This window comes from Parapedobacter sp. ISTM3, from assembly GCF_016533505.1.
GTDB classification, from domain to species: Bacteria; Bacteroidota; Bacteroidia; order Sphingobacteriales; family Sphingobacteriaceae; genus Parapedobacter; species Parapedobacter luteus.
The window spans coordinates 115,343-166,269 of record NZ_JAENGN010000012.1 but is presented as its reverse complement, the minus strand read 5'-3'; the positions used below and the strand labels follow the sequence as shown (position 1 = coordinate 166,269).

The following is a 50,927-nucleotide window of genomic DNA, read 5'->3' as shown; positions in this document are numbered from 1 at the left end:
ATCGAAGACGAGATTCAAACGCGGAAATTCCGTAACGAACGACAAAAGGCGACGATAAATGTCGTATTCACAAGCAATTGGATTACCGGCATTCTGGAAAAGCGGGCGAATAAACAACACATTACATTGCAACAGTTCAACGTCTTGCGTATCTTAAGGGGGCAGCACCCGAACCCGGTTACGAACAGCTTGCTTAAGGAGCGGATGCTGGACAAAATGCCCGATGTATCACGCATTATTGACCGTTTGGTGGGGAAAGGGCTGGTAACCCGTGGCGTCTGTGACCGGGATAGACGGGCTGTTGACGTAAAAATCACCCAAAAGGGGCTTGACACATTGGCTGAATTGGAAGAGGATATGATGATGATGGATATTCTCGGAGACAACATCAGCGAAGACGAATGCCGTGTTCTTAATGAACTGCTTGACAAACTGCGTGGATACCGACCGTCGGCTGTCGATCACTGATCATCAATGCGTATGCGAGTCAAACAGGAAGTTAAGTAAGGAAATGGCTATCCCCAAGGCCACCGCAATCATTTTTTTCCGGTTAAAGTTATGATGATCTGCCGATCCCGACTCAAACAGTATCGTCGTTGAAATATGAAGGAAAATACCGATAACTACCGCCATAATACGGTCAAAATACTGTTCGACATGACCTATTTGACCCATACTTATCGCCTGGCTGACTAAGTATCCAAAGGGCGTCATCGCGGCAAATACCGCTAATAACGTGATAATATACCGTTTGGAAAGCGCGGTATGCAACAGTAGGCTACCCAAAGCGAAAGCTGCCGGGACGTGATGCAGCGCGATTCCAAAGGTGAGCTCATGCCGGTGGTGCGAAGCAAGGGGCATCCCTTCAAGGAAGGCATGTAGGCAAAGGCTAAGCATGATGCCCAACGGAAAGGCCCCGCCAGGCTTCTTCAAATGATGGATATGCCCATGCTCAATGCCGTGGGAGAACTGCTCCAGACCCAGCTGAAAAATAAAGCCGAGAAGCACAAACAAGCCAATAAACTCACTGGACGCGCTATGTGTATGATATACGTGGGGAATGAGGTGTAATACCGTGATGGAGAATAGGTAGGCACCACTGAAGGAAAGGACTAACTTTAAGGCATTGGTATTATCGCGCTTTATGAAAAAAACCGATACGCCACTCGCAAATGCGGAAACAAATAAAATCGCTATAATCAGCACTGAACTCATAAGGTAGGATTTGCCGGAAGAGGATTGGGGTTTGCAAAACGAAAAATTAGGCCGGTAAAACAGCCGATAAGACAACCGAGGATCGCACCGCAGATGATATCCAGCGGATAATGTACGCCCACGTAGACCTGCGCGAAGCTGACAGCTGCGGCCCACAAAAGCCCCAACCCCAGTATCGGCTTCCACCGGCTATAAAAAACCATGATTAGGACCATTGCGATGGCAAAATGATTGGTCGCATGCGAGGAAGTAAAGCTGTACCCACTGCCACACCGGACCCGGACGTTGACTTCTTCCTTAAACTCCACATCGTTACATGGCCGCACCCGCTGAACGGATTTTTTAATGACGGAAGACGAAAGCGCATCCGCTATGCCGAATGTAATCAATACCAGGAAAACAACAAGTACACCTTTCTTTTTATAATTTTTAATACAGAAAATAATAATGAAAAGGTACAGGGGAGCCCACGTGTATGGGTTCCGTAATATAGGCATTAGCCAATCAAAGAACGCGTTGCTCAACCCTTGGTTGATGGCTAAAAAAATCTCCTGATCCAGAGAGATAAGCTGATCGATCATGTAAATTACACAAAGTTGCAACAAAAGTAAGAATAAATTTGAATTTTCAATTAACCGCGGGGTAATTTTAAATCCAGAACAATATTCCTACTTTTATGGCCTCGAAAATAAACATTATAAACAACATAGTCAGCAGCCAAAAAACAAGAAAATGACATTAATCAAATCCATATCAGGTATCCGCGGTACCATCGGAGGGAAACCCGGAGAGGCGTTTACACCCATTGACATTGTTAAGTTTACTGCGGCATTCGGAAAGTTTATTCAGCTTCGGACAGGGAACAGCCGAATAGTCATCGGTCGTGATGCACGTATTTCCGGTGATATGGTACGCAACTTGGTCGTCGGCACACTCCAAAGTATCGGTGTCGACGTCGTCGATTTAGGGTTGTCTACTACACCTACTGTGGAGGTGGCGGTACCCGGGGAAGGGGCAGGGGGAGGAATCATCCTTACGGCGAGCCATAATCCTATCGAATGGAATGCCCTTAAATTATTGAATGAGAAAGGCGAATTTATCAATGATGCAGAGGGGCAGCAGGTATTGAAGATAGCCGAAAGCCTGGATGTCGACTTTGCTGACGTACGCCATTTGGGAAGCGTGATGCACCGGGATGATTATTTACAGCGACACATCGACCAAGTGCTGGCATTACCTCTGGTCGATGCCGACGTTATACGGCAAGCGGGATTCAAGATAGCGGTGGATGCCGTTAATTCCACCGGCGGGATAGCGGTTCCCGCACTGTTGAAAGCACTAGGGGTGGATACCGTATATAAAATCCACTGCGAACCGAACGGCGATTTTCCACATAATCCTGAACCCCTCGCCGAAAATTTGACCGACCTTGCGGCGCTTGTCGTCGATACCGGGGCCGATTTGGGTATCGCGGTTGATCCCGATGTCGACCGACTTTGCTTCATGATGGAAAATGGCGAGCTTTTTGGCGAAGAGTACACACTGGTGGCAGTGAGTGACTATGTGTTGCAGCATACCCCCGGCCATACGGTATCCAACTTGTCATCGACGAGGGCTTTGCGTGATATAACGGTCAACCGGGGCGCCCAATACCACGGGGCTGCGGTAGGCGAGGTCAATGTGGTCACAAAAATGAAGGAAGTAGGCGCGGTGATTGGCGGAGAAGGCAATGGTGGGGTGATCTATCCAGCATTGCATTACGGCCGTGACGCACTTGTCGGGATTGCGCTTTTTCTTACGCACCTGGCCAAAAGCGGTAGGCGTATTTCCGAACTTCGGGCTGCGTATCCGCAGTATTACATGTCTAAAAACAAAATTGTGCTCACTCCGGGGTTGGATGTCGATAATCTATTGGCTGCGATGCAGCAACGATATCGCGATGTACCCCACAGCACCATCGACGGGCTGAAGATCGACTTCGAAAATGAATGGGTGCACCTGCGGAAATCGAACACGGAGCCAATTATCCGGATTTATTCCGAAGCACCTACGCCGGAGGAAGCGGTATCCATCGCACAGCGAATCATCCGTGAGATCGAGAGCATTATGGGATAACCGTTCCAAAACCCTGTATAATTTTGTATATTGCCTTTTTTGACGCGTTATGGATATGGCTGTAGAAAATCGGATTCATGTAACTTCTGAAACGGGCAAATTACGGCGGGTGTTGGTGCACAGCCCGGATAGTGGATTGGGGAAAGTCGTACCTTCTAAGGCGCAGGATTGGCTCTTTGAAGACATCGTCCATTTGGATACCATCCGGCGCAATGAGTATGACTATTACATTAAGCTATTGCTGTATTTCCTGGATGAAGAAAAAATAAAGGGACGCTTAGCTGAGATCGATGATCCGGCAAGCAACCGTGGGTTTTATAAGCCAGGCCATGGTGATTTTTACCGGTCGGACAAAGTCGTTGAATTGCAGGTACTGCTTACCGAAATCCTGGAAAATCCATCGATAAAAAGCCAGTTGGTCGCTTCCGTCTGCGCCATCGAAGCGTGCAGTTACGACATCCAGCAGAAGATGATGGGCTACGCGCCAGCAACATTGGCGAGGGTCTTTTTCAGTGGCACGTACAATGAAACGGAATTTATCTTCCCGCCAATCCCCAACTTTATATTCACGCGGGATATCGGTATTGTTGTCAATGACTATATTTTGCTCAACAAACCAAAAAAAGAAGCCCGGAAACGGGAGGCGCTGATTGCCAAGTACATCTTTCACCATCACCCGATTTTTTCGGGGTATAAAGATAGGATCATCGAATTGACGGACACCCAGCATCATTTTCTTCTGCCAAAGGATTCGGCGACCGAAAAGGTCACGCTGGAAGGAGGCGATGTCATGGTGGTCAGTAAGGAACATGTCCTTATCGGCGTAAGCGAGCGTACCAGCAGGGTAGCTGCAGCCCAGGCTATAACGAAGTTGTTTGAGCACGGTGTTGTCAGCAAGGCTACCATCGTGAAAATACCCAGCAAACGCGATTATATGCACATTGATACGGTCTTTACGCAAGTGAAGAAAAACGTTTGGGTTATGTTGGGCGATTTTTCCCGAGAACGCTTAAAAGGGTTACAGGTTGATGAAGTACATCGTGCTTTGCGCATCCAGACACACAAGGCCGACCGCCTGGAAATCATTCAATTCGAAAAGAACAATATAGCGAACCCGCGCCGTTTTGAAAGCCTGGAAGATCTGCTTGTTGACATCAGCGTGTCGGACTTAGGGTGTTCCGCCGCCGACGTGCGGATAATTTTGTCGGGCAACAACGAATTTCCGTATGACGCACGTGAGCAGTGGACGGATAGCTGTAACCTATTGGCTATCCAGGACGGGGTGGTGCTGGGGTACGACCGCAACGACCGGACCACAGCGGCATTCCGGGAGGCTGGCTTTGATGTAGTGGACGTAAACACATTGTTGGCAGATCTCGAAGCGGGCCGGTTATCGGCCGACCGGCTGGTTGACACGCTGGTGCTGATGCCGTCGGCGGAGCTGTCCCGTGCACGGGGGGGCTTTCATTGCATGAGCATGCCCTTGCTGCGGGATGATAAGTTTGGTTAGTGTTAGTTATAGCGACCGATGACTGTATTAATGATTCGCCCGGTACATTTCGGGTATAACGCGCAGACCGCTGTAAACAATGCCTTTCAGCGGCCTACGGCAGAAAGTGCCGGGCGGATTCAACGCCTGGCTGTAGCAGAGTTTGATGCATTTGTCGAACAGTTGCGCGGTCATGACGTCGATGTGCTGGTTGTGCAAGATACGGCGTATCCTCATACGCCAGATAGCATTTTCCCCAACAACTGGGTTTCTTTCCATGAAGACGGTACGGTGGTCTTGTATCCGATGTTTGCGGAAAACAGGCGTTTGGAGCGGAAACAACAGGTCCTTGACGCCATCAGCAGCCGCTTTCTTATCCGTCATTGGGTAGACTATACGGGCGAGGAGACAAAAGGGAAGTTCCTGGAAGGCACGGGCAGTATGGTGCTTGATAGGAGGCATCGCTTAGCGTATGCCTGCCGTTCTCCCCGCACTGATGAGGTGTTGCTCCAAGAGTACTGCGCAAAGATGGCCTACCGTCCGATCGTTTTTGACGCAAATGACGGCAACGGAATGCCGATATACCATACTAATGTGATGATGTGCCTGGCAGACGGCTACGCCGTGATTAATCTGGAAAGTATCGTGGAGGCCGACAGGGCAACAGTTGTAAATGCGTTGAAAGAGACGGGAAAGACCATCATGCCGATTAGTCAAGCGCAGATGGACGCGTTTGCCGGCAATATGCTGCAAATCGAAAACCGGGCGGGCATGCGTTATCTTGTTATGTCGTCGCAGGCATACCGGTCGCTACGCCCTGAGCAGGTGGAGCAGCTAACGGCTTTCAACCCGATTATCCATTCGCCGTTGGATACCGTTGAGTGCCACGGCGGCGGCAGCGCGCGTTGCATGATGGCCGAGGTGTTCCTTCCGCTCAACTCGAATGATCAGCGACAATGACCCATTCGCCTTCGATCTGCTCAAACAGCAGGGTGAAATAGCCGGATGCATCGCCGATTGTACGAGCCAAATGCCATCTGCCCAACACAAAACAATGGGTAGGCGATAACTGCTTGATCCGTAAGCGATCGAAATGAAGTTTGCCCATGGCGGCGGTATCCGGGTAGGTTTTGAGGTAGCGGTCCAATGTAGGCTGCCAGCCGAATACCGGACCTTGGCTTCCTACAAACATCAAGCTGTCATGACGCCAGTAGGTCTCCATGAAGGTGTGGATGTCTCCAGCATTCCATGCGTTTTCCTGTTTCTTCATTGCTGCCAAAATCGCGGCCTCCGGGCCGGCAGACGAACCCGTGTGCGCCGGGTTCCGGCAAGAAACAACGGAAAAAAACAGGGCGATGGCCAGTAAGTTGATGGTTTTTATCATTGGATTTTTTATCGCTATGACAACGATATCCGTGTTGCGGATATCCCTATCAGCTATGTATCCATTTGAAGCTGTAGCTTTTTTCAGGCATTTTCATCCGGTCCGCCAAGCGCAGGAGCCGGTCCGGCAGTCGCACCAGGTAGTCCCGCGCACGCTCACCGGCCTCGTTGAGCTCCCGGATGGATTCGACTTTCCATTCGCGGATCAATTCCTTCAGAATGTCGACATAGTCAACAGCTGTATAGACGCCAAGCCGTTGCGCTGCATCGGAGAAATGAGCGAACGCTTCGCCTTGCGGCTCGCCTGATTCGCGCAACAAGTGGGCAGGCATAACGATCTTTTTGCGCATCATGTCTTCGAATGCCAACATGACTTCACTGGCATCCACCTCCATGGCTTTGGAAATGAATGACATGTATGCTTTGGCATGCCGTGCTTCATCCGATGCGATAACGCCGCACATCTTGGCCAACAGCTTATCGCCATCTTTCTTGGCCAATCCGGCGACGCGCCGATGTGATATGTTGGTGGCCAATTCCTGGAATGACGTATAAATAAAATTGCGGTAGGGGTCATTGCCGGTGCCAATATTGATGCCATCCTGCAATAGGTACTGCGTGGACATCTCCATTTCACGCATATTGATGCGGCCGGATAGATAGAGGTATTTATTCAGCAAATCCCCATGGCGGTTTTCCTCGGCCGTCCACGCCCGTACCCATTTCATCCAGCCACCCTGTTCATTCTTATTCACATCCTCCACCATGGTCAGCCACGATTCATAGGTCGGCAATGCCTCCTCGGTGATGGTGTCACCAATCAGTACGGCAACTAAGTCATAAGGCAATTCCCTTGCACTTTCCTGCAATTCTTTTACTTCCTGAAAAAACGTGTCCCGCGAAGCGTCGGGTAGCAAGTCGGCAGGTTGCCACATTTCTTCCACGGGCTTCAGGTACTCACTCATTTCATTGAGCATGAATGGCTCTAAATACGCCATCACTTCTTTTCGAGATCCTTCGGGTATCTGTTGTGTTAATGCTTGCATAATGTACCGCAAAGGTAATCAAATGCGTTGATAATCGTTTTTTAACAGTCCGATTATATTTAAAATATGACAAGAATCATATTTTAAAGCGTAATTTTGGACTTGTTAATCCTAATGCAAATAACGGATGAAGCTCCGTCTTGTTTGGAAAGAGGTAATAATTTAGCATGAATAAATTTAACATACGCGTGTACGGCATATTGATTAATGACAGACAAGAGGTGCTGATCAGTGATGAGCGCGAATATGGTATGGAGTTCACAAAATTTCCCGGAGGCGGGCTCGAATATGGCGAAGGGCTACGCGAGGGACTCGACAGGGAATTTAAGGAGGAATGCGGTGCAGGTATTCAGATTTTGCGTCATGTGCATACTACCGATGTTTTTTTCAAATCGGCATTTAACGACAGCCAGGTAATCGGTGTTTATTACCTGGTGAAGAACAACGATTCATTAGTTTGTCGGTTCAGCAAAAAGCCATTCGATTTTGAAGAAGGGAAGGCGCTTGATCAGGTGTTCCGCTGGGTGCCGGTGAGCGACCTGAAAGCGGAAGATCTGACATTCGAAATGGATCGGGCCGCTTGGCGGGTGCTGGTGTCGGAAAAAAGCTACGGATTGGAATTTTGATGGGGTTAGGCAAGCCATTCAGGGCGAACAAGCCCCGATAATTAGCTACATTCGCACCTGTTTTGCGAGGACCTCATGGAATATATTTTTTGGATTAGCCTGTTTTTTATCGTTTACACCTATGTGGGTTACGGCCTATTACTGTACGCACTGGTGATCGTCAGAAGATTTTTAGGACGGAAAAGACTCATTCGGCATACCGATCCGGGCGCGCTGCCTTCCTGTTCTGTAATTGTTGCTGCATATAATGAAGCAGCAATCATTGAGCAGAAAATAGCCAATACATTGGCGTTATCGTATCCGAAAGAAAAGCTTCACTACTTTTTCGTGACGGATGGCTCTACGGACGAAACCCCTCAACGCGTCGCGAAATACCCGCAGATACACTTATTACATACAGACGAACGACGCGGCAAGATTGCGGCGATTCATCGCGTCATGGAGCAGGTCACAACCGATGTTGTCGTGTTTACCGATGCCAATACGTTGCTTAGCAACGACGCCCTCCTCGACTTATGCAGACATTACGCAGACGAGCAAATCGGTGCGGCAGCTGGCGAGAAGCGAGTATATTCGGGCGAGGAGGCCGACGCCAGTGCCGCGGGCGAGGGTTTCTATTGGAAATATGAATCTGCATTGAAAAAATGGGACGCGGAATTATATTCTGTGGTCGGCAGCGCCGGCGAGTTGTTCAGCATCCGCACAAGGTTGTATGAAACCGTGCCCCCGGATACCATATTGGATGACTTCATGATATCCATGCGGATTGCCGAAAAGGGATACCGTGTGGTCTATGAACCCCGCGCATGTGCTACGGAGCTGGCTTCGGAAAATGTAAAGGAAGAGCTAAAGCGCAAAATCCGGATAGCTGCCGGCGGAATCCAGTCCATTATGCGGCTTAAAGGGGTGTTGAATCCGTTTACCAATCCGGTGCTGACATTCCAATACATCAGTCACCGGGTGTTGCGGTGGACCGTTGCGCCCATACTGCTGCCTGTTGTCTTTGTCCTCAATGGCTTGTTGTACCTTATGGACAAAGGGGATCTCTACACCCTGCTGTTTTTGGGACAATTGTCGTTTTATGCGTTAGCATGCATCGGCTTCTTGCTTGAGCGGAGAGCACTGAAAATAAAGGCGACGTTTGTGCCGTATTATTTCTGTGTAATGAACTATGCTGTACTTGCGGGAATAGTCCGGTATTTCAGCGGTCAGCAGGGGGCCATTTGGGAACGTGTCAACCGTAAACAGGAGACGTTTGCCGACACGCCGATCCGTTAGCGCTTGCTCTTCGCGCCAAGTTTCCTTACGCGCATCCAGCGTGAACTTACGGATGGAGAGGAGAAGCGAAATCCCTGAGAAAGGCACAGAAAATTTTTGGTTTAACCGGGGAAATAATAAATTTGTGACATTCGTACCGATTCGGAATCACAAAATATGAAAGAAAAAAACACCTCCCGTCGGGAGTTTATCAAGAAATCTTTGATGGGGGCAGCGGCGTTCAGCATCGTTCCCCGTTTTGTATTAGGAGGGGCTGGGTACTTAGCCCCCAGTGATCACCTGACCAAAGGGGTAATAGGTGTAGGAGCTATGGGCCGGGGGCATTTTGGTTACGCCGGTACCAAGACGGTGGCAATCTGTGATGTAGATACACGCCATCTCGCCATTGCGATGAAGCAGCTTAAAGACAAAGGGATTAAGCAATTTGCGGATTTTCGTGAGCTGATTCAGTTGCCCGAAGTGGATATCGTTCATATCGCCACCCCTCCGCACTGGCACGGCATTATGGCGGCGGAGGCGGCACGTATGGGAAAGGACATCTGGTGCGAAAAGCCAATGACTCGCACCATCGGCGAAGGTAAGCGGGTGGTCGAGGCTGTTAAGCAGCATGGCAATATTTTCCGGCTGAATACGTGGTTCCGCTTTGAAGCCAATTTCTATGGAATGAATGTGCCGGTAAAACGGATTAAGAAGCTGGTCGATTCCGGCATGTTGGGATGGCCACTTAAGGTCACCATCAGCAAACATACTGGATTTGACTGGAAGTTCTACTGGGTGGGCCAGGAGAACTTGCCTGTGGAGCAGGTGCCTAAAGAACTTGACTACGACATGTGGCTTGGTCCTGCACCATACAAACCATACAGCACGCACCGCGTGCATACCACGTTCCGGGGATATTGGGATTACGATGGCGGAGGCCTGGGCGACATGGGACAACATTACATCGACCCGGTGCAGTATTTTCTTAATAAAGATAATGAGAGCCCCGTTTCCGTGGAAGTAGATGCCCCTCAGCAGCACAGCGACGCCGTAGGCACCTGGCGACGCATCACGTATACCTATGCAGATGGGTGCCAGATTATTCTCGATGGTGAAGGCAAAGATGTGGGCATGCCTTATATCGAAGGTCCCCAGGGAAAACTTTATCGTGGCTTTAGGTCTGATATTCCGGATATGGAGCGCAAGTTAGCCGCGTTCCCCGATCCGGATCCACAGGTGACCGATTTTGTCGAAGCGGTTAAAACCCGGACAAAATTTGCGCTTAATGAAGAGAATGGGTATCGTTCGTGTACAATCGTCAATATGGGCTTGGTGGCTTTGCGTCTAAACAGGTCGTTGCAGTTTGATCCCGAAAATCAGGTTTTTATAAACGACGAAGCGGCCAACAGACTGTTGGACCAGCCTATGCGCGGTCAATGGTCTATCTAATTGCTTATATATAACGCTATTACCGATGATTAAATCAATATATCCATTTTTTGTGCTGCTGATTCTGCAGCTTCCTGTGTACGCCCAATTGGACAATACGCCGGCGGACCAGAAGATAGCCGCGCTATTGGCGAAACAACCGGCCGAAACAACCGATGCGCTAAATGAAGCGATGGCGCAGCTCGAACGGTTTTCCGAGTCGGATATTTCTGCATTGCTTCGTCAGCTCACGCCTCCGGGCAAGGGGGATAACGCCGGTGTCGAATATGCCGCCAATAGTTATAGCTACCATGTGCTTACGGCCGGAAAGGCTGCCCAGCGGGTGACTTTTATCAAAGGTGCATTGGCAGCGTTAAATGCCATTACGGACAATGATAATAAAGGGTTCGTCATTCAACTGCTGCAGAATGCAGGGGATGATACGGCCGTGGAGGCATTGAAACGGTATCTGAATGACGATTACCTAAATGAAAAAGCCGCCCGCGCATTAGCCCGAATCGGTACGGAATCGGCAGGTGCCGCACTAGTGGCCGCGTTGCAGGATGCTACCGACCAGTCCGCCGTAAACATCGCCAACGCATTAGGATTCATGGCGTATAAGCCGGCAGAGCAGGCTTTGCTGGCACGGCTACATACGTCAGATAAGTCTTTGCGTAAGGCTGTGCTTTACGCGCTTTCGCGTATCGGCGGACCAGGTACTGAGCCGTTTTTGCGTGAGGCTGCCGATGAAGTGGATTATGTGTATGACGCTACCGATGCAACAGCGGCTTATGTCAACTATGCTTACCGCCTGGCCGCCATCGGAGAGACGGCAACTGCCGAGAAAATTGCTGCGCGGCTATTCCGGTCGACAAAACAAGATTACCAGGTACATACGCGCATTGCGGCGTTGCGGCTACTTACCCAAATAGACGGAAATAAACGCGTGAACACGTTGGTAAAAGGTGCAAAGGACGACAACAGCATCTATCGGAATGCAGCATTGACATTGTTGGTACCACACCTCGATGAGCGGACTTCACGACAGCTTGCCAAGGGCATGTTCAAGGCCGATGAATCGGTACAGGTAGCTATCCTACGGTATTTTGGCGACCATCGTTCCACATCGGTGCTTCCGGAGGTCCGGAGAGCGCTGGATGTCGGCACGCCTGAAGTGTGTGCTACGGCTGTCAGTACCTTGCAGAAATTAGTCGGAGATGAGGCAACGGGTGAGCTGATCGGCATGCTCCGTGAATCTGATAAGGAAACAAGGGCGGCTATAAAGGATGCGTTACTGATAACTGAAAACCCCGAGCTGCCCGCGCTGCTGACCGAAGCATTAGCTGGGGAGAATGATCCCGAGCTCCAGGTGCTGCTTATCGAACTATTGGCACAAAGGGGAGTAGGATCGAGTGTTCCGGTTATCTTTGAGATTATACAAGGGAATGCCCCCGTGCAGGTTAAAACCGCAGCGTATCAGGCGTTGCCGCAGGTTGTCCGGCCAAGTGACTTGCCGGATTTGCTGGATCTGCTTCCGGCGGCAAGCAGTGAATACGCAAGCCAAGTACAGCAGGCCGCTGTTGTTTCCGTAAACCGCAGCAGCAACAGGGCAGATCAGGTGGCAGCGGTAATCGCGCGGTGCCGGAAATCGGACATGACGTCGCGCTCCCTTTTTTTTCCGGTCTTGTCTGGAATCGGTGGGGAAGAGGCCCTGGCCTTGGTCGCCGGTTATGCGGACCATAACGATCCGGGGATGCGTCGTGCGGCTACCAGCGCATTGGCAAAATGGTCTGGCGCCGAAGCGTTGCCTAAGTTAATTGAACTTAGCCGCAGGAAAGTCATGGATTCAACGCAGCGGGATGCCGTATTCAAGGGTTTGATACGCATCGTCGGCCTTGCTAATATTCCTATTGAGCAAAAAGTGCTTCACCTGCGTGACCTGTTTAATAGTGCAGAGTCTGTCGAGCAAAGACGGTCGGTATTAGCCGCCTTGGAAGCCAACAAGACCTACAACGCGCTGTTATTTGCAGGTAAATTTCTCGATGACGAGCAATTGAAGGCCACTGCGGCCAATACAGTGATGAATATTGCGCTGGAAAATAAGGAACTTTACGGGCCGGATGTCACCCGTTTGCTGACCAAGGTGATGGCGCTTTTGTCCGGCAGCGAAAGCAGCTACCTCAGGGAGGCCATCCAGAAGCATATCGACGAGCTACCGCGTGACGGAGGCTACACGTCGTTATTCAACGGCCGCGACCTGACCGGTTGGAAAGGTTTGGTAGCAAACCCTATCGAGCGGGCATCGATGCGTCCGGAAGCGCTCGCGGCAGCCCAGGAAAAGGCAGACGAAATTATGCGGCAGGGCTGGTATGTCGAAGATGGGGTGTTGCATTTCAATGGCAAGGGTGACAACGTCGCGACGGTAGGCCAGTACGCCAATTTCGAGCTATGGGTTGATTGGAAGCTTGCGAAAGAAGGTAAAGAAGGGGACGCGGGGATATACCTCAGAGGCACTCCCCAAGTACAGATATGGGATACCTCGCGCGTAGACGTTGGTGCGCAAGTAGGATCCGGAGGACTCTACAACAACGAACGGAATCCCCGTGATCCACTTAAAGTAGCTGATAACCCTCTGGGCGAGTGGAATACGTTTCGTATTATTATGGTGGACGATCGTGTGACGGTATACCTGAATGGCGAGCTCGTAACGGATAACGTTGTGCTGGAAAACTATTGGAACAGGACGTTGCCGATATTTCCAATGGAACAGATTGAGCTGCAAGCCCACGGAACGCATGTGTCTTACAGGGATATCCACCTTAGGGAGCTTCCTTAGGTACGGCTCCCCGGTTTTCTATACGGCTTCTTCCAGCAGCTGTTTTTCGTGTAGTTCGAAATAGCTGCCCTGCCGGGCAAGCAACTCTTCGTGGGTTCCTTGTTCGATAATCGAGCCTTCATCCAACACCATAATGTGGTCGGCATTTTTTATCGTTGATACCCTGTGGGCAATAAAGATGGTGCTCTTGCCTTGCATGGCCGTGCTCAGGTTGCGTAGAATTTCTTCTTCGGTCTTGGTATCCACAGCAGACAAGCAATCGTCAAAAATCAGGATTTGAGGATTCTTGATGAGTGCCCTGGCGATGGATACCCGTTGTTTCTGCCCGCCGGATAGCGTGATGCCGCGCTCACCGATGGTGGTTGAAAACCCTTCCTCAAATGCGGTGATGTTGTCGTAAACGGCAGCATGCCTGGCGGCGTTCTCCACGGCATCCATATGAACCTCGTCCAGCCCAAATGCAATATTGTTTGCTATCGTGTCAGAAAATAAGAATACGTCCTGGGGGACAAAACCGATTTGGCTTCTGAACGCCTGCAAGGGCAATTGCCGGATATCAATGCCGTCAATCGTAATCGCGCCCGAATCCACATCATACATGCGCATGAGCAGATTCGCCAGTGTAGACTTGCCTGATCCGGTCTTACCGATAATCGCAAGCACTTCACCGGGCTTTACCTCGAACGACACGTTTTTGACGGCTTGGATCCCTGTGTCCGGATACGTAAAGCTCACCGCCTCAAAACGAATATGTCCCTGAGCCCGGAAATGACCCTGAGCGGCCGACTGAATCACCGGTGTTGTGCGGAGAAATTCGTTGATGCGCTTTTGAGATGCTGCAGCACGCTGGATAAGCGAGGTTACCCAGGCCAGCGCCATAGCCGGAAACGTCAGTTGGTTGACATAAATGATAAATTCGGCGATGTTACCCGAGGTGATGGTACCTTTGGCCACTTCCAGTCCACCTACATACACGGTGATGACCGTACTCAGCCCGATAAGCAATAGGATAAGCGGAAAGAAAATGGCTTCCGTTTTTACCAGTGCCAGTGACGCTTGCCGGTAATGATTACTTTCGTCCGTAAAACGATCCATTTTATCGGCTTCGCGATTGTAGGTTTTTATTACGCGGATTCCGGAAAATGTCTCTTGGACAAACGACGAGAGCGTGGATAGCTGCTGTTGGATACGCTCGCTGCGGCGATTGATGATTTTGTTGACGAATAGCAGGATGATGGACAGTATGGGTATAGGCATCAGCGCGTAGGCAGCCAACGAAGGGTTTACGCTGACCATCGCGGCAATAACCATGACGGAAAGCACCACCGTATTGATGGAGTACATGATGGCTGGCCCGAGGTACGAACGTACCCGATTGACATCTTCTGTTACCCGGTTCATGAGGTCTCCCGTGTTGTTTCTACGGTAAAACGCCATATCCAGCTGTTGGTAGTGGTTGTAGATTTCGTTTTTCAAATCATACTCGATGTGCCTTGATGTGAGGATGATGGTCTGACGCATCAAAAAAAGGAAAATGCCTCGGATAAGCGAAAGCAACAATACCAGCACACCAAACAGCAATAAACTGTATCCGAATATTTCGTAAACAAGCTGCTGGCGCTCAAACCCGTCAAATAAGCGGTACATACTGATGTTTTCTTTGACCAGGTCAAAAGCAATGCGGATAACCTGCGCGGGCAATACACCGAAATAATTGGAAACGATGACGAAGATGACGCCGGGAATCATTCGCCAACGGTATTTATAGAAATATTTGTTGAGGTGCGCAAGGTGTTTCATATGAGCATTATTAGCCGACGGCCAAAAAAGAACATGCACGGAAGCGTCATTATTCAGCCATACGAGGGAAGCAAAAATACGAAATGTTTGGCCGTGCTGGTAACATGCATCAATATTTTTGCTAAGTTTGCCCCAATATTGCAGTTCATAGTTCGTGTTATAATTTATATGTCCGTACCTACCAAAGATAATTCGTCCTTTAAGTTAATGGCTCAATTCGGCCATCAAAAGCTTGTGTTCTGTAATGACGGTGAAGTAGGGTTGCAAGCGATAATCGCTATCCATGATACTACGTTGGGCCCTGCAATCGGGGGAGTCAGGATGCTTCCGTATCAAAACACCGATGAAGCGATTGACGATGTACTTCGGCTTTCAAGGGGAATGACGTATAAGGCTGCCGTGGCGGGGGTAAACCTGGGAGGTGGCAATGCAGCCATCATCGGTGATCACCGTACTCAGAAGAATGAGGTGTTGCTCCGCCGGTTTGGCCAGTTTGTAGACGAACTTAGCGGTACGTTTATCGCTTCCTTGGATATCGGAACAACACCAAAGGATATGGAATACCTGCATATGGAGACCAAGCATGTGGCCGGGTTACCCAAATCACTCGGAGGGAGCGGCGATTCCGCACCGTTTACTGCCAAAGGGGTTTATTACGGGATAAAAGCAGCGCTGAAAGAGCTGTATGGCAACGACAGCTTAGCCGGCCGTACCGTAGCTGTACAAGGAGCCGGTAATGTGGGCGAGCAGCTGATTGCTTTATTGCGCGAAGAAAATGCCAAAGTATATGTCAGTGACATCGTCGAAGAGCGTCTGGCCGAAGTCGCCAACAAGTATAAGGCGGTTGCGGTATCCAACAACAACATCTATGACTTGGATGTCGACGTTTACTCACCATGCGCCTTGGGGGGAACGGTCAATAAAGATACCATCTCCAAGATGAGATGCCGCATCATCGCGGGCTCTGCAAACAACCAGCTAAGAAACGAGCAGGAAGACGGACAATTGTTGATGGAACGGAAGATTTTATATGCGCCCGACTACTTGATAAACGCCGGTGGGCTGATCAGTTGTTACTCCGAAATTGCGGGCCATAGTGCCTCGCGCACGGCGGCACTTACAGAAAATATTTATGAAGTTACTCGCTCGGTATTACGCAAGTCGATGACGGAAAATGTGGCTTCTTACCATGCCGCAAATCAGATTGCCGAATCACGGATAGCCGATATGCGTAAAATCAAATAATAAAGCGCTATCATTTCATCCAATCGTTCTTTATATAATTTATGCTAAATAGAAGACACCTAAGGGTCAAAGTATTACAAACATTGTACGCCTACCAGTTATCGGAAGATAAGCAGGTGGGTAAGTTTGAAAAAGCGCTGCTAAAAAGCGTAGATCAGGTATACGAGATGTATATCTGGACGCTGAACCTATTGGATGAAGTATCGGATTATGTGCGCATCGACGCGGACGAACGTGCAAATAAGTTTTTGCCTTCAGCAGCGGACTTGTCGCCCAATACGCGGTTATACAACAATACGTTTATCGAGTTATTGCGTCATAATGAGAAATATAAAGCGGGGCTGAAACAGTATAAAGTATCCTGGAGCTTTGACCCGGAGATCGTGCGTATGGTCTTTTTCCAGTTGCGCGATACAGAGGCCTATGCGACGTACTTGAGCCAGGATGATCGTTCGATCGCGGCAGAAAAAGATATTATCAAATTCATTTTCAAGAAGATTATCCTGAAGGCTCCGGCGATTGAGCAAGTGTTTGAGGAAAAATTTATTAACTGGCAGGTAGACAAAGAGGTGTTGCAAGCGATGATCGCAAAGACCTTCAAGAATTTCATCAGCGAAAACCCGCATCAAAATGAACTGGCGGAGCTGACACCTAACTGGCAGGAAGACAGACAATTCATTCTCGATTTGCTGGGGCATGCTATCCGTTATGCAGATGAATATCAACAGTTGATAAGCATGAAAACCAAAAATTGGGAATCTGACAGAATTGCGTTGCTGGACAACCTGTTGATGCGCATGGCGATTTGTGAGTTGCTTAATTTTCCGACCATTCCGGTCAAGGTAACTATCAACGAATACATCGAAATATCCAAGGTGTTTAGTACGGCCAAAAGCAATACCTTTATCAACGGCATCTTGGATAAGATCCTGAATGAATTACAAGCCGCCGGGCGCATACGTAAACACGGGCGGGGACTCGTACAATGACAAACAAGTGTGGTTATACCTTGTTTAATGATATAGTTAGTTTAGTTGTCAACTTTAATTGCAAGAACAATGAAATGGACACCCTTATTTGTTTTAGGACTGATGGTAATCACATCCTGCAACACCGGGAACAACCAAGAACAGGACGCCGAGGAAATACCTTTGGAACAGCAGGGTGAGCAACCTGTTGGCCAGACCATCATACCAGGGGGCGATTCGGTCAGTGCGGTATTGGAAGTCGAAAATGATGCCTATGATTTTGGTAAGATCAAAGAGGGAGAGAAGGTCGAACATGAGTTCAAATTCACCAATACAGGTACATCTCCGCTCATTATATCCAATGTGCAGGCATCATGTGGATGCACAACCCCTGAATATTCAAAAAACCCGATAGCTCCGGGTGATGAAGGCATGGTGAAAGTCGTGTTTAATAGCGCCGGGCAATTGGGCAAGCAGCACAAGGTGGTGACGGTCATGTCGAATGCATCAAGCCCGAACACATTGCTGCACCTACGTGGTGAAGTGGAGAAATAGACAACAACATACAACAACCAATAATTACAAAACAAATGATCACATCAACAATTCTATTGCAAGCTGGGGGAGCAGGTGGGGCAGGAGGAATCATGGGATTCCTACCCATGATTTTAATTATTGTCGTTTTTTATTTCTTCATGATTCGGCCACAGATGAAGAAGGCCAAAGATCATAAGAAATACATCGAGGAATTAAAAGTAAACGATAGGGTAGTGACAACGGCAGGTATACACGGACGTATTGTTGAAATATCCGAAACGACGTTTCTGGTTGACGTTGGCGGCAGCGTAAAAATTCGCTTTGATAAGTCAGCGATTGCCCTGGATGCTTCGAAGGCGCAAAACGCGGCACCGAAGGCTTAATTCGGCTTCCGGTAAAGCTACAAAGGCCATAAAAGGAAAAGGATATCCGGCGACTTTGTGGCCTTACCGGGACCCGTTAGTTATAAATTTAACCGTTGCTAAGCTTGTTTGGTATGCCGATTCTGAAGCTCAATAAAACACAGCGGCGCAAACTAAGCATTTTCGTTAAATGCATCATTTTCTCTTTCCTTGCCTGGGCGCTTTTTGCGATATCGAATAGCTACGTTTATACCGTAAAATCAGGCGTGCAGTACGTAAATGCGCCGGATAATCGGGCTTTTCATCCCCTCCAATCCGATACGGTAACTATACGGCTGGAAGCCACCGGATGGCAGTTGTTGTTTAGGACGCTGCAAACAACGCGGCAGGGCATTCAAGTCGATCTCAGCGGGCTCCAAAACCGTAGCTGGATTGTTGTTGCCAATCAACTCGGATTTATAAATCGCCAGTTCCCTGCCAATCAGCGCGTGATTTCCGTGTCTCCTGATACGCTTTATTTTGATTTTTCGAAGCAGACAGAACGGAAGGTCCCTGTAAAGGCCTTGTATAATCTGCGGTTCAACAAACAATATGACGTCATCGACGAATTACGCATTTCACCCGAATATGTGACCATAACCGGCCCGCTTGAAGACGTCGTACAAATAGAGCATTGGGAGACCGACACCATCCGGTCTGAAAGCGTTAACAGTGATGTCCATACGGTAGCTCATCTGAAGCAAAATCGACGTGCCAACATCAATGTCTATCCCACTGCTGTGGAAGTGACCATTCCCGTTGGCGAAATAACAGAGAAAATCCTTGAAGTGCCGCTGAAGGCGGAGAACGCTCAGCAGTTTAGTTCGGTGAAATTATTTCCGGGCAAGGTGAGACTTACCGTGATGGTTTCGCTGCGCGACTATATGAAGGTCACCAATAACGCGTTTGAAGCGGTCGTCAACATGGACGACTGGGTTGATAACGGCGTAACGAGCTTACCCGTGATTATCACGCAAATGCCTAAATTTTGCAAGCTGGTGAAAGTAGAACCGCAGAATGTCGATTTTTTTGTCAGGAAATAAGGTAATGGAATCGTTGAAGGTAGGCATAACCGGAGGAATCGGTAGCGGGAAATCCACCATCTGCCGGATATTTGAGGTTTTGGGGATTCCCGTTTTTGACGCGGACAGGGAGGCCAAGCGGCTGATGACGACAGATAGCGGGCTGGTCCGAGCTATTCAGGCCGAATTTGGGGGGGAGGCTTACCATGACGATGGTTCGCTAAACCGCATGTATATGGCAGCACAGGTCTTCAACAACGAAGATAAGTTGAAACGATTGAACGCTTTGGTACATCCTGTGGTTATCCAGGCAGGGGAGGAGTGGGCGGCCCGCCAGGACGCCTCCTACACGATAAAGGAGGCCGCCTTGCTTTTTGAAAGTGGTTCCTTCAAGTTAAATCGGTATAACATATTGGTGGAGGCGCCTGAAGCAGTGCGCATCGAACGGGTAGTTAAGCGCGATAACGTCACGGTTGAGCAGGTGAAATCCCGCATTGCCCGGCAATGGCCCGATGAGGAGAAGACGAAGCTCGCTGACTACGTCATTGTCAACGATGGTATACAAGCTGTGATTCCGCAGGTGCTGAAGCTCGACCAATTTTTTCGCTCTCAACGGTTGTAATGGCATCGATTTTAGCTGATTTCCTCGTTAAACGGCCGGAAGGCTATTATTGCCGGTATGGCGATTTTTTTGTCGATCCGCTGCTGCCTGTGAAACGGGCACTGGTATCCCATGCCCATGGTGACCATGCTACGCCGGGACATGGGCAAATTTGCTGTACGGCAGCCACGGCAGCATTCATGCGCCATCGTTACAACAGGCAACCCGGGCATACCTACACGACGTTTTCATACCATCAACCTTTTAAGATCGGCAATGTAGCCATCCGGTTGATTCCCGCCGGGCATATGCTGGGGTCTGCACAGATTTTAATGGAGTATGATGGAGTTCGATACCTGTACACGGGCGACTATAAAATGCAGGCCGACAGCACTTGTGAACCGCTCGAAATTGTGCGGGCGGATGTATTGATTACGGAGAGTACATTTGCGGATCCCGGTATCAGTCACCCCGATCCGGTGGCCGAGATAGTCAAGTTGAACGGAAAGCCCCATCCCATCTTGCTTGGCGCTTACGCCTTAGGAAAAGCGCAACGGTTGACGGCCTTGATCAATGAACATTGTCCTGAACGCGCGGTATTGTTGCACCATAGTATACTGCCATTGCATAGGCTTTATGCATCGATGGGAATCACACAGTTGCGATATGAACCCTATAACCGGAAAGCGATGAAAGTTGATGGTGTCGACCCGATTTACATGGTGCCCCCGATGACCTTCAACAGCTATTACCGGGCGACGAATGTGCTGCGCGTTTTCGCATCGGGGTGGAAACATTTGCAACATCGGAACGACATGGAGCTGTACATCTCTGATCATGTGGACTGGCAGGATATCCTGCGTTATGTGGAGCAGGTGGGGCCGAGGGAAATATGGACGATACACGGGGAGGGCAGGCATCTGGCAAATCATTATAAACACACGTTGACAGTGAAATCGTTGGGATAATGGTGGTTGCCAAACCAGAACGGCATGCAGCTTTTTTTTGACAATGTAGCTGCATGCCGTTGGTTAAGTCGACTATCAATCAATCCGTTGGGCTTAGTAATTCTGGTATATGGCAAAATCATCTACCCCCAAACGGCCGTTCCTTACTGCGGTGCCGCTGCTCGGACCTAAGCCGAGTTTATGGATACGGAACCGCACCGGCCCTTGAATGTCCATCGTGTAAGTCGCAAGTTTGGCACTAGCACTTTGACTTCTAGGATGTGCATCGCTGATGGTTTCGCCTATCTTATGCCAAGTTCGTCCTTCGTCGGTAGAATATTCCAAATCAAATGAACAGCTTACGTCATTGCCGTACGACCCATACCAAAACGTAACTTTGGTGGCTCCGTTTGGTACGTCATAGTTCATTTGCAGGTAAGACGGAACGGACAGGTTTTGCTGGAACCTGACGGCCTGTCTGCCAGAAACGACGCGGTCGTTTGCCAAATTGCCCAGCAGCGATTGTTCAAACTTCCAGTTCCCGGTTCTCAGATCCACATTGTTATCGATGACGACGGTTTGATCTTCATTGTCATACTGATGTTCACCGGTGACATTGTAGTTTTGTTTTCCGTCAAACGGAAATTCGAAGTCCTCGGGGTATCCGGGATATACGGGGCCGCTCGGATCCATCATGTCTTCCAGTTTCTGCAGCCGCAATTGCGGCGTGTTGCCTCCTCCCATAAAGAGGATACCTTGGAAGCTTGCGCTCGGTGCGATGTGTTCATTGGCGAAAGCGGCTCCGGGATCTGTGACAACGTCGAGCATATGGTCAGGACCATCGGTGATTTTTTTGGTTCCCGCAAAAGTTTCCCCGGTTTGAGGGAATGGCTCGACATCGGCCGTAACGGCTACCAAGGTACTTTCGTATCGATCGGGCCATCGCTGAAGGTTGGAAATAGCAACGGTCTGGACGATAACCGGATTGCTGGACGAGACCTTGGAGATCTGTGTAGGCGAAAGGTTGGTTATCGCTAAAGCACCGTCGATTCTCGTCAGCGTTGCGCCGTTGAGGTCTATAAGTAACGAGTCGCCTTTTGCGAAGGAGGGAGCAAGCGCTGTACCTACCTGGAGGATTAGCCCCCGTATTTGGTTGCGCCAGTTGTTTTGGATGACCACAAAGCCAGGAGGAAGGTTATTCCCTGCGTACTCTGATATGACGACGCCGCTTGTCTGATGGGCGCCGCCAAGTGCTTGCGGAGAAAGTCTTACATCACCGGCTTTATATACACTTCGTACAGCCGGTATCCCTGTCCATGCAGCGGGGGGGCCTGCTGCCGGATTTTCGTCTTCTTTTAAGCACCCTCCAAAAAAAATTCCTGAAAGGACAAAAATCAATAAATATATCGAGTTCTTCATCGCTGTTGTTTTTATATGAATCTTCTAATCAGGTGTATTCCACCATACTTTCACATTAAGATCGTCTCCTCCCATAGCTTGTACGGCTTCAAGGTAATTAGCTCTATTGAGGGTTTGCACGTTTATGGGGTACATCAGCCGCGAGGGCATGCGGCCGTCGTTCATCAGCCCTTCGCCTTTCGGGAGTACAGGATGGCCGGTTCGACGATGTTCATGCCATTGCTGGAAATCGGTAAAAAATAAGGTGTAATATTTTTGCAGATGAATGCGCTCCATTTTTTCGTTGAAGTTGAGGTTGTCGTCCCATTTTAGAGCGTTTTTTTCGAGATGGCCTTCGGGCACTTCAAGGCCCCAGTGGGTGATAGCGCTGACAACGCCTGCTTCATAGTAACTGCGGGGATCTCCCGTTATATAGCCTTTTAGGGCAGCCTCTGCCAGTATGAACTGGAGTTCGGCACAGTTCATTATATTCCCGAGGAGCGGATCCTGCTTGAGCGATACGAGCAAGGTAGACATTCGTTCAACCCCTCTTCCTGGCGCATATCCGCTGGGCATTCCAGCGTAGATGCCGGAAACCTGAGTAGCCCATCGGGGCAGCCGGGGGTCCTGCCATTCGTTTAGGTTGTTGATAAAAAACTCGGAATATCCCTTGTCGCCATTGAAGTCCAGATCGCGCCATTGGAAAAATTCCGATGTAATGGGCTGTGTTGCACCGGTTGGTAGAATGGCAGAATGACTATTGTCGGTAAATATCGGATAATTTCCGCTGTTCGTGTCCACTATTTCGGCTATTTTGGCAATCGCGCCCGATGCAGCTTTTCCGGATACACGCAGCAAGAGGCGGAGGTAGAGCGAATTGCCAAACCTGCGCCAGGCGTCGGGTGCTCCATTATATAGTGGATCCAGGCCTTTGATGTGTTCAGGCAATTCAACGTCGGCTCCAAGTAGTTCATTAGCTTCTTCCAATTTACGGAAGATATCGGCATAAATGTCTTGTTGCCTATCGAAGTGGGGTTGGACGTTGCCCTCATGGCCTTTCGATGCTTCGAAATAGGGTGCATCACCAAACATATCGGTGATCATGGAACTAACCCAAGCATCGAGGATAAGCGAAATACCCAAAAACGTCTGATAGCCGTTTTCTTGCGAAGTGTTGGCGCTGGTATAGATGTCGCGGATATTGTTGAGCTGCAGGTACCAGTGGCGCCACATCCAATCGGGCTCGCTGGGCCTGATGAAATACCGATGAAATTCGCGGCTTTCAACGACGGTGACATGTACCTGCATGAGTTCGTTCCCAATACGAATGCCTCTGTTTTGGTTTCTCGTGACTACTTGGTGCAAGGCGGGGGCCAACAAGGCCTCTGGCGATGCGTCCTGCAATGCATTAGGGTTTGTGTTTTTCTCAATAAAATTCTTGGTACAGGAGAGACTTGCTGCAATACTTACAGCGATTAGGCTCCAGTATACTATCTTCTTCATTTTCATTGGAAATATTGTTAAAGACCAATAATTAAATTAAAGCCAATTGTCCGGGTTGATGGGAACTGCGCGGTTTCTGCGCCGGGTATAATCACACCGTCGCCAAGTGTTCCAAATTCGGGGTCGAACGCGGGCCAATTGGTAAATACCAGGAGGTCGCGTCCGTATACGCCTAAGGTAGCTCGTTGCAACCGCAGTCGGTTTGCCAATGCCGTTGGCAACGTATAATCGAGTCTCACTTCACGTAGTTTAATAAAGTCTGTGCTGAACATGTTGGATTCCTGATTATCGCGGTTAAAGTGGAGGTAATAATAGTCGCGTATGTCCGTGGCTACCACATCGTTTTTTCGGAAAGTGCCATCAGGATTCCGGATGACACCATCGCCGATGATGCCATGGTAGCGCCCGGGCAATGATTTCTTCAACTTGCCTTCTTCCATTAATACCGCATGGGTCAGTGAGAAGGCCTTGGCTCCAAACTGGCCGTCAAACAGCACATTGAGTCTAAATCGTTTATAGCTGAACTCATTACCAAACCCGAAACGCCATTTTGGCGTAGGATTACCCAGGTAGATCAGTGAATCGCCTTGCAACGGGTATCCGTTTTCATTGTAAATGATTTGGCCATCTGGCGATCGCTGGTACCCTATACCATACATATCCCTGAAACGTCCGCCAGGTCTGGCCTCGATGGAGCCACGCGAGCCGAAGATCGTGGATAATTGCATGGACGACATGCTGTCTGCCAGCGAGACGACACGATCGATGTTCGTAGCATATGTACCATAAACTCTCCAGTTGAAGCCGCTACTCGTATTCAGTGGAATTCCATTGGCTTCTATTTCCAGTCCCTTGTTCTGCACACTTCCGGCATTCAATGTTCGGTTGGCGTAACCACTGGCGGGATCGACCGGCGAAATAAGGATTTGGTCAAACGAATTGCTATGGTAAGCGGTAATGTCCACGTTCAACCGGTTTTTAAACATCCGGATATCAGCGCCTGCTTCGTAGCTTACCGTGCGCTCGAAACCGAGATTCAAATCGGGTATCGTCGTCGGATTTGCTAATCCCGAGGGAAACTCTTGCCTGGGCGAATAGGCATAGGATGTTAGATACGCTGTAGTGCCGCCGCTGCCAACCGATGCAACCGAACCTCTCAGTTTAAGATAAGAAACGACGTCAGGTAGCTGGATGATATCAGACAGTATGGCACTTACATTCAGTGCTGGGTAGAAGAATGGCGTGACCCTGTTGTGCACGGGCTGTGCCAGTGTGCTCGCCCAATCTTGTCTGGCTGTCACATCTACATAGAGAAAGTCTTTGTAGCCAACTGTTGCCATTCCATATAGGCTATTTACGGCATATTCCCGCCGATACGGCATGGAGATGAGCAGGTCACGGCTATTTGCCAATGTATAGATGTTCGGCCGTGCAAGGTTCTCTGCACGATATTCATCACGGATGTACTTATTATTCATTAACGCGCCGCCAAAGGAGAGGCTATAGGAAAACCGATCGTTCCGTCCATTATTGTATCGTAGAAGGAAATCCGCATTGGTTTCCTGACTATAAATGTCCTGTTCGCGATACATACCATTGGCATACTTTTGGGTGCTCCAAGGCCGCTGCTGCGAGCGGGATTCGTACTGGAAGTCCATCGTGGTACGCACTATCAAGCTCAGTTCGCTGGTGAAATCGTAGCTTGCCTGTACATTGCCGATTATGCCATTCCTATTGCTTTTGTTCAGCATTTCATAGGCCTGGAGGTAGGGATTATCCAATTGAAGGCTGAACGGGCGGCGTTGTTCGATGCCCTCTCGTCCCTGAATCCAGTAGTCTTTGAACCAGTTGATATCGAAATTGGGCACCAGGCCGCGTATGAAATACATGATGGTCTGGTTGTTATAACCCGTGGTGGGCAGGTTGTCACTATGCCGGTTGTTATAGTTTACCCGTGAAGAAACTGTCAGCTTGTCTGTCAATTTCTGATTGACTTGCAACGCAACTGTATTGCGGGCGTAGCCCGTGTTAGGTACAATCCAGGAGTTGGTGGCATTGGTAAACGATAGCCTGGCCGTTGTCCGGTCATTCCCGCCTTGTAGGGTTAAGCTATTTGTATACGTATATGCTGTTTCAAAGAAATCTTTCCGGTTATTGGGGTAGGCGACCCAAGGAGTTCGTTCAGTAGCAGGCTGGCGATAATTATCGGGGCTGTATTGATAAAACAGTTGCCCGTCGAATTTAGGTCCCCAAGCCGAACTCGTGCTTAGTGTAGTTGGTCCATCTTCGGTCGCGCCATAGGAATAATAAAAATTATTGGCTGTTAATCCCTGCCCATATTCATGCTGGTAATCCGGCCAACGGTTAATAGTGGCCAAAGAAAGGTTGGAGTTGAAGGTGATGCCAACGCCTTGTTGCTCCCGCTTACCTTGCTTGGTCGTAATGATAATCGCGCCATTTGCACCGCGAGCACCGTAGAGGGCCGCAGCTCCAGGGCCTTTTAATACGGATACGCTTTCGATATCTTCAGGGTTTAAATCCGCTAAGCTTGAACCGAAATCCACGGGTGATTCCTGGTTTAGGTAGGGATTGGAGCCTGTTCCGGTAAGTTGGCCACTGCTGCCACTGATAACGACACCGTCTACAACGATCAGTGCCGCATTATCGCCGCTTAACGAAGTTTCTCCGCGTAGGATAATTTGGTTGGATCCGGCCGGACCGGCACCTGATTTTAGCATGTTTAGCCCAGCAACCTTACCCGACAATGCCTCTGTCCAGTTATTTGATAAGGCTTCGGTTAGATCTTCCCCGGACAGTTCGGTGACAGAGTACCCCAGTGATCTGCGCTCCCGTTCAATGCCAAGTGCCGTCACCACGACTTCCTCGAGGTCTGCGACAGCTTCTTGCATTACGACGTCCAATGTCCTGCGGTTGTTGATCGGCACTTCCAAGGGATCAAAGCCGATACTGGTGATTAACAACACATCGTCGCTATTTGCATCAATAGTAAACCCGCCACGTTGATTGGTGGACGTGCGGGAAAGGGAATGATCTTTGACCTGCACCGTTGCTCCCGAAATCGGATTGCCTGATGCGTCTTTAACGGTGCCTCTTACGGGAGATTGTTGAGGTATTGGGTCAATGACGACGTAACCCGAAATTACTCGGTGACGAAGCCCTGTTCCGGCGAGAATCTGGTCGAGGGCGTGCTTTACGGTGAGTTCTTGAGCCGTTAAGGTGATTTTTTTTTCCTGTGCAGCCAGTGCTTCTGTAGAATAGGTAAACGGGATACCGCTGAGTTTCTCTACCTGCAAAAGGCTCTCTTTGAGCGTTGTCTGCTCAAGTGTCAACGAGATTTTCTTATCGGTAGGCTGTCCTGCCGATACATTGGCATGGCATATAGCCAGCAGCGTGAACAGCAAGAATAAAACCATTCTGGCTGCTTTAAGGTGATAAATTTGGTTTATGGGGATAGTATATGATTGCATTTGCATAACTTTGTCCTTGATTTTTAATGGAAATGGCAAATTGTATGTGGTTTGCCACATACACGTTTCCTTACCGTCGAGGCCATCCGGCGACCAACCACAGGCTTCGACACATTTTCGTATTTCAAGGGCTGCCTGCTTCAGGTGGCCCCTTTTTATTTCTGTAAGCTTTTTCTATGTTTTCATATCCACTTTTGATGAAGACCCGAATTAATAAATCCTAACAGTTCTGTTATCCAAAACGTAACGGAACCCTCCTGATGCTGAGAGAACGTCTAGCGCCGTTTTCAGGGGGAAGCTTTTCTCGAGCGTGATACGGATACGCTTATTGACTAGTGCATTGTTCTGTATAGTGATATCGATATCGTAAGTTCGTTCCAGGATATTGGCGATTTCGCTGAGGGGGTGGTCGTCGAACATCAGTTTACCGGCTTTCCAAGCCAAGATGGCCTCTGGATTCGCCATGACGGTCACGGCACCGCCTGCATCCTTGTTCCAAGTGAGCTGTTGTCCGGCAGTGAGATCGGCGATCGCCTCCATCGATTTGCCGGCCATTTCCCCGACCCGGACCTTCCCCGAGCTGACGGCGACCACGACCGGTGAATTCATAAACGCGTCTATCTTGAATGAGGTGCCCAGCACTTGGGTGACTATATCGCCACTGTGCACCAGGAATGGCTTGTGTTTGTCTTTTGCTATTTCGAAGAAGGCTTCACCTTCGAGCCGTATTTCCCGCTTCTTGCCCTGGAAGCGTTTGGGATAACTTAGGCTGCTGCCGGCACCGAGGTAGACTATGCTGCTATCCGCTAAGCGGATCTGCGCACGCTGGCCTGGGGGATTATTACGCGTTATCCATTTACTGTCATGATCCTGGCCGTTGTTTATATGCAACAGACCCCAGAAAATGGTGCCCAATATTATGATAGACACGGCGGCATAACGGAAAAACACGATACGACGTTCCTTTTTTTCCGCCTGGTGTGCCTTCTCCTGTACAATCCGTTGGCGGATAGTGGCTTTCCAGGCTTCCATGCGATTGGGGTTGCTGATTGTGTCTGCTGCAGGTGTTTCCATCTCACCGTGCAATTCTTGCCAAACGCTATCAAACAACTGCCTGCTTTCTGGTTGCTGGAGGCAGCGACGGACAGCCGCTATTTCCTGTTTGCTGGCTTGTCCGGTCAGGTATTTTTTTATCAGTTCCCTATTGACTTCTGACGTATTCATTTGGCGTCTCTATTGGTTAAGGCGAAAAAAATGGATAGTACCCTTGCTCTTTTTCTGATTAATGATATGTTTTTTTGTAAAAGGCTGGTTTTTAGAAAAATAATATAATCCAAATGATCGGTTCGTGCATGCAGGTCAGGGCTCAGCGTGTTATCATCGAAAAATGTGTAGCTGAAGCGCTATATCACAACAAAGGCGAATCTATGGCAACAACAGGAGGAATAGGGAGCAAGCTACGCCGGTGGAAGAGGGGAGGTTTCTTCGCATTATTTTGAGGGCGTTGGTAATATGTCCTTCCACGGTTTTGACGGAAATGTTTAAGATGGAAGAAATTTCGGCATGCGACAGTTCATTTTCGCGGCTCAGTTCGAAGACCTTTTTGCACTGTGCCGGCAGAGATTGGAGCGTCCGTTCATAGCTTTCCCGCAATTCGGCTAAGTCAAGGGAATGGTTGGTCGGTGTAGGGTCAACGAGTTGATTTCCCCGTTCGGGAAGCGCATCCAGTGGTAAAGTATCGATAGTGGTTTTGCGTAAGTGATCGAATACTTTGTTGCGTATGGCTTTGGATAGGTAAGAGGCGGCCTGCTTGATGTTGTCCAGACGTTCGCGACGCATCCATACCCAATGCATTACATCCATCATTAGTTCTTCGGCAATGGCCGGATCCTGGACATACCGGAGCGCAAAGTTATACAGGCGTTCAGCATAACGTTCAAAAAGCGCTTCAAACGCCCGAACATCGTTATTGCAAATTGCTTTGAGCAGCATCTCGTCTGTACAGTCTGGTCTTGAGTGTGCCATAACTTATGTCACTTTTACAAGGCCAAAATTAGCTAAAGGCACCGCGCCTATATGTTATGTTTTTATTAACTTTTCTTTTATAATTAGTTACTTAGGCTTTACAATACGGTATTATTTTGGCTTATGCGGTGGCATTATCGATCTACGCAGTGCCCAGCCACAAGAAAATCGCCGTGGCTAGTGTTGCGCCGATAAGCGGCCCAATGACGGGTACCCACGCATAAGAAGCGTCGAATCGTGCCTTGTTCTTGATGGGCAGCAAGGCATGCACGATGCGCGGTCCCAAGTCGCGCGCTGGATTGATGGCATAGCCCGTGGTACCGCCCAATGATAGGCCGATGACCCATACCAGAAAGGCAACCGGAAGCGCTCCGAGCGAACCCAGGCCAATCGGTATTGCCCGTTCGTCCGTAAGTTCGGCATCGGTGAAGTAGAAGATGGTAAGGATTAGCACAAAAGTACCGACGGCCTCACCGATTAAATTTACGGGAAGGTTGCGGATAGCCGGTGCTGTGCAGAATACGGCCTGCTTGGCTCCGGGGTTTTCCGTGATGCGAAAGTGATCTTGATACACCAGCCAGACGATAAAGGCTCCCGCCATGGCACCGATGAATTGACCAGCAACGTAAAGCACGGAGCTGGCAGCATCGATATTGCCGGCGATGAACATGGCTAAGGTGACTGCCGGGTTGAGGTGCGCACCGCTGTAGGGGGCCGCGATGACCACCCCGGCAAACACAGCCAATGCCCATGCCGTGGTGATGACTATCCAGCCACTATTGTGGCCCTTCGTGCCATTAAGCACGACGTTGGCGACCACGCCGCCACCCAATAAGATAAGGATACCGGTACCAATAACTTCTGCAATAAATGGGGTCATAATTGTTTTTTTGATGTTCGATGGTCAGCGGTCGATAGCCGGTGATCCGTGATTACCAGCTACCGGTTATTTAAACGTTTTTGCTGTTTCGACAGCTCGATGCCACCTGCTGATGGCCGATGCGGCATCATAACTCGCATCGGGCGCGAATGTCTGGTTAATTTGCCATTGGCTTTGGATATCATCCACACTTTGCCAGAAGCCTACTGCCAGTCCCGCCAGGTATGCAGCGCCGATGGCGGTGGTTTCCGTGATTTGCGGTCTTACTACCAGTGCCTGCAATATGTCTGCCTGGAGCTGCAGCAGTAGGTTATTCGCGGTGGCCCCGCCGTCTACGCGCAACTCCTTGATGCCGACGCCCGCATCAGCCTCCATGGCGCGAAGGATGTCGACCGTCTGGAATGCGATGCCCTCCAAGGCTGCCCGTGCGATATGCGCTGCCGTGCTGCCCCGGGTAAGCCCGACGATGGTTCCCCGGGCATAGGGATCCCAATGGGGAGCGCCCAGCCCGGCAAATGCCGGTACGAGGTATACGCCATCGGTATCGCTCACGCTCTTGGCAAGGGTTTCCACATCGGCCGAATTGCGGATGATGCCCAGCCCATCCCGGAGCCACTGCACGATGGCACCACCGATAAAAATGCTGCCTTCAAGTGCGTAACTCACCTTGTCACCCAATTTCCAAGCAATGGTAGTAACCAGGTTGTTTGCCGAGAGGATGGGCTTGTCGCCGATATTCATCAGCATGAAACATCCGGTACCGTACGTATTTTTCACCATGCCTGTTTTGGTGCACAATTGCCCGAAAAGCGCGGCATGTTGATCGCCGGCAATACCGGCGATGGGAATCCTCGTAGCCAGCATGCTGGCGGCTGTTTCGCCGTAAATTTCCGAAGAGCTTCTCACCTCCGGCAGTAGGCTCCTCGGTATGTCAAAGAGCTCCAGCAACTCGTCGTCCCATTCCAACGTATGGATATTATATAACATGGTGCGCGACGCATTGGTTACATCGGTAAGGTGCTTTTCGCCTCCCGTAAGGTTCCAGATCAGCCAGGCATCGACGGTACCGAAAGCCAATTGACCATTCTTGGCTTTTTCGTATGCGCCTGCTACATGTTTCAATATCCAGTGGATTTTACTGGCAGAAAAATACGCATCAATCAATAGCCCTGTTTTTTGCCGGATGGTATCGCCAAGTCCTTTTTCCTTGAGTTCGTCGCAATAGGCCGCTGTGCGCCTGTCCTGCCAGACAATCGCCGGATAGATGGCCTGTCCGGTACGCCTGTCCCATATAATGGTTGTCTCCCGTTGGTTCGTGATGCCTATCGCTGCGATGGACGACGCTTTTAGCCCGGCGTTCGCCACCGCCTCGGTCGCCACGGAAAGTTGCGTCGACCAGATTTCCTTCGGATTGTGCTCTACCCATCCCGATTGGGGGTAATATTGGTTAAATTCTTTTTGCGCCAACGCAACAATTTTGCCCGATCGGTCGAAGATGATGGCGCGTGAACTGGTCGTACCTTGGTCTAAAGATAAAATATACTGGTTCATTATATTGGTTATTTTCATTCGTTGTAAACACCTAACGGTAGTGTTTATTTACGTTCTGGCAAATAATTTGCCGCAAGCATTGTATACTGTTCGATTTGGGCGGCTATCCATGCAGTATCTTTTCCCAACTCTGCGGCCATGATACCGGCTACTTTCGGGGCCATTTCCAAGGACTTGGCAGCATCGAGAAACAATATCCGGAGTCGCCTCGCCAGCACATCCTCCAGGGTTCTTGCCATCTCATGCCGCACAGCCCACACCGCTTGGGCGGCGATGTGGTCGAATCCGGCATGCAGTTTTTCCGCCAACGCCGGCTCACTGTCCACCAACGCTTGGATGCCGGAGGCGTCGCTGCCATAATACGCCCAATGCCCCTTTTGAACTGGTGTCTGGTGACCATGTATTTTGACGGTTTTCGTGCGGCAAGCCCGCGGTGTTAATCCACCTGTTTCCATCGCTTTGTCTACCGTTTCCTCGGCCATTTTGCGATACGTTGTCCATTTGCCCCCCGTGATGGTAATCAGCCCCGATGGATTAACCATCAACTTGTGGTCGCGCGAGATTTCTTTGGTCGATTCGTTCGTTCCGGTAGGGGCGGCGAGAGGCCTCAACCCAGCGAAAATACTGAGGACATCTTTTCTTTGCGGCGGATTAGCTAAATACGTCGCTGCTGTTTCGAGTATAAAGTTTATTTCCGTATCCAGGGGGCGGGGTTCCAGGCTATGCGTCGCGATTGGCGTATCCGTGGTTCCGAGTAAGAGATGATCATGCCAGGGAATGCCAAAAAGCACCCGGCCGTCACTGGTTTTTGGAATCATCAAGGCTTCGCTGCTGCCCAGGAAAGCACGATCAACGACAATGTGGGTTCCTTGGCTGGGCCTTACCAATGATCGGTGTTCGTCGGTGTCCAGTTGCAGGATATCATCGACAAAAACCCCCGTGGCATTGACTACCACCTTAGCATTGAGTGTAAATCGCCGGCCCGTTTCTTCGTCGGTAAATCCTACACCTGCGACCTTGCCCCGGTCATCTTTAAGCAGTTCGGTGACCTTACAATAATTGAGTACGACGCCCCCGTGTTGCGCAGCCGTTTGTGCAAGGTTGATAGCCAGCCGGGCATCGTCAAATTGTCCGTCAAAGTAACGGACCCCGCCTTTCAGGCGGTTAGTCTTAATTCCGGGGATCTGATCCGCCGTCTCCCTTTTTGACACCGACTTTGATATGCCGATGCGGTAGCGCCCGGCTAACCAATCGTACACTTTTAGCCCAATCAGATATTTCCATTTGTCAAAAAATGAGTAACAAGGAATGATAAACGATTGAATATGGGCGAGGTGAGGGGCATTCTTGAAAATCAAGCCCCGTTCATACAGTGCGTGATAAACCAGTTTGATGTCGCCCATGGCCAGGTAACGGACACCGCCATGTACCAATTTGGTGCTTCTGCTGGAGGTGCCTTTGGCAAAGTCATGCTGTTCCAGCAGTATCGTGCTGTATCCCCTTGTCGCGGCATCCACCGCAATACCCAGCCCCGTTGCGCCACCACCGATGATGGCGAGGTCCCATTGGGAAGGGGCCGCGGCCCGCTGGAGTGCGGTATTTCTGTCAAGTCGTGGGCTATTCATGAACGGCGGAGGAATAACGATGTCTAATAGGCGTGCTCATTTGTTTGTTTCAAACTTAGCGAAATTGCCTTTCATATGCAAATCCCCATCACCGAGCGATGAAGTCAGCGCTGCCTCGTGTACAGCCGGCCGAGGTTATACTGCAAGGTAAACTGCTGTTGATTGTCGATTGCCCCACGTGTAAAGTGGAAGCTTAGCGTAAATCTACTTTCCAGGCCTTTGTACTGCAACGGCTTCCAGCCCAATTCAAGCCGATCGTAAAAATCTGCAGTATAAAATCGATCGCCATACGCTACATCCAATTTGTCGCCTACGTAGAAGGTGTTGGCGATGAATATTTTACGGTATTCTGCATACAGGTCAGTGATAAACCCCTTCGGGATGCGCCACCCATAAATACCGCGTAGCCTGTCATAACCCACCAGAATGCCACCATTGATATCCAATGAATCGAGCGATGACAAGCCGGATAAATCAATCCCCGCCTTGGCCATGGCTGCCCCGTTGTCCCGTACGGGCATCTCGTTTTCATCTGTGTTATTTTTTCTGCCTGCGTCATGCCAGAGCATGGCGTTGTGTGATAGGTAGAAGCGGCCCATGTTTAGGCGGCCCGAAAGGCCGACCATGAATTGCTCCCGTGCGGTTTCGGTTTGCCGGCTCGTCCAGTCGATCCACAGTTGTTGATGGAAGGCATTTTTTTGGTACCGCCACAACATGCCCTCAATGTTTGGGCGGTAGTAATTCAGCGTGTCATTCAATATCGCACGGTGATAACCGCTTAATAAGTCCCTACGGGGAAACATCCCGATATAGAAGTCGTGGCCCTGTTGCTTGTAGTTATAATAGATGGTTGGCGCAAGCTGCTTTGCAACGGTTCCTTTGCTGCCGAATTCATGCAGAAAATTTACCCCTCCGTGCAAAAAGTGGATGCTATCCAGCGATAAGTAAATTTCAGGCGCTATCCGGACGCCAAGAATCGACTGCGAGTACTGATCCGACTTGCCATACTCCCGGTTATCGGCAAAACCATGGAAGTAAGTGTTCCACCCGACATCCTGCGCATGTGAGCCGGCGATGGTCACAAATAAGAGAAGGCTTGTAACAAATATACGATAGCAAATAGCCATAATTACTCAATTAGTGGTTGTGATAGTTACCGGTATTTTCTTACTGTTCCTTGAGCCGGCGAACGGTGCTGTCCTTATTGAAAAAACCAAGGCATAGTCGCCAGGGACGTCCGGCATGCGAATATGCGTGGCGAGGGAAGCCGATTCACCGGGAGCGATACGGAGCTGGTGGTAGTCGCCGTTGATGGCGTTATAATCAACGTGTTCGAAAAAATGTTTAATAAAGCCGTATTCAATGAAACATGCCCATTTTTGCTGTTCGTTGGAAAACGAGATGGTATCACCGTATGGATTATATATTTCGAGGGTTACTGCCTGCCGTTCGCCCGCAGCGGCCTGCTCCTTGACGCCCTTCACGGCGATAGTCACTTTTTGATATGTCCTTACGGAATCGATATACGCGAAATACAGACGTCCACGCTCGGTATCAAGTGAATCTTGCTTGTCAACGTTGAGACGACCAAACGACGCGAAATAGGCGCCCCGGTTCCGGGTACTGTCTTCGATTGGCCAATAATCATACTGGGTTTTCCGGTAATGCCGTGTGTTATAAGACAACCCCTTGACGGTATTATTCATGAAGTTATAATACGAAATATCCTGGAACCCATTGTCCATGATCAGGCGATCGTCCCCTACGATACGGTGCAACTGTTCAGCAAATTGCTCTTTCCCCCAAAACTGCTTAAGCCCTTTTATCGTTGATAATGCAGGCACGGGAACGATCAATAATACCCTTACCAAAAGGATCAAAGCGATGTTGGCATAGGACAGTCGCCTGAACCATGGCGGTAAGGCAGGCATCCCGGCAAGGTAAGTATACGCAAGTATAAAGAAAGGGATAAACGCCAACAGCGTCCAGTGCGCCTGAACGCGGCTATTGAAAGCACTAAGCAAAAAGAACAGCAGAAATCCAAAGCAATTGAATTTTAAGATGCGGAGAAACGTATCAGTTGTTTTTTGCTTATAGACGTAGTAATACAGAAAAACGCCCGTCAACGGGCCAACGATGAGCAGTTGCCCCAGGATGAAGTCGCTGATAAATGAGAAGCGATAAACCTGCGACGTACGGTCAAGGAGGTGATAAAACAGGGAAGGGAAGTCGTTATTGACCTGCCACAGAATATGGGGCAGGAAAAAGACGATGGCCAGCGCAGCGATAAGCCAAAAGCTTGGGCGCTTGAGCAGCTTCCAGTGACCAAGCACGGTGAACAGTATGATCAATAGCGCATGGTACTTGCTGTACAACATGCAGGCGATAACCAGTGCCAACAGGACCGCATATTTAGGACGATCATCCGAGAGATAACGGCGCAAGACATAATAGAAAAGCACCGTAAAGAAGAACAGGGGAGTATCCGGCGTAGTGATGAAACTATACACGTGCAGGATGAGCATGCTACTGTACAGCAGCACAAATAGCCTGGCATTGTCAGCATAATTCTTCGCTATCTTCCACAACATGAGCACGGCGATAACGTTGGAGATCACGCTCAGCACCCGGGTTCCTAAAGGAGATTGCGTCAGCAGCGTTCCGACCTTGATAAATAGGGCCACCATCGGAGGATGATCATAATACCCCCAATCCAGAAAGCGGCTATAAACCCAGTAATACGCTTCGTCGTAGTGCAGTTCGGAAAAAGCAGATTGCACGAGGTTGATGGCCAGCCACACCAACAGAAAATAGAAAATGACGGTATTCGCGGATTTGGACATAGGCCGGCGTTAAATTAAGCTGAAAAAGTATAAATATAATTGCCTAAAAAATTCCATATCGACACGATGGCAATGGCGATAAGTTTGGAAAGATAAAAATTGAGTTTTGATTTTCCGTGTAAGATAATGACCACCAAGTTGTTGATTAACAACCCAACCAGCGCGAATCCCAGAAACTTAGAGAACTCCAGGAACATGCCTTGGTTACTTATCACTTTAAATGTCCAATATTTATTGAAGAGGTAATTGCTTACCGTTGCCACGCAGAAACCAAGTGAATTGGCAATGTACTTATGGAAGCGTAGTTTTTCTTTGCAGGTCCATGTAACACCAAAATCGACTACAACACCGGATAAACCAACGATACCAAATCGCAGGAATTTGGCGAAAAACTCGGAATCGAACACCATATGGGCAAAGTTTTGCCAAACATAGATAAACTTGCTTTTTTTTACAAATGTTTATTGTCATCAGCGTCGCCGCCATGCATGGGCATTCAAGCACCTGCGAAACGCGCAACTCGGGTAAGCTCAAAAAAAAAGCGCTAAAGGAACTTCTTTCCAATAGCGCAATGATGATTTCCGAACCGGTACGGTCTGCGGGTGGCCGTTAGACCTCCAGCAAGAGCCTTGCCGGGTCTTCAAGCAGCTGCTTGACCCGCACGAGAAAGCTGACCGACTCACGGCCATCGATAATCCGGTGGTCATACGACAGGGCGATGTACATCATCGGCCGGATGACGACCTGCCCGTTTTCGGCAACGGGGCGTTCGATAATATTGTGCATGCCGAGGATGGCCGATTGAGGGGCGTTAATGATGGGCGTAGACATCATGGAGCCAAATACCCCACCGTTGGTAATGGTAAAGGTACCTCCGGTCATCTCTTCGATAGACAGTTTGTTGTCGCGTGCTTTGGTAGCCAGTTCCACCACAGCCTTTTCAATTTCATGAAGGGACAAGGTGTCTGCATTCCGGATGACAGGTACCACAAGTCCTTTGGGCGCCGATACGGCGATGGAGACATCGACAAAATCGCTGTATACAATTTCGTCGCCTTCAATGCGTGCATTTACGGCGCTCCATTCTTTCAACGCGGTGCATACCGCCTTTGTGAAGAAGGACATAAAGCCGAGGCCAACACCATGTTTTTCTTTGAATACTTCCTTGTATTTGGCCCGTAAATCCATGATAGGCTTCATGTTCACCTCATTGAAGGTGGTGAGCATGGCGGTTTCATTTTTTACAGCCACCAATCGTTTGGCAATGGTTTTACGCAACGAGGACATTTTTTCGCGCCGCTCATTTCTCGCACCGCTGGCAGCCTTAGGCGTTTCGGTGGCTGCTGCCGGCTTACCGGCTTCCGTCGGTTTCGCTTTGGGAGCCTCCGACTTCACTTGAGCCTTCTCGGCATCTTCTTTGGTTATACGGCCATCTTTGCCCGTACCCGTTATGGAGGCGGGGTCGATACCTTTTTCCCTGAGGATTTTTGCCGCAGCGGGGGAAGCCGTTCCCGCGGCATAGCTCACCTCACCGTCGGATTGCGCGGCCGGTGCATTATCAGATGGACTGTTGTCCGCCGTTTTGGCCGGCTCCTGCGTATCCGCTTTTTTGTCGCCGCTGGCAGCGGAAGCTTCTCCTTCCTCAATCGTGGCCACCAAGGCGCCGATTTCCAGGGTATCACCTTCCTGGGCTACTATTCTCAAAATACCAGCCTTTTCTGCCGGCAGCTCAAATGTGGCCTTGTCCGATTCCAATTCGGCGATGTTCTCATCCATTTCTACGTAGTCGCCATCCTGCTTTAGCCATTGGGATAAGGTCACTTCTGAAATGGATTCGCCTACGGTCGGTACTTTTATTTCTACGCTCATATGTTTGACTGTGTTAAGTGCTTGGATCAATCTACCTTAGACGCAACTTTGACATTGGTTTTCACTTTCTCTTTCACTTCCGGTCCTGCCTTATCTTCAAACGCCCTGCCTACCACGGCCAGTTGCTGGGTGATATGCTGTTTGGCGTATCCCGTAGCCGTGCTGCTGCTTTCCTTACGGGAAATAACCTCCAACGAAATGTTCCGATTCCTGAATTTGCGGCAAATATAAGGCCATGCGCCCATGTTTTCCGGTTCTTCCTGTACCCAGAGGAACTCTTTGGCATTCTTGTATTTATTCCGTACTGCACGCAGTTTATCCATCGGCGTGGGGTAAAGTTGCTCTACCCGAACGATTGCTACGTCCTTGCGGCTATCTGCCTGCTGTTTTTCAAGCAAATCATAGTAGATCTTGCCGGAGCAGAAAAGCACCCGTTTTACATCTGCAGATTTTACGAAACTATCATCAATCACCTCTTGGAACTGGGATTTCGTCGTGAACTCCGCGATGTTGCTTACGACCTTTGGATGGCGAAGCAGGCTTTTGGGGGTGAAGGCAACGAGCGGTTTCCGGAAGTCGCGCTTAAGTTGTCTGCGTAGGACATGGAAAAAATTTGCCGGTGTGGTACAGTTCACGATTTGCATGTTGTTTTCGGCACAAAGCTCCAAAAACCGCTCGATGCGAGCCGAAGAGTGCTCCGGGCCTTGCCCTTCCAGCCCATGCGGCAGGAGCATTACCAAGCCGTTGGAGCGCCGCCATTTGGTTTCAGCGCTGGAGATGTATTGGTCCACGATGATCTGTGCCCCATTGTAGAAATCCCCAAACTGTGCTTCCCAAATGGTCAGTGATTGCGGATTGGCCAGTGCATAGCCATATTCGAATCCCAGTACGCCATATTCCGACAGGTGCGAGTTGTAGATATTGAACCGCTCACCGCCGGTAATTTGCTGCAACGGGATATATTCTTCCTCGGAGTCTTCCAGCGTCAGCACCGCGTGGCGATGGGAGAATGTACCACGTTCCACGTCTTGCCCGCTAACCCGTACGCGTGCCCCTTCGTTGAGTAGTGTGGCATAGGCCATCAGCTCACCCATTGCCCAATCGAAGGTTTTGTTTTCAACCATTTTGAGCCGTTCTTCAAAGAGGCGCGATATTTTACGGAAAAACTTTTTGTCTTTTGGCAGCGTACTGATGGCTTTCGCAAGGCTCAGGAATGCCTTTTCGTCAACCCCGGTTTGGGCAGGTACAAAAATATCTTCATATTTTGCTTTACGGAGCCCTTTCCACGCGCCCGAATACATCGGGTTGTCTTGTGTCAGATTTTCTTCTTCTTTTGACTCGTCCAGACGTGCTTGTAGGAGTTTCCGGAAATCCTTTTCCATTTCCTTGGCCAAGTTGGCATCTACGCTCCCTTGCTCAAGCAGCTTTTTGTTGTAGATCTCACGCGGGCTGGGATGTTTTTCAATAGCCTTATAAAGCAGTGGCTGCGTAAATTTCGGCTCATCGGCCTCATTATGTCCATACCTTCGGTAGCACAGCAAGTCGATGAACACATCGGTATGATACTTCTGGCGGTATTCGACGGCCATATTTATCGCATAGACCAGTGCTTCGACATCGTCCCCGTTGACATGAAATACCGGAGATAACGTTACCTTGGCAATGTCCGTGCAATAAGTCGACGAGCGTCCATCCTTGAAATTTGTGGTGAAGCCTACTTGGTTATTGACGACAATATGGATGGTGCCCCCTGTGCGGAAGCCTTCTAGTTTTGACATCTGGATAACTTCGTACACTATACCTTGCCCCGCTATCGCCGCATCGCCATGAATGAGTATCGGCGCGATACGCGTAGCATCCCCTTCATATTTCATGTCAATCTTTGAGCGCACAATGCCTTCGACAACCGGATCCACCGTTTCCAGGTGAGACGGGTTAGGTACCAAGCTCAAATGAACGCTGGAACCATTATCCGTGGTGATGTCTGTCGAGTATCCCAGGTGATATTTGACATCCCCGCCAAAATCCTGTTCTGCCTCTTCAGCATACGTTTTGCCTTCAAATTCAGAAAAGACACTTTCATATGATTTACCCAGGATATTGGTCAACACGTTGAGGCGGCCACGGTGTGCCATACCAATCACGAACTCCCGGATACCGAGCTCTGCGCCTTTCTCGATGACCGAATCCAGGGCTGGGATCAAGCTTTCGGCGCCTTCCAGCGAGAAACGCTTTTGGCCGAGGAACTTGGTGCCGAGGAAACTTTCAAATACTACGGCCTCGTTGAGCTTTTTCAATATCCTTTTTTTCTTCTCGATCGGAAAATTGGGGGTATTGCGCTCACCTTCCATACGGTCCTGCAACCACTTTATTTTTTCCGGACTGCGGATATATTTAAACTCCGCACCGATGGAGCGGCAGTATGTGTCTTCAATCAGCTGGCGTATATCACGCAATTTAGCTGGGCCCAGCCCTACTTCCACACCCGCGTTAAATACGGTATCCATATCGGCTTCACTTAAGCCGAATGTTTCCAATTCTTTGCCCGGGTAATATTTTCTGCGTTGACGTACCGGATTGGTTTCGGTAAATAAGTGACCGCGGTCCCTGTAGCCGTTAATCATGTTCAGCACATTGATTTCCTTCAGCACATGATCAGGCGTGGTGTCGGTGGTTGAGGCGGTACCGTTTTGGCCGAAATCAAAACCTTCGAAGAATTTTTGCCAGCCAAAATCAATCGAATTGGGATCTTCTTTATATGCTCTGTATAACGAGTCGATATAGGCCGAATCTGCGTTACTAAGATAAGAAAGCTTGTCCATTTAGTTGTTTAATGCAATAATGCGTCAAAGTTATAATTATTAAATTGTTTACCATAGCAATATCCCACAATTTTATAGCCAAATTTTAGTAATAATAGGATTTTTACGATTTGACTTGGAGATTTATCATTCAAAAGCGAATGCCTCCTTCGGATGAAGTTGCGCGGTCAACTTTTTAACGTCTATCGGCTTGTTGTCTTTCATGCTGCTTCCGACCCCGGCGAGGTGCGCCCAGTTGCCATAGTTATTGGACGGCCCGTAATCAAGGAGCTTTTCCTCAAACCAGGCCGCGCCTTTAAGCCAATTGACTTTCAGCTCCTGGATGAGATAGGCTGCGACGATAATCCGATAATTATAGGGAATATGTCCTGTATCATTCAATTGGCGTATACCCTTATCCACAGCAGGATTCCCCGTGTTTCCAGCTTTCCATTGCTCAAAAGAAGCCCCGTCATCTTCAAGCATTTCCGGCGAATGGCCGGTCAGGCCGTCGATCTGAAAAAAGCGGTTGCCGTGTTTCTTGAACATAAACCGGTAATAGTCGCGCCACAATAACCGAAGTATAATTTGTTCAACCCGTTTTTTCGCCATTGCGTGTTCCGCTTCTTTCGCTGCATGGTACAAGGTATTAGGTGATAATGCGCCGACAGCAATGTAGGGCGATAAGCGCGAAAAGTCGGGCTGCGCCGGCTGATCATATAAATAGGTATGCATTTGCTTCAATGCAACGGACTCACCTCCCTTAAACGTTAGCTGGGAGGCCTGTCGAATCTCTTCTTCATCAAAACCGAGCTCCGTCAGGTCCGGGAGGCGGCCGGTGTCCAGCCCTTCAGGCACGCGTACCGCATCGGGATTACCCAGTTGAGGCCTGATGGCGCTTTCCCGTTCGGTCTTTTTTTTGAAAACCGCAAAAGCATCCGGAATGTCTTTAATCGGAAAAGGTAAGTCTTCTTTATGGTATAATGTGTGGCCGATAAAATGACGTAGATTGATCTGCATTTTCCACAATGCTTCCTCCACCAGGGCGGAGATGTGCGTTTCCTCGTAAGCCACCTCCCGATGGTGATAAACTTCATCGACTTGGTATTTCTCGGCAATTTGAGGCAGCACCACTTCGGGATAGCCATGGGCGATAATCAGATCGCCCCCTAACTGCTGAAGCATTTGCTGTAAGGCCAGGACATTTTCACGTAAAAATGCGGCGCGCAACACGCCGGTTTTTTTGGTACCGTATTTGGTAGAAGTAAAGTAACGCGGATCAAAACAATAAACAGGTACAATGCGTTGGCTACGTTCGATTGCGCGGAGTAGAATTTCATTATCATGAATGCGTAAATCATTTCTGAACCAAACCAAAATTGTCCTGTTGTCCATGCTTCAAAGGAGATTAAATTCTACAAATATAGGCTTTATTGTTTATTATCGCCATAATCTATACGGCCAGCAACGGAATATTGACAATAAAACCACAATTCGTTTTATAAACAAGGAGAAATGTTAAATTTGCACAAAATTATCCACAACCGGAAACATAAACTGGTTTCAATTGTAGTTGCTATAAAAATAGCCAACCCGCCTAAGTGGTATAAATAGCGTATGAAAGTCCTGATAACCGGCCTTAATAATTATTTAGCGAGAAATATAGCCGTATGCCTTGCCGAAGAGGAACATCAGGTGACGTGCCTGATTAGGAGTAAGAAGTTTTTTTATAAGCACGTACCTGAGCGGTATGGCATCAATTTGATTGAAGGCGATTTATTCCGGGGTACACTGCCCGCAGGGTTGGATAAAGAAACCCAAGTGGCGTTGTATTTTAACCAATCGCCGGTAAACGAAATTGACATCCGGCTGGAAATGGAGTTAATTGCGTTGCAGAAATACGTCAGCGCGCTAAAGCTTACGACCTGCCGGCATTTGATTTATGTGACCAAGCTTGCCGACGAGAGCGTCAGCAAGATTAAGTCGTATATCAGCAAAAGCGGATTGGACTACACCGTGGTACGGATCAGTAATATTATAGGTAAAGGTTCTGCATTGATGAATATCATGTCGAATCTGGCGAAGCAAAAACTGGTGGTTCTTCCCAAAGAATTTGCCACGAGCCGTTGCCAGCCCATTCATTTATTGGATGTATGTGCCTATTTCAATAAGATGCTGCTCGACCCCGATGCCTATGGGCAGACCTTTGATGTGGGAGGGCCGGAAGTCATGACCTACAAAGACGCTTTTGAACGTTACTTAGACGTAGCCAAGTTAAAAAAGAAAGTGTGGGCATTGCCGAGATTGGGCGTGCCCATGTCGGTTTTTTTGGGGCGGCATATCTATAAGTTTGAACAAGACGTTACGGCCGCATTTATCGTTTATATGGGGAGGGATTTAGTGGCATTGAATAACGGTCTGAACCGGCTCTATCCGGTGAAGTTGGCACCGTTCAGTGCATCGCTCCGCTATGCGCTGGGCTTGCCATAGGCTTTGTTTGCACTTTAACTGGCTTGATTATGGAAAAACGTGTGTTGGTCACTGGAGCAAGTGGTTTGGTGGGCCGGGCGCTGGTAGCAGCATTGGTCCGCCGTGGTTATGCGGTCAATGTACTAAGTAGGCAGAAGCAGCCTTCCGGTTTGCCGGATGTGCGGGTTTACGAATGGGATATCTCGGCGGGCGAAGTGGACGCGCGCTGCGTCGATGGAGCGCAAGCTATCATCCACCTGGCCGGTGAGAACATCGCGCAACCCTGGAGCAACAAACGGAAACGGGCAATCCTGGAAAGCCGGACACACAGTATCGTGTTGCTGTATGACTTGCTGAAAAAGCAAATCGGGCACGAGATCAGGACCGTTGTATCCGCATCTGCTTCAGGTTATTATGGCGACATGGGGGATAGATGGATAAGCGAGGATATTGCCCCCGCTAACGATGTCCTCGGACAGACGTGTTTGGAATGGGAGCGGGCGGTGAGCAAAGGGCGCCACCAGGGAATACGGGCGGTTTCATTAAGAAGCGGGGTTGTATTGTCATACGATGGCGGCATATACCGCAAACTCGTCGGTTTTGTAAACGCGGGTTTGGGAGCGGTGCCCGGCACGGGTAAACAATGGATGCCATGGATACACATTGATGACGCCGTGGCGATGTATATTTTCGCCCTCGAACATCCGGGGATACAGGGCGTTTATAACATGGCAGCGCCTGAACCCGCTACGTTCTCGGCGTTTATTCGCCTCATCGCGAAGCAACAGGGGAGACCGCTGTGGCTACCTAACATTCCCCGCGGCATCCTGAAAGCAGTTTTAGGCCAAATGAGCGAGATGTTGCTCAGCAGTGCCCGGCTGTCGGTCGAAAAAATCCGCAATGCGGGGTTCCGCTTTACGTATCCCGAAATCGGAGGAGCAGTAAAGGCGCTAAGCGGTAAGCGATAAGCTACCGTTACTCCCTTGCCTTCACGGTACTTTTGCCGTCTCGTCCGGGAGAGCCCGAATATACCGTACCCTGTGCCAGGTTGCCCAGCGGCCTTCCCCGCACGCCCAGATTAATCAGGCTATAGATGTTGTTGAGGTCATTCTGCGGATTAACACGATATCCACCCGCACGGGTATCAATTTGCAGGTAGTGGGACGCTTTTTTATCGCCTGTCTGCGGCACGATGCCCGTGCTGTCGTAGGTGAAATTTACATGGCCGCCATTCCCGTTTGGAAACGTGCGCGACCCATTGTTATTGGCGTCATGGCCTCCGGCTAAAACATACAATGCACCCAGTTTTTCCAGCCGCATATCGATGTCAAAATCGGTGCCGTTGTTTTTGCCATCGGTGCCGAATATGTAGGCGCGTTTGCCTATCTCCGCGTGCGCTACGTGAAGCGCTACGTCCTTTTTGCCGTAAAACACCAACTGACTGCGATCGTTCATGATCAACGTGTCGATACGCACAATCAACGACGAATCCCTTCCTGTAAACACCTCTTTTTTCTTCTTGCCGATCTCCAGCTTCGATATATGTATGGTCTTATTTTGACGTGTAGTATCTTCTGTCCGCTGTGCGAACGCGGCAATTGTACTGCCGATTAAGATAAAAGCAAGGATTGTTCTCATGATTATCTTTCCCTCCATTCCGATGTGTGCTTATTGATTAGACCATTTTCGCGAAATAAAGTTTAATTCATGTTACAAACGGCAGCACACGTACATGATGTGTGCATAATGATTAACTTCGTCCAAACTTTGGATACCCATGATGATACGTGCCATCACCTTTGTTTTCATTGCGTTTTCGTTGCCAGTTTTCGCCTGGTCAGCCCAAGACACCACAACCCACCTTGAGGAAGTAACGGTACGGGCATATTTTGTTGAGCAGCCGTTGTTGCGGCTTACCGCTTCGGCGGGGGTCGTCAGCCGCAGTACACTTGAACAACAGAGCGGCCACACCTTGCTGCCGGCTTTCAATATGGTGCCGGGCGTCCGGATGGAGGAACGTTCACCGGGCAGTTACCGGCTTTCGCTTCGGGGCAGCTTATTGCGATCGCCGTTCGGTGTGCGGAATGTGAAAGTGTACCTGGATGAAATACCGCTTACCGACGCGGGGGGGAATACCTATTTAAACCTGTTGGATGCGGACGGTGTGGATCGTATAGCGGTTTTGAAAGGGCCCGATGGAAGCCTTTTTGGTGCCAATTCGGGCGGTGTCGTACTCATCAGGCCAGTGGGCATGTCCAATGAAGCTGGCGATCGGGCCTCGCTGCGTATCAACGGAGGTTCGTTCGGGCTGTTTCAAGAACAACTGACAACCGAGCTCCGCCCATCATCGACGTACCGGTTTGGGTTCAGCCAGGCCTACCAGCGTGCAGACGGGTACCGCCAAAATTCGTCGATGAAACGGGCTGCCTTTCAGACCGTACAACGATGGAACTATACGCCGGCCAATGAATTGCGTTTGATTGCCTTGTATTCTGACTTGCGATACCGCACCCCGGGGGGATTGACGGAGGCGCAATACCATGAAGATCCGAGGCTGGCCCGTCCGGCCACGCCGGCAATACCCGGCGCATTGGAACAACAGGCCGGCATTGTCAATAAAACGTTGGTAGGCGGAATCGTGCATGAGGCACAAATCAGCGCGAAGCTCAGGCATGTGGCCAGCATTTTCGGTACGCATACCGATTTTAGCAACCCGTTTATCACCAATTATGAAATCCGGGATGAATACAACATCGGGCTACGGACTTATATCGATTATGCTGATGGCGATCCGGAGACCTTTTCCTGGCGATTCAATGCTGGGCTCGAATGGCAGCATGGCGGTACAGATATCGCCAACTACGATAACCATGGTGGCATGCGCGGCGATGAACAGGCCATCGATGCCTTGAAGAGCCAACAGCACTTTTACTTCGTGCGCCTTAGCGCCGACGTACGCAGCCGACTGACGATGGAAGCCGCGCTCAGCCTTAATGATTACCGCTATCGGTATCAATCTATTTTTCCAGGAAATGAATCTTCATTCAATGATCGGCAATTTGACGCGGCATGGATGCCACGGGTGGCGCTATCCTATCTGATCACGCCGCGGTTGGCCAGTCGGCTGTCTGTTTCGCGTGGGTATTCGCCGCCCACAATTGCTGAAATACGGCCATCGGATAACATCATCAATACGGCATTACGGGCGGAAACCGGCTGGAACTATGAGGTCGGTTTCCGTTGGCAGACCAGCAATCGCCGGGCTTTTGTGGATGGCTCACTATTTTATTACCGCATGGATGATGCAATTATCCGTCAGTTGCGGGAGACAGGTGCGGAGTTTTTCGACAATGCCGGCGAGGTCGATCAACGGGGCGCCGAACTTTCGGCTGTACTATGGGCTGTGGAACCCCGCTATCAGGGCGGCTTGCGCGGCTTACAGGTGGGAACCAACCTTACATTGAGCAGGTTCCGTTTTGGCGACTACCGGGTGGGAGACGACAATTTTACTGGCAACAAACTCACAGGCGTACCAGCCAGTACGGTGGTCAGCAGCATATTGGCGCAGTTTCCATTGGGAATCAGCGGCTATATCATGCATAATTACACGGCATCCATCCCGTTGAATGACGCCAATACCGTATTTGCAGACGCGTATCACCTCTTGCAGGCTAAAGTAAGCTGGGACACCGCACTGAACCGGAAATTGAGATTCCAGGTGTTTGTTGGCGGCGATAACTTACTGAACCAAAAATATAGCCTTGGCAATGATATCAATGCGTTCGGCGGCCGCTTTTTCAACGCTGCCCCAACACGGAATTTTTATGGCGGGATAGCCCTGCGTTATTGAGCGAAAGCCGCACAGAAAGACAACGGAATTACGTATTTAAAAAAATTATCCCTACTTTCGAAGCCATAAAAAAATAAAATAATACCATGAGTTTGAAAGATTTTAAAGGAGTTGTCACCGGTGATGCCGTACAAGAACTTTTTGAGGTAGCTAAGGCTCATCAGTTTGCGTTGCCAGCTGTCAACGTAATCGGTACCAATTCTATCAATGCCGTGATGGAAACCGCCAAAGCGGTCAATTCTCCGGTAATAATCCAATTGTCCAATGGCGGTGCCCAATTTTTTGCCGGAAAAACCTTAAACAATGACGGATTGAACGCTTGCATACTGGGCGCGGTTTCGGCGGCACAGCACGTCCACTTACTGGCCGAGCATTATGGTGTGGCCGTTATTCTTCATACAGATCATGCGGCAAAAAAACTGCTTCCCTGGATCGATGGCTTGCTTGACCACGGTGAGCGCTTTTTCAAGCAATATGGCAAACCGTTATTTTCGTCACACATGCTCGACTTGTCTGAGGAGCCTATTGAGGAGAATATCGAGCTATCGAAGAAATACCTGGAGCGGATGAAGCCTCTTGGTATGACCGTAGAAATCGAACTCGGTGTAACAGGAGGCGAGGAAGACGGCGTGGACAACACAGATGTTGATAGTTCAAAGCTGTACACACAACCAGAGGAAGTTGCGTATGCATACGAAGAACTGAGCAAAGTAAGTGATAAGTTTACGGTCGCCGCAGCGTTTGGCAACGTACACGGCGTATACAAACCCGGTAACGTGAAATTGCAGCCTGTCATCCTGCACAATTCACAGGAATATATCCGCAATAAGTTTGGCCTGTCGGCCGAAAAGCCGGTCAACTTTGTTTTCCACGGCGGTTCAGGCTCTGCGCCCGAAGAAATTACCGAGGCCATTTCATACGGTGCCATCAAGATGAACATCGATACCGATATGCAATGGGCTTTCTGGGACGGTATACGGGGGTATTACCAATCCAAAGAAGGCTACCTGCAAGACCAGATTGGCAATCCGGAAGGACCGGATTCCCCCAACAAAAAATACTATGACCCCCGCGTATGGTTGCGTAAGGGAGAAGAGAGCTTCGTGAAACGCCTTACGCAGGCCTTTGAAGAATTGAATGCGTTGGATGTAAACAGCAAGCTGTAGCTTTTCGCCCAACCCGCATAACAGCCCTTGTCTCACGCTTATGTAGGACAAGGGTTTTTTATTTAAACGATTCGATTGTTCGGCATTTGACGACAATGCGGCAGGTACTGAAAATAACGTTGATTAAATCTGCAGGCACGGAGAAAGGGAAATATGTAACAGGCACATTTCACTTTAAAGTTCGGGCAGTCATGGATTGACGTTGATAAAGATTTTACCAAATCGAAGCGGGATACCGCAAATCTCAGTGCTAATCCGTACCTTTGGCCCATGCCAGAAAAGATCATTATCCTTGATTTCGGCTCCCAATATACCCAATTGATCGCACGCCGGGTACGGGAGCTGAATGTGTATTGTGAGATTCATCCGTATAACCATCTGCCTGATTTCGACGAAACCGTAAAAGGCGTTATTCTTTCCGGAAGTCCCTATTCGGTGCGTCAGGATGACGCACCGCAAGTTGATTTCCGCGCATTGCAGGCCCGCTTTCCGGTATTGGGCGTTTGCTATGGTGCACAGTATATCGCCCAGCATTCTGGCGGTGAAGTCATCGCATCCACCATCCGTGAATATGGGCGTGCGAATCTTCATTTCGTGGATCACGGCAATCCGTTGCTGGCGGATATCCCGATAGATTCGCAGGTGTGGATGTCCCATGGCGACACCATTTCGGCTATCCCCGAGGAGTTCGAGGTGATTGCCAGTACGGATAAGGTGAAGGTAGCCGCTTACCACATCAAAGGCAGCCAGACTTACGGCATACAATTCCATCCTGAGGTGACTCATAGTACAGACGGCACGACGTTGCTGAAGAATTTTGTCATCGATATTTGCGGTTGTACACCGTCGTGGACGGCCGATGCATTTGTCGAGACGACAGTCGCGGCGCTGAAGGAAAAACTGGGTAATGACCATGTCATCATGGCCCTGTCGGGCGGCGTGGATTCTACCGTAGCTGCTGTATTGCTGCACCAGGCCATCGGTAAAAATCTGCATTGCATTTTTGTCGATCACGGGCTGCTGCGCAAAAATGAGTATGAGCAGGTGTTGGAATCTTACCAGCATATGGGGCTCAATATCAAAGGTGTCAACGCCAAAGAACGGTTTTACAAAAAGCTGGCCGGTGTAAGTGAGCCGGAGCAAAAGCGTAAGGTCATCGGTGCTGCATTTATCGATGAGTTTGACGAGGCTGCCCATGCGGTGCAGGCCGAACTACCTGAAGGCGTGGAAGTAAAATGGCTTGGCCAGGGAACCATTTATCCCGACGTCATTGAATCCATCTCGGTGAAAGGACCTTCCGCCACCATCAAATCCCACCACAACGTTGGCGGTCTGCCTGACTTTATGAAGCTAAAGGTGGTGGAGCCCTTGAATACACTTTTCAAAGACGAAGTGCGCAGGGTGGGCAAGGCGCTTGGCGTCGCACCAAATATATTAGGCCGGCATCCTTTCCCGGGCCCCGGGCTTGCGATACGGATATTAGGCGAAATCACGCCCGAAAAGGTACGGATATTGCAGGAAGCTGATGATATCTATATCCGCAACCTGCGCGAGTCCGGCTGGTATGATCAGGTTTGGCAAGCCGGTGCCATCTTTCTGCCCGTGCAGTCGGTGGGTGTCATGGGAGACGAGCGTACGTACGAGCACGTTGTGGCACTTCGCGCGGTCGGCTCGCTGGATGGCATGACGGCGGATTGGGTACATTTGCCGTATGATTTGCTGGCAAAAATATCAAATGAGATAATCAATCATGTAAAGGGGATAAACAGAGTTGTATATGATATCAGTTCGAAGCCTCCGGCTACCATCGAGTGGGAATAAATATCTCATTGGCATTGTGATAGCACTGTTCATCATGGGATGTACGCCCAAAGTGCGCGTACTGCGTGGCTCGGGAAGCAGTGCTCCCCCTAAGACCGACACACCTGCTGATAAGGATAAAAAGGAAGCGGACAAAGCCGTCACCGACGCGGAAAAAGTGGATGTAAAGCGGATTGCGCTGCTGTTGCCTTTTGAATTGAACAAGGCCAATCCGCATGCACCAAGTGCCGAAGATATTAAACGGTCCGCGTTAGCGCTGGATTTTTTTCAGGGCTTTAAATTAGGCTTGGATGCACTTGCCGAGCAAGGGGTCAATTTCAGGCTGGATGTGTTGGACACGCGGGACGACGCCAATGAAAACGCCCGCATTGCGAAGCTGGAAGAAGTGCAGGATGCCGCGTTGGTCGTGGGTCCTGTGTATCCAAAAGAAATACAAGTCTTTGGCTTCAATGCCGGGTTGTCAGACGCGTTGCAGATTTCGCCGTTGGCGGCCAGCATGCCCTCTGAGTTTAACCTGCCCAATTTGGTGACCATCACCGCACCGATTACGGCACACGTACGTGCCTTGGCCGCGCACATCGCGGGGCAATACCAGACTGGCGATGTCATTGTACTTTATAACACACAGGATGCGGCAAGCCGGCAGTTTTTATCGCCCCTTAAAGCAGCGATACAGCGTGTCAAAAAAAATGCTAAGGTGGTCGAAGTGCAGGATGAAGCAA

General features: G+C 49.6%; 41 protein-coding genes (1 of these 41 cut by a window edge). 21 read left to right on the top strand and 20 right to left on the bottom strand.

What is annotated here, in order from left to right; all coding sequences use genetic code 11:
• Positions 1-468 (top strand): MarR family winged helix-turn-helix transcriptional regulator (locus tag JHJ32_RS16105; RefSeq protein ID WP_233632706.1); only part of this gene is annotated, 468 nt, incomplete at its 5' end.
• Between the two features lie 3 nt (positions 469-471).
• Here JHJ32_RS16105 and JHJ32_RS16100 read toward each other — a convergent pair.
• Both JHJ32_RS16100 and JHJ32_RS16095 read right to left on the bottom strand, forming a co-directional pair.
• Positions 472-1,215 (bottom strand): ZIP family metal transporter, encoded by a 744-nt coding sequence (locus tag JHJ32_RS16100; RefSeq protein WP_079718302.1) that lies wholly within the window; start codon positions 1,213-1,215, stop codon positions 472-474.
• A complete protein-coding gene (locus JHJ32_RS16095) occupies positions 1,212-1,796 on the bottom strand; it encodes a phosphatase PAP2 family protein (RefSeq protein WP_079718301.1) in 585 nt (194 codons plus the stop codon). Before JHJ32_RS16095 ends, JHJ32_RS16100 begins: the two co-directional genes overlap by 4 nt.
• A gap of 151 nt (positions 1,797-1,947) precedes the next feature.
• Between JHJ32_RS16095 and glmM the strand changes: the two genes are divergently transcribed.
• From glmM to ctlX, 3 genes are read left to right on the top strand one after another with little or no spacing between them, the layout of a single operon-like run.
• Positions 1,948-3,330 (top strand): phosphoglucosamine mutase, encoded by a 1,383-nt coding sequence (gene glmM / locus JHJ32_RS16090; protein WP_200121639.1) that lies wholly within the window; start codon positions 1,948-1,950, stop codon positions 3,328-3,330.
• Between the two features lie 49 nt (positions 3,331-3,379).
• Positions 3,380-4,840, top strand: a complete 1,461-nt coding sequence (locus JHJ32_RS16085) for an arginine deiminase family protein (RefSeq protein WP_200121638.1) — start codon at positions 3,380-3,382, stop codon at positions 4,838-4,840.
• An 18-nt stretch (positions 4,841-4,858) separates the two neighbouring features.
• Positions 4,859-5,779: a citrulline utilization hydrolase CtlX gene (ctlX, locus tag JHJ32_RS16080; RefSeq protein WP_233632705.1), complete on the top strand. Its 921-nt coding sequence runs from the start codon at positions 4,859-4,861 to the stop codon at positions 5,777-5,779.
• Here ctlX and JHJ32_RS16075 read toward each other — a convergent pair.
• Both JHJ32_RS16075 and JHJ32_RS16070 read right to left on the bottom strand, forming a co-directional pair.
• On the bottom strand, positions 5,754-6,203 hold the full coding sequence (locus JHJ32_RS16075) for a DUF4440 domain-containing protein (RefSeq protein WP_200121637.1): 450 nt from the start codon (positions 6,201-6,203) through the stop codon (positions 5,754-5,756). The genes ctlX and JHJ32_RS16075 overlap by 26 nt on opposite strands.
• A 49-nt stretch (positions 6,204-6,252) precedes the next feature.
• A complete protein-coding gene (locus JHJ32_RS16070; RefSeq protein ID WP_079718297.1) occupies positions 6,253-7,248 on the bottom strand; it encodes an acyl-ACP desaturase in 996 nt (331 codons plus the stop codon).
• 167 nt (positions 7,249-7,415) lie between these two features.
• Between JHJ32_RS16070 and JHJ32_RS16065 the strand changes: the two genes are divergently transcribed.
• The 4 genes from JHJ32_RS16065 (at position 7,416) to JHJ32_RS16050 (ending at position 13,395) form a co-directional block, all read left to right on the top strand.
• Positions 7,416-7,874 (top strand): NUDIX domain-containing protein, encoded by a 459-nt coding sequence (locus JHJ32_RS16065; RefSeq protein WP_079718296.1) that lies wholly within the window; start codon positions 7,416-7,418, stop codon positions 7,872-7,874.
• A 75-nt stretch (positions 7,875-7,949) separates the two neighbouring features.
• On the top strand, positions 7,950-9,152 hold the full coding sequence (locus JHJ32_RS16060; protein ID WP_200121636.1) for a glycosyltransferase family 2 protein: 1,203 nt from the start codon (positions 7,950-7,952) through the stop codon (positions 9,150-9,152).
• Between the two features lie 156 nt (positions 9,153-9,308).
• Positions 9,309-10,580 (top strand): Gfo/Idh/MocA family oxidoreductase, encoded by a 1,272-nt coding sequence (locus JHJ32_RS16055; RefSeq protein WP_200121635.1) that lies wholly within the window; start codon positions 9,309-9,311, stop codon positions 10,578-10,580.
• A gap of 25 nt (positions 10,581-10,605) precedes the next feature.
• Entirely contained in the window at positions 10,606-13,395 is a 2,790-nt protein-coding gene (locus tag JHJ32_RS16050) for a family 16 glycoside hydrolase (protein ID WP_200121634.1), read from the top strand.
• 18 nt (positions 13,396-13,413) lie between these two features.
• Here JHJ32_RS16050 and JHJ32_RS16045 read toward each other — a convergent pair whose 3' ends face one another.
• The gene (locus JHJ32_RS16045; protein WP_200121633.1) at positions 13,414-15,195 is read right to left on the bottom strand and encodes an ABC transporter ATP-binding protein; all 1,782 of its coding nucleotides are present in this window, start codon (positions 15,193-15,195) and stop codon (positions 13,414-13,416) included.
• 207 nt (positions 15,196-15,402) lie between these two features.
• Between JHJ32_RS16045 and JHJ32_RS16040 the strand changes: the two genes are divergently transcribed.
• The 7 genes from JHJ32_RS16040 to JHJ32_RS16010 all read left to right on the top strand — a co-directional run bounded on the left by JHJ32_RS16040 (position 15,403) and on the right by JHJ32_RS16010 (position 20,937).
• Entirely contained in the window at positions 15,403-16,440 is a 1,038-nt protein-coding gene (locus JHJ32_RS16040; protein WP_233632704.1) for a Glu/Leu/Phe/Val dehydrogenase, read from the top strand.
• Positions 16,441-16,481: 41 nt separating this feature from the next.
• Complete coding sequence (gene nusB / locus JHJ32_RS16035; protein WP_079718291.1) at positions 16,482-17,429, top strand: transcription antitermination factor NusB; 948 nt, start codon at positions 16,482-16,484, stop codon at positions 17,427-17,429.
• Positions 17,430-17,498: 69 nt separating this feature from the next.
• Complete coding sequence (locus JHJ32_RS16030) at positions 17,499-17,963, top strand: DUF1573 domain-containing protein (protein WP_233632703.1); 465 nt, start codon at positions 17,499-17,501, stop codon at positions 17,961-17,963.
• Between the two features lie 38 nt (positions 17,964-18,001).
• On the top strand, positions 18,002-18,328 hold the full coding sequence (gene yajC / locus JHJ32_RS16025) for a preprotein translocase subunit YajC (protein ID WP_079718352.1): 327 nt from the start codon (positions 18,002-18,004) through the stop codon (positions 18,326-18,328).
• A gap of 113 nt (positions 18,329-18,441) precedes the next feature.
• On the top strand, positions 18,442-19,389 hold the full coding sequence (locus tag JHJ32_RS16020) for a YbbR-like domain-containing protein (RefSeq protein ID WP_079718289.1): 948 nt from the start codon (positions 18,442-18,444) through the stop codon (positions 19,387-19,389).
• Between the two features lie 4 nt (positions 19,390-19,393).
• Complete coding sequence (gene coaE, locus JHJ32_RS16015) at positions 19,394-19,990, top strand: dephospho-CoA kinase (RefSeq protein WP_079718351.1); 597 nt, start codon at positions 19,394-19,396, stop codon at positions 19,988-19,990.
• Entirely contained in the window at positions 19,990-20,937 is a 948-nt protein-coding gene (locus JHJ32_RS16010) for an MBL fold metallo-hydrolase (protein ID WP_200121632.1), read from the top strand. The genes coaE and JHJ32_RS16010 overlap by 1 nt, the downstream gene beginning before the upstream one ends.
• A 93-nt stretch (positions 20,938-21,030) precedes the next feature.
• Here the strand turns inward: JHJ32_RS16010 and JHJ32_RS16005 are convergent, their stop codons facing one another.
• From JHJ32_RS16005 to JHJ32_RS15940, 14 genes are all read right to left on the bottom strand, one after another.
• Positions 21,031-22,335: a DUF5689 domain-containing protein gene (locus JHJ32_RS16005; protein ID WP_200121631.1), complete on the bottom strand. Its 1,305-nt coding sequence runs from the start codon at positions 22,333-22,335 to the stop codon at positions 21,031-21,033.
• A 24-nt stretch (positions 22,336-22,359) separates the two neighbouring features.
• Positions 22,360-23,817 (bottom strand): SusD/RagB family nutrient-binding outer membrane lipoprotein, encoded by a 1,458-nt coding sequence (locus tag JHJ32_RS16000; protein ID WP_200121630.1) that lies wholly within the window; start codon positions 23,815-23,817, stop codon positions 22,360-22,362.
• 17 nt (positions 23,818-23,834) lie between these two features.
• The gene (locus JHJ32_RS15995; RefSeq protein WP_200121629.1) at positions 23,835-27,251 is read right to left on the bottom strand and encodes a SusC/RagA family TonB-linked outer membrane protein; all 3,417 of its coding nucleotides are present in this window, start codon (positions 27,249-27,251) and stop codon (positions 23,835-23,837) included.
• A 264-nt stretch (positions 27,252-27,515) separates the two neighbouring features.
• Entirely contained in the window at positions 27,516-28,529 is a 1,014-nt protein-coding gene (locus JHJ32_RS15990) for a FecR family protein (RefSeq protein WP_079718286.1), read from the bottom strand.
• Between the two features lie 201 nt (positions 28,530-28,730).
• Positions 28,731-29,330: an RNA polymerase sigma-70 factor gene (locus JHJ32_RS15985; protein ID WP_200121628.1), complete on the bottom strand. Its 600-nt coding sequence runs from the start codon at positions 29,328-29,330 to the stop codon at positions 28,731-28,733.
• Positions 29,331-29,472: 142 nt separating this feature from the next.
• Positions 29,473-30,210, bottom strand: coding sequence for an MIP/aquaporin family protein (locus JHJ32_RS15980; protein ID WP_079718284.1), 738 nt, complete (start codon positions 30,208-30,210; stop codon positions 29,473-29,475).
• Positions 30,211-30,276: 66 nt separating this feature from the next.
• Entirely contained in the window at positions 30,277-31,761 is a 1,485-nt protein-coding gene (glpK, locus tag JHJ32_RS15975; protein ID WP_200121627.1) for a glycerol kinase GlpK, read from the bottom strand.
• A gap of 44 nt (positions 31,762-31,805) precedes the next feature.
• Positions 31,806-33,386: a glycerol-3-phosphate dehydrogenase/oxidase gene (locus tag JHJ32_RS15970; protein WP_200121626.1), complete on the bottom strand. Its 1,581-nt coding sequence runs from the start codon at positions 33,384-33,386 to the stop codon at positions 31,806-31,808.
• A gap of 104 nt (positions 33,387-33,490) precedes the next feature.
• Entirely contained in the window at positions 33,491-34,513 is a 1,023-nt protein-coding gene (locus tag JHJ32_RS15965) for a hypothetical protein (RefSeq protein ID WP_200121625.1), read from the bottom strand.
• A gap of 6 nt (positions 34,514-34,519) precedes the next feature.
• The gene (locus tag JHJ32_RS15960; protein WP_200121624.1) at positions 34,520-36,229 is read right to left on the bottom strand and encodes a glycosyltransferase family 39 protein; all 1,710 of its coding nucleotides are present in this window, start codon (positions 36,227-36,229) and stop codon (positions 34,520-34,522) included.
• A gap of 14 nt (positions 36,230-36,243) precedes the next feature.
• On the bottom strand, positions 36,244-36,639 hold the full coding sequence (locus JHJ32_RS15955; RefSeq protein WP_200121623.1) for a GtrA family protein: 396 nt from the start codon (positions 36,637-36,639) through the stop codon (positions 36,244-36,246).
• Between the two features lie 199 nt (positions 36,640-36,838).
• Positions 36,839-38,098, bottom strand: coding sequence for a 2-oxoglutarate dehydrogenase complex dihydrolipoyllysine-residue succinyltransferase (gene odhB, locus JHJ32_RS15950; protein ID WP_200121622.1), 1,260 nt, complete (start codon positions 38,096-38,098; stop codon positions 36,839-36,841).
• Positions 38,099-38,124: 26 nt separating this feature from the next.
• The gene (locus JHJ32_RS15945) at positions 38,125-40,920 is read right to left on the bottom strand and encodes a 2-oxoglutarate dehydrogenase E1 component (protein WP_200121621.1); all 2,796 of its coding nucleotides are present in this window, start codon (positions 40,918-40,920) and stop codon (positions 38,125-38,127) included.
• Between the two features lie 126 nt (positions 40,921-41,046).
• Entirely contained in the window at positions 41,047-42,294 is a 1,248-nt protein-coding gene (locus JHJ32_RS15940; RefSeq protein ID WP_200121620.1) for a DASH family cryptochrome, read from the bottom strand.
• A gap of 222 nt (positions 42,295-42,516) precedes the next feature.
• Here JHJ32_RS15940 and JHJ32_RS15935 point away from each other — a divergent pair, with 222 nt between their 5' ends.
• Together JHJ32_RS15935 and JHJ32_RS15930 are read left to right on the top strand one after the other, a co-directional pair.
• Positions 42,517-43,389, top strand: coding sequence for a hypothetical protein (locus tag JHJ32_RS15935; RefSeq protein WP_200121619.1), 873 nt, complete (start codon positions 42,517-42,519; stop codon positions 43,387-43,389).
• Between the two features lie 29 nt (positions 43,390-43,418).
• Entirely contained in the window at positions 43,419-44,336 is a 918-nt protein-coding gene (locus tag JHJ32_RS15930) for a TIGR01777 family oxidoreductase (RefSeq protein WP_200121618.1), read from the top strand.
• Positions 44,337-44,343: 7 nt separating this feature from the next.
• On the opposite strand, the gene JHJ32_RS15925 is transcribed toward JHJ32_RS15930, so the two are convergent.
• A complete protein-coding gene (locus tag JHJ32_RS15925; protein WP_233632701.1) occupies positions 44,344-45,006 on the bottom strand; it encodes a hypothetical protein in 663 nt (220 codons plus the stop codon).
• A 139-nt stretch (positions 45,007-45,145) separates the two neighbouring features.
• Between JHJ32_RS15925 and JHJ32_RS15920 the strand changes: the two genes are divergently transcribed.
• The 4 genes from JHJ32_RS15920 to JHJ32_RS15905 all read left to right on the top strand — a co-directional run.
• Complete coding sequence (locus JHJ32_RS15920; protein ID WP_233632700.1) at positions 45,146-47,218, top strand: TonB-dependent receptor; 2,073 nt, start codon at positions 45,146-45,148, stop codon at positions 47,216-47,218.
• Between the two features lie 86 nt (positions 47,219-47,304).
• The gene (fbaA, locus tag JHJ32_RS15915) at positions 47,305-48,384 is read left to right on the top strand and encodes a class II fructose-bisphosphate aldolase (RefSeq protein ID WP_200121616.1); all 1,080 of its coding nucleotides are present in this window, start codon (positions 47,305-47,307) and stop codon (positions 48,382-48,384) included.
• 270 nt (positions 48,385-48,654) lie between these two features.
• On the top strand, positions 48,655-50,205 hold the full coding sequence (gene guaA, locus JHJ32_RS15910) for a glutamine-hydrolyzing GMP synthase (RefSeq protein WP_200121615.1): 1,551 nt from the start codon (positions 48,655-48,657) through the stop codon (positions 50,203-50,205).
• A protein-coding gene (locus JHJ32_RS15905) for a hypothetical protein (protein WP_200121614.1) crosses the window boundary here: on the top strand, positions 50,162-50,927 show its 5' portion. 500 nt of this gene lie beyond the right edge of the window; the window shows 766 of its 1,266 coding nt (coding positions 1-766); it begins with the start codon at positions 50,162-50,164; its stop codon lies off the right edge, out of view. The genes guaA and JHJ32_RS15905 overlap by 44 nt, the downstream gene beginning before the upstream one ends.

Excerpts from the sequence above, each read along its gene's own strand:
- coaE (WP_079718351.1), top strand. The coding sequence starts at position 19,394 with ATGGAATCGTTGAAGGTAGGCATAACCGGAGGAATCGGTAGCGGGAAA.
- JHJ32_RS15925 (WP_233632701.1), bottom strand. The coding sequence starts at position 45,006 with ATGAGAACAATCCTTGCTTTTATCTTAATCGGCAGTACAATTGCCGCG.
- JHJ32_RS15945 (WP_200121621.1), bottom strand. The coding sequence starts at position 40,920 with ATGGACAAGCTTTCTTATCTTAGTAACGCAGATTCGGCCTATATCGAC.
- JHJ32_RS16055 (WP_200121635.1), top strand. The coding sequence starts at position 9,309 with ATGAAAGAAAAAAACACCTCCCGTCGGGAGTTTATCAAGAAATCTTTG.
- JHJ32_RS15955 (WP_200121623.1), bottom strand. The coding sequence starts at position 36,639 with ATGGTGTTCGATTCCGAGTTTTTCGCCAAATTCCTGCGATTTGGTATC.
- JHJ32_RS16005 (WP_200121631.1), bottom strand. The coding sequence starts at position 22,335 with ATGAAGAACTCGATATATTTATTGATTTTTGTCCTTTCAGGAATTTTT.
- JHJ32_RS15995 (WP_200121629.1), bottom strand. The coding sequence starts at position 27,251 with ATGGTTTTATTCTTGCTGTTCACGCTGCTGGCTATATGCCATGCCAAT.
- JHJ32_RS15985 (WP_200121628.1), bottom strand. The coding sequence starts at position 29,330 with ATGGCACACTCAAGACCAGACTGTACAGACGAGATGCTGCTCAAAGCA.
- JHJ32_RS15980 (WP_079718284.1), bottom strand. The coding sequence starts at position 30,210 with ATGACCCCATTTATTGCAGAAGTTATTGGTACCGGTATCCTTATCTTA.
- ctlX (WP_233632705.1), top strand. The coding sequence starts at position 4,859 with ATGACTGTATTAATGATTCGCCCGGTACATTTCGGGTATAACGCGCAG.
- JHJ32_RS15965 (WP_200121625.1), bottom strand. The coding sequence starts at position 34,513 with ATGGCTATTTGCTATCGTATATTTGTTACAAGCCTTCTCTTATTTGTG.
- JHJ32_RS15920 (WP_233632700.1), top strand. The coding sequence starts at position 45,146 with ATGATGATACGTGCCATCACCTTTGTTTTCATTGCGTTTTCGTTGCCA.
- JHJ32_RS16075 (WP_200121637.1), bottom strand. The coding sequence starts at position 6,203 with ATGATAAAAACCATCAACTTACTGGCCATCGCCCTGTTTTTTTCCGTT.
- JHJ32_RS16010 (WP_200121632.1), top strand. The coding sequence starts at position 19,990 with ATGGCATCGATTTTAGCTGATTTCCTCGTTAAACGGCCGGAAGGCTAT.
- JHJ32_RS16070 (WP_079718297.1), bottom strand. The coding sequence starts at position 7,248 with ATGCAAGCATTAACACAACAGATACCCGAAGGATCTCGAAAAGAAGTG.
- JHJ32_RS15990 (WP_079718286.1), bottom strand. The coding sequence starts at position 28,529 with ATGAATACGTCAGAAGTCAATAGGGAACTGATAAAAAAATACCTGACC.
- JHJ32_RS15935 (WP_200121619.1), top strand. The coding sequence starts at position 42,517 with ATGAAAGTCCTGATAACCGGCCTTAATAATTATTTAGCGAGAAATATA.
- odhB (WP_200121622.1), bottom strand. The coding sequence starts at position 38,098 with ATGAGCGTAGAAATAAAAGTACCGACCGTAGGCGAATCCATTTCAGAA.
- JHJ32_RS15960 (WP_200121624.1), bottom strand. The coding sequence starts at position 36,229 with ATGTCCAAATCCGCGAATACCGTCATTTTCTATTTTCTGTTGGTGTGG.
- JHJ32_RS16050 (WP_200121634.1), top strand. The coding sequence starts at position 10,606 with ATGATTAAATCAATATATCCATTTTTTGTGCTGCTGATTCTGCAGCTT.
- JHJ32_RS16000 (WP_200121630.1), bottom strand. The coding sequence starts at position 23,817 with ATGAAGAAGATAGTATACTGGAGCCTAATCGCTGTAAGTATTGCAGCA.
- nusB (WP_079718291.1), top strand. The coding sequence starts at position 16,482 with ATGCTAAATAGAAGACACCTAAGGGTCAAAGTATTACAAACATTGTAC.
- JHJ32_RS16085 (WP_200121638.1), top strand. The coding sequence starts at position 3,380 with ATGGATATGGCTGTAGAAAATCGGATTCATGTAACTTCTGAAACGGGC.
- JHJ32_RS16065 (WP_079718296.1), top strand. The coding sequence starts at position 7,416 with ATGAATAAATTTAACATACGCGTGTACGGCATATTGATTAATGACAGA.
- glmM (WP_200121639.1), top strand. The coding sequence starts at position 1,948 with ATGACATTAATCAAATCCATATCAGGTATCCGCGGTACCATCGGAGGG.
- guaA (WP_200121615.1), top strand. The coding sequence starts at position 48,655 with ATGCCAGAAAAGATCATTATCCTTGATTTCGGCTCCCAATATACCCAA.
- JHJ32_RS16045 (WP_200121633.1), bottom strand. The coding sequence starts at position 15,195 with ATGAAACACCTTGCGCACCTCAACAAATATTTCTATAAATACCGTTGG.
- JHJ32_RS16030 (WP_233632703.1), top strand. The coding sequence starts at position 17,499 with ATGAAATGGACACCCTTATTTGTTTTAGGACTGATGGTAATCACATCC.
- JHJ32_RS16095 (WP_079718301.1), bottom strand. The coding sequence starts at position 1,796 with ATGATCGATCAGCTTATCTCTCTGGATCAGGAGATTTTTTTAGCCATC.
- JHJ32_RS16020 (WP_079718289.1), top strand. The coding sequence starts at position 18,442 with ATGCCGATTCTGAAGCTCAATAAAACACAGCGGCGCAAACTAAGCATT.
- JHJ32_RS15970 (WP_200121626.1), bottom strand. The coding sequence starts at position 33,386 with ATGAATAGCCCACGACTTGACAGAAATACCGCACTCCAGCGGGCCGCG.
- JHJ32_RS16040 (WP_233632704.1), top strand. The coding sequence starts at position 15,403 with ATGGCTCAATTCGGCCATCAAAAGCTTGTGTTCTGTAATGACGGTGAA.
- glpK (WP_200121627.1), bottom strand. The coding sequence starts at position 31,761 with ATGAACCAGTATATTTTATCTTTAGACCAAGGTACGACCAGTTCACGC.
- JHJ32_RS15940 (WP_200121620.1), bottom strand. The coding sequence starts at position 42,294 with ATGGACAACAGGACAATTTTGGTTTGGTTCAGAAATGATTTACGCATT.
- JHJ32_RS16100 (WP_079718302.1), bottom strand. The coding sequence starts at position 1,215 with ATGAGTTCAGTGCTGATTATAGCGATTTTATTTGTTTCCGCATTTGCG.
- JHJ32_RS15930 (WP_200121618.1), top strand. The coding sequence starts at position 43,419 with ATGGAAAAACGTGTGTTGGTCACTGGAGCAAGTGGTTTGGTGGGCCGG.
- JHJ32_RS16060 (WP_200121636.1), top strand. The coding sequence starts at position 7,950 with ATGGAATATATTTTTTGGATTAGCCTGTTTTTTATCGTTTACACCTAT.
- fbaA (WP_200121616.1), top strand. The coding sequence starts at position 47,305 with ATGAGTTTGAAAGATTTTAAAGGAGTTGTCACCGGTGATGCCGTACAA.